This is a genomic window from Caballeronia cordobensis (assembly GCF_001544575.2).
Lineage (GTDB): Bacteria > Pseudomonadota > Gammaproteobacteria > Burkholderiales > Burkholderiaceae > Caballeronia > Caballeronia cordobensis.
Genome location: NZ_FCNY02000037.1, coordinates 1 through 42,169 on the forward strand (window position 1 = coordinate 1; position 42,169 = coordinate 42,169).

Here is a 42,169-nt window from a genome sequence, read left to right on the forward strand (position 1 = left end):
AGGCGTCGGTTTCTTGAGCATGGCGCTCATTTAACGACAAAGCCCTGGCAAGAGCCAGGGCTTTGTCAGCAGTCTGAACCGCCTGAGCGATCAGGCGGTTTTTTTTCGCTCAGGCGTCCGTGAACACGTAGTTCGTCATGGCGAGCGCGCGCTGGAAAGTGCCGAGCGACTGCACCGCGAGTTCGTAATCGTCGGCCGCCGCGCCGAGCGCGCTGAACACCGGCAGCAGATGTTCGTCGGTCGGATGCATCAGCGCGGCGTGCGGCGCGCGGGCGCGATAGTCGAGCAGGGCGTCGATATCGCGTTCGGCCATGCGGGCTTCGAACCAATCGGTGAACTCGGTCACGCGCGGATCGGCATCTTCCGGGCGCGCGCTGAAATCGGCCATGCGCAGGTTGTGCGTGATTTGCCCGGAACCGACGATCATCACGCCGTCATCGCGCAATTCGCGCAGCGCGCGCCCAATGCGGAAATGATGCGCAGCGTCGAGTCGCGGCTGAATCGAAAGTTGCGCGACCGGAATATCGGCGTCGGGGAACATCAGCAGCATCGGCACCCACGCGCCGTGATCGAGGCCGTGATCGGTGGTCGTTGCGGGAATGCTCTGCTCGCCGAGCAGCGCGGCGGCGCGCTTCGCGAGATCCGGCGCGCCGGGCGCCGGGTAGCGCAATTCGTAGAGCGCGCGCGGGAAGCCGTAAAAGTCATGGATCGTTTCCGGCCGCTCGGCCGTGCTCGCGACGGGCTGCGCCGTGCCCCAGTGGGCGGACAGCATCAAAATCGCGCGCGGGCGCGGCAGTGTTCGCCCCAGCGAGGCGAACTCGGAGGAAGGCATCGACGGGTCGATCGGCAGCGTGGGCGCGCCGTGGGAAATGAAAACGGTAGGCAGTCTGGTCATGGCGGCAAATTCCGGTGGATTTGCCATCCAATGTAGAGCCGTGAGTCGCGTTGATAAACGGCTTGCGGGGCAACGAATTGTGTCGCCGCTGTTGCTAATCCGCCGCTTCGCTACGCAGACCCCGCCACGCGGTCGCCACCGGCTGCGCAAAACCGAAAAGATCGATAACCCGTGCGACCGTGTGATCGACCATCTCGTCGATGCTCGCGGGCTTCTGATAGAACGCCGGCAGCGGGGGGAAGATCACGCCACCCATTTCGGTGACGGCGGTCATATTGCGCAGATGCGCGAGATTGAGCGGCGTTTCGCGCACGAGCAGCACGAGACGGCGGCGCTCTTTGAGCACGACGTCGGCGGCGCGGGTGATGAGACTGTCGGAAAGACCGTGCGCGACGCTCGCGAGCGTGCGCATGGAGCAGGGCGCGATGACCATGCCGTCGGTGGCGAAGGAGCCCGAGGCAATGCTCGCACCGACGTCGCGCACACTATGAACGACATCGGCCAGCGCGTGGACGGCGGCCTTGTCGAGATCGAGTTCGTGCTGGATATTGAGCCAGCCGGCGCTGGACACGAGCAGATGCGTCTCGACGCCGCCAAGCTTGCGCAGCGTCTCGAGCAGACGCACGCCGTAAATGGCGCCCGTTGCTCCGGTAATCGCGACGATGAGTCGTCGATTTGCGGCGGCGGGCGCGCTCACGTGCGGTAGAAACTCAGGCTGCGGCGAAGAGCTGTTGCAGTTCGCCCGATTGATACATCTCCATCATGATGTCCGAGCCGCCGATGAACTCGCCGTTCACGTAAAGCTGCGGAATGGTCGGCCAGTTGGAGAATTCCTTGATGCCTTGGCGGATCTCGTCGTCTTCCAGGACGTTCACCGTCTTGATCTGATCGACGCCGCATGCCTTGAGCAGTTGAATCGCGCGGCCGGAGAAGCCGCACATCGGGAATTGCGCCGTGCCCTTCATGAAGAGGACGACCGCGTTTTGATCGACGATTTGCTTGATGCGTTCTTGCGTATCCATGACGTTCCTGCGCTTGAGATTTCGGTGAGAGTTCTGGAAATAATAGCGGATTTCGATTGCGCGGGCGGAGGCCGGCTCACGCGGCGAAAACACCGCCCGAACAGCGTTCGATGCCGGCGAGATCGCGCATCGAGCGGACATCGGTGAAGCCGCGGGCGTTCAGCAGGCCGCGCACGGCTTCGGCCTGATCGTAGCCGTGCTCCAGCCACAACGCACCGCGGTTCGCGAAGAGAGACGGCGCGGTCTCGATGATCGTGCGAATCGCCGACAAACCGTCGGCGTCGTCGGTGAGCGCGCCGCGCGGCTCGAAGCGCAAATCGCCTTGTTCGAGATGCGGGTCGTCGCTTGCGATGTACGGCGGATTGCTGACGATCACGTCGAACCGCAGCGACGAATCGATGTTCGCCGTCCAGTCGCTTTGCATGAACGTCACCGCGTTTTCAGTCAGAAGGCGCGCGCCGTTTCCTCGCGCGATGTGCAAGGCAGCGTCCGAGCGATCCACAGCCCACACGCGTGCATCGGGCCGCGCATGCGCGATCGACACCGCGATCGCGCCCGTGCCCGTGCCGAGATCGAGCACGCGCGCGTTCGGCGTATCGGCAATGACTTCGAGCGCGAGTTCCACGAGTAATTCGGTTTCCGGGCGGGGAATCAGCACATCCGGCGTGACGTCGAATTCGAGTCCGAAGAATTCGCGCTTGCCGGTGAGTTGCGCGATCGGCTCGCCCGCCAGACGCCGCGCCGACAGCGCGCCGAATCGCGCGACAGCGTCTTCCGAAAGCGGTAGAAGATCGCGCGTGATGAGTTCCGTGCGCCGCCATCCGAGCACGTGCATCAACAGAATGCGCGCTTCGAGTGGCGGCAGCGGCGACGCGCGCAGCAAATCGGCAACCGTCACTCCGCTTCCCCGAGCGCCGCCAACTGCTCCGCCTGATGCTCGGACACCAGCGCGCCGATGAGTTCGTCGATATCGCCGTCCATGATGTATTCGAGCTTGTAGAGCGTCAGATTGATGCGGTGATCCGTCATGCGCCCTTGCGGGAAGTTGTACGTGCGGATGCGCTCCGAGCGGTCGCCCGAGCCGATCAGGCTCTTGCGCGTCGCGGCTTCCTTCGCGTGCTGCTCGTGATACTGCTTGTCCTTGATGCGCGCGGCGAGCACCTTGAGCGCCCGGTCCTTGTTCTTGTGCTGCGAACGGTCGTCCTGACATTCGACGACGATGCCCGTTGGCAAGTGCGTCACGCGCACGGCGGAATCCGTCTTGTTGATGTGCTGCCCGCCCGCGCCCGACGCGCGGAACGTGTCGATGCGCAAATCCGCCGGATTGATCACGACTTCGCTGATTTCATCGGCTTCGGGCATGACGGCGACCGTGCACGCGGACGTGTGGATGCGCCCCTGCGTTTCCGTCGCCGGGACGCGCTGCACGCGATGCCCGCCCGATTCGAACTTGAGCCGCGAATACGCGCCTTGCCCGGCGATACGAACGATCACTTCCTTGTAGCCGCCGAGATCGGACACGCTCTCCGACATCGTTTCGGCCGTCCAGCGATTGCGTTCCGCGTAGCGCAGATACATGCGCAGCAGATCGCCCGCGAACAGCGCCGATTCGTCGCCGCCCGTGCCCGCGCGAATTTCGATGAAGATGTTGCGTTCGTCGTTCGGATCTTTCGGCAGCAGCATGGTCTGCAAATCGCTTTCGATCTTCGTCATGCGCTCGCGCGCCTCGCCGATTTCCTCTTCGGCGAAATCGCGCATGGACGGATCGGCGAGCAGGTCCTGCGCGGTCGCTTCATCGGTGAGCGCCTGACGCCAGAGCGCGTATTGGTCGACGATCGGGCTGATTTCCGCGTGCTCGCGCGTGAGCTTGCGATATTGGTCCATATCGGACGTCACATCTTCGCGGCTCAACAAATCGTTGAGATCGACCTGCCGTTTTGCAAGCTGGTCGAGCTTGCTTTGCATGCTCGTTTTCATCGGGCGGAGAAGGAGCTCGGTGCTCCTGAGAAACTGCGAATTCGAAGGATGCCGCCGCGCTGGTCGCGCGTGGCATTGGAGAATAGCAAAGAGAAGGCCGCTAACGTTCCGACGAATCGGACGGCGAGCCGTGGCGATAGAAGCCGCTCATCAGGTCGATGAGCTGGCCGCGCTCCTCGCGCGTCGCACGGTTGAGCGCGTGCGTCGGGCCGTGAATCAGCTTGTTCGTGAGCGATTGCGACAGCGCTTCCAGAACGGCCGCGGGGTCGTCGCCGCGCGCGAGCATCTTGCGCGCGCGTTCGAGTTCGGCACGGCGCAGCGAGTCGGCCTGCGTATGCATGTGGCGGATGACCGGCACGATGCTGCGCGCGTCGAGCCACTGCATGAAATTGGCGACGCGCGTCTCGATGATCGCCTCGGCCTGTGCGACTGCGGCCTGACGCGACGCGTTGCCTTCGCGCACGATCGCGCCGAGGTCGTCGACGGTGTAGAGGAACACGTCTTTCAGATCGCCGACTTCCGGTTCGATGTCGCGCGGCACGGCGAGATCGACCATGAAGATCGGCCGATGACGGCGCGCCCGCACCGCACGCTCGACCGCGCCGAGCCCGATGATCGGCAGCGTCGACGCCGTGCACGACACGATGATGTCGAACTCGTGCATGCGCGCGGGCAGTTCGGAGAGCGGAATCGCGCGGCCATTGAAGCGGCCGGCGAGTTTTTCGCCGCGCTCGGCGGTGCGGTTCGCGATGACCAGTTCACGCGGATTCTGCGCGGCGAAGTGCGTGGCGCACAGCTCGATCATTTCGCCCGCGCCGATGAACAGCACGCGCTGGCTTGCGACGTCTTCAAAGATGCGCTGCGCGAGACGCACGGCGGCGGCGGCCATCGACACGGACTGCGCGCCGATTTCGGTCGTCGTGCGCACTTCCTTCGCGACGGCGAAGGTGCGCTGGAACAACTGATTGAGATACGTGCCGAGCGCGCCGGCTTCGGACGCCGTGCGCACGGCATCCTTCATTTGTCCGACGATTTGCGTCTCGCCGAGCACCATCGAATCCAGTCCCGACGCGACGCGGAACGCGTGGCGCACCGCTTCCGACTGCGGCAGCGCATACACGTGCGGCGCAAGTTCGGGGACGGGAATGTGGTGATACTTCGAGAGCCACTGGATCGCGGCTTCGCGGGCGGCGGAGTCGTCGGTGGCGCAGTAGAGTTCGGTGCGGTTGCAGGTCGAAAGAATCGCCGCCTCGGGCGATACCTTCGCGAGCGGCCCCAGCCAGATGTCCTTCAGCGCGCCGAGGGCGGGTTTGAGCTGCTCGACCGGAAACGCCACGCGTTCGCGCAAGGCGACAGGCGCAGTGTGGTGATTGATTCCGATCGTGAGGAGCTGCATTGTTTTGGACGATGCTTTGGGCCTAAGCCGATGGCCTTTCAGATAGCCCAATATTATAGCCTTTTGCGTATTTCTTCATTTATAGGTGGCATTTGGGGCGCGAGCAGCGCGAGAGCCCGCGCCGCGGGGCACTCGGCGGCTGCGGCGAACCGCTGCCTGAGGCCTGTGACAGTAGGCCGCGGCGCGGTTTTCAGCGGAAATACTTCGACAATTCGACGGCGCGCGCTTCCAGTTCGCCGATCGTGACATCGCCCGTTCGAAAGGCGAGCTGACGGTTCCTTGCGATATCTTCTTCGTCGAACGACTGCTCGCGCGAGGCGGAATCGTGATTCAGATGGAAAAGCGCGGCATGCGGGTCGCCGAACGAATGCCAGCGCACGCCGAGCCGTCCGGCGCGAAGCAGCAGATCGTCGTCTTCGCCGCCCCATCCCACGAAAACAGGGTCGAGGCCGCCGACGCGAATGAATTCCGTGCGCCTGAACAGGTTGATCGCGCCCGGCGTGCTGACGTACAGCGTATTGATATCGGCGGGCGGTTCACCATCGAGAAACGGCGCCAACTGGCTGAAATCGCCCGATTCGATGAACGACTCGCGCAGGCCGCCCGAAACGTTCAGCACGCGCATGAACGGGCAGAGTACGTCGCTTTTATCTTCGTCCATGAGCGCGTTGAGCGCGGCGCTGAAGTAGAACGGATTGGCGATCATATCGGCGTCGTGCATGCAGATAATCGGGCTTTTCGCCATGAGGGCGCCGAGATTGACGAGCCGCGCTTTCGGAAAAGGGCCGGTGTCGTGCACGAAGACATGCCTGATCTTCGGATCGCCGAATTCGGACCAATTGAATGTGGGCGTGGCGTCGGCCTCGATCAGCCAGACCTGATAATCCGAGTACGTGCGGTTCAGATGCCGCAGAACGCCGCGCAAGTTATTGCGCCTCTCCTCGCTGCGACCGCGATACGAAATGATCAGTTCGAGGCCGCGCAGCGATATCAGATGGTTTTCTGTCATATGAATCGAACGTGTGATGTTGCCGGCGTTCGAAGGTAGCAGGCGAAGGAATTCGCGAAAATCGGAAAAATCATAGATCGATCGCCAACGCCGACGGGTTCGTGTCGAAGGCAAAGCGCCTGGCGGCAGGCAAAGGTCCGAGTCTTGCCATCGCCAAATCCGGCCCCTAAACTCATCCGCTAATCGCGTCACCGAGATTTCCGAGCCATGCCTGTCAACCGAAGTGTTCCGCTCAGCAGCAGATCGAATTTGCCGGAGTTCCACCGCTGATGGGCTGGATCGGGTTGATTTTTCTCGGCGCGGTCATCGGCGCGGCGGGCTGGTGGCTGCATCCGCTGCGGCGTGCGGGCCGCGTCGCGCGCGGTCCGGCCGGCCGCATCTGGACGGCCGTCGCGGCTGGCATACTGGCGACGGTCGTCGCGCGCATGCTGGGTAATATCGTCGATGTGTATCACGACGGCGATACGCTCGAATGGCTGGCGTGCTCGGTCTTCGCGCTCATCGTCGTAACGGCGACGGTCGGGCTGGCGGCGCGCCGCTGATCTCTTTATCTGGCGGGCGGTGAGCGATCCTCGCCGCCCGCGTGCTCTTCGCGCCCCACGCGGGCTTTCAAGCAGGTGATTTCATGAACGATCGCATCGCAGATTCAGCCATTCCGGAACCCGCCATGTTCGCGCGACGCATCGAGTCGCTGCGCAGCCAGATGGCGCGCGACAAGCTCGCCGCCGTGCTCATTCCCTCCGCGGACCCGCATCTTTCCGAATATCTGCCCGAACGCTGGCAGGGACGCCAATGGCTTTCGGGCTTCACCGGCTCGGTCGGCACGCTCGTGGTGACGGCGGATTTCGCGGGCGTTTGGGTGGACAGCCGTTATTGGATGCAGGCCGAGACGCAACTCGCCGGCACCGGCATCGAACTGATGAAGATGATGGGCGGCCAGCAGACCGCGCCGCATATCGACTGGCTTGCGGAAAACGTGCCGGCGGGCGCGACCGTCGCGGTCGATGGCGCCGTGCTCGGCGTCGCGGCGGCGCGCGCCTTGTCCGATGCGCTGAGCGCGCGCGGCATCGTGTTGCGCACCGACCTCGATGTGCTGGATGCGGTGTGGCCGGCGCGTCCCGGATTGCCGGAAGCGCCCGTCTACGAACACGCCGCGCCGCATGCGAGCGTCGCGCGCGCCTCGAAGCTCGCGACCGTGCGCGAGACGATGCGCGCAAAAGGCGCGCAATGGCACTTCGTGTCCACGCTCGACGATCTCGCCTGGCTTTTCAACCTGCGCGGCGGCGACGTGAGCTACAACCCGGTGTTCGTCGCGCATGCGCTCATCGGGCTCGATGATGCGACGCTCTTCGTCGCCGATGGCAAGGTTCCGGCCACGCTCGTCGAATCGCTCGCACGCGATGGCGTGCGCGTCGCCGCATACGCCGGCGCGCCCGACGCGCTTGCGTCGCTGCCGGCGGGCTCGACGCTTTTGATCGACCCGCGCCGCATCACGCACGGCTTGCTGGAGAAAGTGCCCGCGACCGTGAAAATCGTCGAGGCGGTGAATCCGTCGACGTTCGCGAAATCGCGTAAAACGGCGGCGGAAGCGGAACATATTCGCGCGACGATGGAGCAGGACGGCGCCGCGCTCGCCGAATTCTTCGCGTGGTTCGAGGAGGCGCTCGGCCGCGAACGCATTACCGAATTGACGATCGACGAGAAGCTGACCGCTGCGCGCGCGCGCCGGCCGGGCTTCGTCACGTTGAGTTTCGGCACGATTGCCGGTTTCAACGCGAACGGCGCGATGCCGCATTACCGCGCGACCGCGGCGTCGCACGCGGTGATCGAAGGCAACGGCTTGCTGCTGATCGATTCCGGCGGCCAGTATCTGAGCGGCACGACGGATATCACGCGTGTCGTGCCCATCGGCGAGATCGGCGCGGAACACCGGCGCGATTTCACGACCGTGCTCAAAGGCACGATTGCGCTGTCGCGCGCGCGCTTTCCGCGCGGCATCCGCTCGCCGATGCTCGATTCGATCGCCCGCGCGCCGATCTGGGAAGCGGGCGCGGACTACGGTCACGGCACGGGGCACGGCGTCGGCTACTTTTTGAACGTGCACGAAGGGCCGCAAGTGATCTCGCACTACGCGCCCGCCGAACCGTGGACGGCGATGGAAGAGGGCATGATCACATCGATCGAGCCGGGCATCTATCGGCCGGGCAAGTGGGGCATCCGCATTGAAAATCTGGTGATGAACCAGCCTGCCGGCAAAACCGAGTTCGGCGATTTCCTTGAATTCGAAACGCTGACGCTGTGTCCGATCGATACACGCTGCATCGACCTGTCGCTGATGCGCGAGGACGAGCGCGCGTGGCTCAACGCGTATCACGCGACGGTGCGCGCGCGCGTGTCGCCGCATGTGTCGGGCAAGGCGCTGGCCTGGCTCGAAGCGCGGACGCAGGCGGTTTGATCGACAGGAGCGGCGACTCATGACCATCAAAGCAGTCGTGTTCGATTTCGGCGGCGTGCTCATCGACTGGAATCGCGAGTATCTCTACAAGCAGCTGATTCCCGACGAAACCGAGCGCCGCTGGTTTCTCGACAACGTCTGCAAGATGGAATGGGTCGTGCAGCAGGACGGCGGGCAGACCATCGAGGAAGGCACCGCCGAGCTGATCGCGCTTCATCCCGGGCACGAAGCGCTGATCCGCGCGTTCTACGCGCGCTGGCCGGAGATGGTGTCGGGCGTGCTCGAAGAGGGCGTGGCGCTCGTCGATCGGCTGGAGGCGGCGCGCGTGCCGCTTTTCGGGCTGACGAACTGGTCGGCTGAGACGTTTCCGTACGCGTGGGACCGCTTCGACGTGCTGCGCAAGTTTCGCGAAATCGTCGTGTCGGGGCGCGTCGGTCTCGTCAAGCCCGATCCGCGGATTTTCGGCCTGATGCACGCGGAGATCGAACGGCATCTGCCGGGCATCCAGCCGGAGGAACTCGTTTTCATCGACGACAACCTGAATAACGCGCAAGCCGCGACCGCGCTCGGCTGGCACGGCGTTCACTACACCGGCGCGCTGGAAACGGAGACGAAGCTGCGGGAACTGGCGCTGCCGCTCTGAGGCGCGCTACTGCCCCAAAAGATTCTTCAGCGCGTTGCCGATGCCCCGCACCGTATCGCCGGCACCGCGCGCGACGCCTTCCGCGCTCACGCCGAGCGCCTTCGCGAAACCCGCCGCGAGCTTCTTCGACAGACTTTCGTTGAGCGAGAACTTCGGATCGCGCAAATCGCCGTCGAGCACGAAATCGAGCTTGATCTGTTCCTTGCGATTGCTCAGCGCGGCGATCGCGGCCTTGGTCGGAATCGAGAGGAAGGTGTCGAGCGGATTACCCGTATCGCTGATCTGCAGGTGATTCAGCGTGAGCGTGCCCGGCGCGTGGATGCGGTAGTCCTTCACGGTGGCGTCGACGACCATGTCGATGGTGCCGCCCGTCACCGCGGCCTTCGCGCCCGCTTTCTTCAGCAGATACGGATCGAGCGTCGCGACATCGACATTGCGCAGTGTCGCGCGCGTCTGCGAATCCTTGTTCGCGATGATCATCCAGCCGCCCCAGGTCACAGTGCCCGTGTGCGACGGGCCTTTGATAGAGCCGGTCATCGTGAGTTCGGTGCGGTCGGTGAGGGCGGGCAGGCGAATATGTTCGACCGTGGCGCGCGCATCGCCGATCAGCACGCGGTACGGCGGATTCTGCACGGTGCTGTCGTAGAACTCCATCGAACCGCGCTCGAACGACACGCGATCGATCAGCTTTTCTTCTTGCGCGTGCTTTTCGCGTTCCGTATTTCCAGGCCTGGCATCGGCTTCGCTCGCGGTTTCCTTGAGGCCCGGCAGAATGCGCACGCGCCCATCGGCCGAGCGAACGATCGACAGGTAGTAATTATCGACGCTCACGCTGCGCAGATGAATCGGTCTGGATATGAGCGACTGCATGTCGACGTCGAGCACGATGCGTTCGGCGCGCATCGCGTCGTTAGTCGGCCAGTCTTTCGGGCCGCGCAGGCGCACGCGCGAGAGCGTCACATGACCGAAGCCGACATCGATTTCCTCGACCGAACCGTTCGGGCCGAGCGTCTCGATGATGCGCTCCTTCATCTGATGCACGACGAAGAGCCAGCCGCCGATGCTTAAGACGGCGAGCGCCACGACGATCCCGATTGCCCAAAGCGCTCCCCGCTGCGCGCTCGATCCCGCCATCTGCGTGTGTCTCCTCTTATCGATGTCCGCTCGAAAAAAAAGCGGCGACTGCGTCGTACACAGTCGCCACTTTTGTGCCTGATGTCGGTGCGCGCGCCCGCATAGGCCTTTTCTTCAGAGCTTAGCGCGTGATCGGCTTGTAGCGCAGACGCTTCGGCTTCGCGGCCTCTTCGCCGAGACGCTTGCGCTTGTCGGCCTCGTATTCCTGATAGTTGCCATCGAAGAATTCGACGTGCGAATCGCCCTCGAACGCGAGGATGTGCGTCGCGATGCGGTCGAGAAACCAGCGATCGTGCGAGATCACCATCACCGAGCCGGCGAATTCGAGCAGCGCGTCTTCGAGCGCGCGCAGCGTTTCGACGTCGAGATCGTTTGACGGCTCGTCGAGCAGCAGCATGTTGCCGCCCGCGATCAGCGTCTTCGCGAGATGCAGCCGCCCGCGCTCGCCGCCCGACAGATTCCCGACGAGCTTTTGCTGATCGCCGCCCTTGAAGTTGAAGCGGCCGATATACGCGCGCGACGGCGTTTCGTACTTGCCGACCGTGAGGACATCCGCCCCGCCGGAGATTTCCTCGAAGACGGTTTTATCGCCGCCGAGCGCGTCGCGGCTCTGATCGACGTACGCGAGCTTGACCGTCGGTCCTTTGACGATTTCGCCCGAATCCGGCTGCTCCTTGCCCGTCAGCATGCGGAAGAGCGTGGACTTACCCGCGCCGTTCGGCCCGATGATGCCGACGATCGCGCCGGCCGGAATCTTCATGCTCAGATTGTCGATGAGCAGGCGATCGCCATACGCCTTGCTGACGTTCTTGAACTCGATGACTTCATTGCCGAGCCGGTCGCCGACCGGAATGAAGATTTCCTGCGTTTCGTTGCGCTTCTGATATTCCTGGCTGTTGAGCTCCTCGAATCGCGCGATACGCGCCTTCGATTTCGCCTGACGTCCCTTCGGATTCTGGCGCACCCATTCGAGTTCTTTCTTGATGGCTTTCTGACGCGCGGATTCGCTCGCTTCTTCCTGCTTCAGGCGATCTTCTTTCTGATCGAGCCAGCTCGAATAGTTGCCCTTCCACGGAATGCCGTGGCCGCGGTCGAGTTCGAGAATCCATTCGGCGGCGTTATCGAGGAAGTAGCGATCGTGCGTGACCGCGACGACCGTGCCCGGATAGCGCGTCAGGAACTGTTCGAGCCACTCGACGGATTCGGCGTCGAGGTGGTTGGTCGGTTCGTCGAGCAGCAGCATGTCGGGCTTTTGCAGCAGCAGCTTGCAGAGCGCGACGCGGCGCTTTTCACCGCCCGACAGGTGTTCGATTTTCGCGTCCCACGCGGGCAGGCGCAGCGCGTCCGCGGCGACTTCGAGCTGTTGCTCGGGGCTGCCGCCGTCGCTCGTCGCGAGAATGGCTTCGTATTTCGCCTGTTCGGCGGCGAGCTTGTCGAAGTCTGCGTCGGGTTCGGCGTAGGCAGCGTAGATTTCGTCGAGCTTTTTCTGCGCTTCGAAGACATCGCCGAGACCTTGTTCGACGGCTTCACGCACGGTCTGCTGCGGATCGAGCTGCGGTTCCTGCGGCAGGTAGCCGATGTTCAGATTCGGCATCGGCGTGGCTTCGCCTTCGATGTCCTTGTCGACGCCGGCCATGATGCGGATCAGCGTGGATTTGCCCGAACCGTTCAGCCCGAGCAGGCCGATCTTCGCGCCGGGGAAGAACGAGAGGGAGATGTCTTTCAGGATCTGACGCTTCGGCGGGACGATCTTGCCGACGCGGTTCATGGTGAAGACGTATTGGGCCATGTCCAGTGTCTGTGATGGTGTGATGGAGGATGCGAACGTCCTGCGTTCGATGCGGGTCGGTGGCGCGGTCTGGCGCGCATTCCCGAGGCGGCGTCAGGCGGCGCGGGCGGGATCAAGTCGCATTGTACTTCGCGGTGCGGCCGGTCACTTATCGGTCACTGCCAGCTCGCTACGCCGCCGTGGCGGGAGCATGTGCCGCTGTGGTGCTGGCTGAAGCTGTAGGTGCCGTCGCGGCATTGGGCGGTCGCGCCCTGCGGAACGGCGCCGGAGCGGGAGTGCGCGGGCGAGTGGACGGAGTTGCCGTCGCGGTTGATGTAGTGGCCGTGGGAATCGAGGTCGGATTCGTCGGGTTGCGGTTGATACTGGTAGGCGTTGCCGCGATAAGCGAACGCGTCAGGTGTCCACGCGGCGTTGGCCACGACGAGCGCGGTGATGGCGAAGGCGCGCAGTGCGCGCATCGGTGTGAGGCTCTTCATTTGTTGTTGTTCTCTCGATCGTTCGTATCGAGCGCGTCGATACACGACGTCTCGTCCGCTCAAGAAAAGAGCGGAGCCCCTCAATCGCGTAGTCCGCTTTACGAGGCAAGCGGCGTTGAGGTATTGCTTGACGGTTAAATGTGCCCTCTCATTTGCTTGCTTCCGCGCGCTTCATGGGAATGGCTCTTGTGGTATGTCAAGTCGAACATCATGTTTGTCAGATCGCGTCTGAAGCTCGGGTTGTCGCTGTACTGCTTGAACAGCTCCGTATAGTCAGACAGTAGTTCCAGCATGACGCGATTGAGTGCCTTGTCGTGCTCCAATTTGGCGTTCTGACGATCGGAGTTCGCCTGTGCGTTCAGATAGGCCTTGTCCTGCGCCACACTCACTGGAATTTCTTCGGCGATGACTTTAGCGATTCTGTCCGCATCCTTCCATTTGATGTTGCCGAATAGGTCATTGAAAGTCTTGAGGATGTTCGACAGCGTGTCGATTTCCGGCTCGCTCTTGCCATTGCCACCTTCCCATGGAGCGGGTTCGACTGCAGCATCGGTGTCGTCCATCGTCATCTTGAGCGCAGCCCGCGCTTCAACGCGATAGCTGTCCATGTCGATGGATTCGAGCACGCCCTTCGATAGGTCTTGCTCTTCCGGTGCTGGCAGCTTCGGGATCAAGAAATTCAGGAATATCGACAGCTTCTCCCACGTGAAATGGCCGTAGCTGAGAATCGCAGCGAGGAAGCCATAGCTACGCACGAAAGTCTTGGCCTTCCCCTTGAACTCAACCTGGCTGTTCTCGTTCAGGTTTGCCTTATATTCTTCGACGCAGCTATCGAGGATGGGATCGAGCCGGTCGCGCTCGGAGCCGCTGAGATACAGCGTGACCAGTTCCTCCACCTGCTGCCAGCTATACACCTGCTTGCCGTCGAGGTCGGCTTTCAGGTCGTGCAGCTTGTTAGCGTCGGTTTCGCCAATCTGGATCGTCGCGCGGTAGTAGTCCTGGAACGCCGCTTTGACCGCCTCCGCGTTGTCGGCGAAGTCGAGCACGAAGGTGTCGTGCTTCTGCGGATGCGCGCGATTCAAGCGCGACAGCGTCTGCACCGCCTGTACGCCCGCGAGCTTCTTGTCTACATACATCGTGTGTAGGAGCGGTTCGTCAAACCCCGTGACGAACTTGTTGGCGACGATCAGAAAGCGATATGGGTCTTGTCTGAACTTGTCCGGAATATCCTTGCTCGGGAAATCGTTGAGGTTTGCCTCTGTTTTCGTCTCGAACTCGCCGGAGTAAGCGACGATAGCTTTAAAGGGGCTCTTGATCTGTTCAAGGTAGCTCGACACTTGGCGCCAGTACTCGATGGCCCGCGAGATGCCATTACAGACGATCATTGCCCGCGCCTTGCCGCCGATCTTCCTGGCCCCAATCACTTGAGCAAGAAAATGATCGACCATGATCTCTGTCTTGCTGCGAATGGCTTTGTCGTGCGATTCGACGTAGTGGCGAATCTTCTTTAGCGCCCGCGCCTTGTCGAAATCCGGATCGTCCTCCACTGTCTTCGCGACGTGGTAGAAGCTATCCACCGTGGTGTAGTGAGCGATCACGTCGAGGATGAATCCCTCCTGAATCGCTTGCTTGGTGGTGTAGGTCAATTCCTCAGGCGCTCGAAAGCGCACGTCGTTGCCGATTACGATTCTCTCGCCGAACAACTCCAGCGTCTTATTCTTGGGCGTGGCGGTGAAGGCGAAGTAGCTGGCGTTGGACAGCATTCGCCGCGATCGGATGCGCTTCTCGATTTCCACGTTCACCGTGTCCTGCGTCGCATCTTCCTCAAAGGCTTCCTCTTCTGACTTGCCGGAAAGCGCTTCGTGCATCTTGGCCGTCGTCTTTCCGCCTTGGCTGGAATGCGCCTCGTCGATCAGCAGCGCGAATTTCCTGCTGGACAGGTCGCCCAGTTCATCAAGGATGAAAGGAAATTTCTGCACCGTGGTGACGATGATTTTCCTGCCCCGGCGCAGGTAGTCGCGCAGTTCCTGGGCGTTGTCGGAGTGACCGAAGATTGAGGCGACATGGTCGTAGGCCTTGATGGTGCGCGCGATTTGGCTGTCAAGCGCGCGCCGATCCGTGATGACAATGATGGAATCGAACAGCGGCGCTGTCGGATCGCCGCTAGTACGAAACTCCACCAACTGGTGCGCGAGCCACGCAATGGTGTTGCTCTTGCCGCTGCCCGCCGAGTGCTGGATCAAGTACCGCTTGCCAACTCCGTCCTTACTCACCAGGCGTAGCAGGGCGCGCACGGTGTGCAACTGATGAAAACGTGGAAACACCGGTTTGCGCTTTTTCTTCTTTCGATTTGTGGCAACGTCGGTCTCTTCTTCCACCACAATCTGAGCAAAGCTTTCGATGATATTGGCCAGCGATTGCTTCGTCAGCACCCGCTTCCAGAGGTAATCGGTCTTCAATCCTTTCGGGTTGAGCGGATTGCCCGCTCCGCTATTCCAGCCTTGATTAAACGGCAGGAACCACGATGTTTTGCCTTTCAACTCGGTGCAGAAATACACCTCGGCATCGTCCACCGCCAAGTGGGCGACGCACCGTCCCGGTTGAAAAAGCAGTTCCTGCGGATTGCGCGTCGTCTCGTATTGGACGATGGCATCGGCTACCGTTTGCTTGGTCAGCGAATTCTTCAACTCGAAGGTCAGCACCGGCAGGCCATTGATGAAGATCACCAGATCGAGCTCGTTGCCGGAATCGTTGCTGTAGCGCACCTGCCGGGTGACGCTGAAGATATTCCTGTCAAATGCCTCGGCGGCGTTTGCGTTTCCCGGCGTGGGCAACAGCTTATAGAGATCGACTGTCACCGGCCCGTGGCTCGCGCCCTTGCGCAATACGTCCACCACGCCGCGCTTGGTAATTTCGCCCTGTAACCGGTGCAGGAATTGCGTGCGCTTGATGCCCTCGTGCGCCAATTCCAGCGCTTCCACCGCATTGGGCTGTGTGGCTTGTAGAAAGGCCAACAGTTGTGCGATGTCCAAAGCCACATCACGATTGAAATCGGATGCGCGTCCCAGCACATAACCGCCAGATTCATACACAGCCGCGGGACCCAAGGTATCGGTGGGAGCGGGAGAGTGCTCACTGATACCCGCCAGATGGCGGACGATCAACCGTTCCAGCTCTCTCTCACTGGTGTCGGATGGTTTCATATGCTCTCCAGCAGACGGACGATGGCTTCGGGCGACGGCAACTGGTTCTTCAGCTTCCTCGGCAGTTTCTTGGTGATTTCGTAGGTCGCCACGCCGATGGGCTTGCGCGCGTCGAGCAGGGCATACTCAACGATCGTGCGCTTCTTCTCCTTGCACAGGATGATGCCGATGGACGGGTTCTCGTCCTCCTGTCGAACCTGGGCGTCCAGCGCGGCGAGATAGAACTGCATCTTGCCTACGAACTCCGGCTCGAACTCGCCGATCTTCAATTCGATGGCCACGAGTGCGCGCAGGCGGCGGTGGAACAGCAGCAAATCAATCAAGTATTCCTTACTTTCTACCTCAAGCCGATACTGGCTGCCCATGAAGGCGAACATGCCGCCCATTGCGCGCAGGAAATCCTCGATGCGGGTGATCAGTGCGCGCTCCAGTTCGCGTTCGCTGTGCTGCTCGCCTAGTTCGAGAAAATCGAAGGCGTATTCGTCCTTCACTGCCAGCTTCGCTTGCGCGCGGAGGGCTGGGGTCAGCGTCTTGTCGAAATTTGTCTGGCCCAGCAGCGATTTTTCGTAGCTCTGGTTGTCGATCTGGTGTGCAAGCACGTTCTTCGACCAACCGAACTTGCGCGTCATCCGCAGGTAGAACTCGCGCTCCGGCGGGTCCTTGCAGCGCTCGAGGATGATCAGGTTGTGACTCCACCCGATTTCTCGCACCAGCGGTGCGAGTTTTTCAGTGCCCCTGTAGGTCTCGAAGAAGCCCTTCATTCGCCACAGATTGGAGGCTGAAAATCCACCTGTTCCCGGGAAATCCGTCTGAAGGTCTGCGGCAAGTTGCGCCACTACGGCTTTGCCCCAGCCGCTGCTCTTTTGGCGTTCCACGATCAGCCGCCCGATATCCCAGTACAGGCCGACCAACTCCTTGTTGACCGCGCGCAGCGCCGCGTACTGTGCGGACTGGATTCGTGTCTTTATCTCGGCCAGCAACGCCGTGTAGTCGTTCGGCGTGCTGGTTTCTCGCACAGTCGGTGCGAGTATTTTGCGGGAGGACTTTTTATTCGTTGCCATCGGCGTCCTCTTCGTCGGTGCTGCACACCTCATCGTCTCCATCATCGAGGGCGGCGAGGTCGCCGTCGCCGACCTCGTCGTCCGGGCCTGGTCGCCAGTCGCGCAGGTCGATCTGGCCGGTAACGGCGTCGGAGATCAGACGGTCGCGGTATTCGCGGATGAGGGTGATTTCGGCTTCGGCGCGGGCGATGGCTTCGTCAAGCGGCTGACATTCGTCGGCGATCCAGCGGCAGATAGCTTGCTGCTCTTCCAACTTGGGCGGCAGCGGGATAACGGCATTCTTAACGTCATGTTTGCCGAGCGCAAAGCGTGTGACGCCAGTGGCGAGAACGTGGAACTGCTGTGCAATGCGTGTCGAACCGATAGCGCGAAACAGGAATTCTCCTACTACACGTTTCGGCTCCGGACGCAGCAGGCCGAGATGGTAAGCGCAAATAACACCGGGAAGGTCCTCTGGCACCCATGCAGGAACACCGATATCGTCGGGCGTTTCCGAATCCTTGGTGATAATGACATCGCCCGCCTTCAGCGTGAGGCGGGCGATTTCCGCCGTCGTTGCCGTGGCGCGCATTAAGTCCACGTCGTTGGTAATGCGGTCGTTCTTGTAGACGTTGGTGTAGTTGCACAGACGAACCGGTGTTTCGTCCTCATGCGAGTGCTTGTCCACGCCACTAAGACGCACATCCACCACGTGCTTGATGGAAGCGATTTCCCAATGTTCCGGCACGTCCCCCAGCCATCCGATGCCAGAAGGCTTGAGCTTGACGGATGCATCGATACCACGCGTGACAGCTTGGTCGATGATGCGCAAATTCTGTTCGGTAAGCAGCCCGATGAGCTCGCGCTTGGCTTTGATAAAGCGAGCTATATGCGCGTCCTGCACCCGCAGGTAGGCAACGATCTGGTTTTGCTCCTCAGGCGGCGGAATTAAGGCCGACACGTCGTAGAAGTCATCCGTGTAGAGCCGCCAGAAGCCTTCGACAATGCCTTTCGTCCGTCGCCGAAACTCTGCGATGTACATCGGCGTCCTGAACAGCGATTCGCAATAGCGAACAGAAACGATGCCATTGGGCCGTAGGACGGTGTAGTCGGGACTGACCACGCCAGTTTGCTTTGCTCTGGCAAAAACACCGAGATGTGCCTTCAGGCGGTTCAGCACCAAATCATGTTCAGCAACAAGCTTGCCGCCTGCATAAGTCGCCGATTGGAGGCTCTTGCGAGTTAGATTTTTACTCGGCACAAGACCGTGCACTTGACTCATGGAGAGGTGCGTTTCATCGCCGCGCATGGAACGGCGATCAATCTCACGGAACAAGAAACGATTTCTCCGAGTTTCCCAATGCGCAGGGATCTTTCCGACCCACGGCAAGCCAGAACTCTTGTATTCGGTGTGCGGAAGTAGTTGCTGTTTCATCACGCCACTCTCACGATCTTGTTCAGCAACCCTTCGGTCTGCCGTTCCATCTTCAGAATGTCCGCGCGAATCGCTTCAAGGGAACGCAGCGGCACGGGCTGATAGAAATAACGGGCGAAGGAAATCTCGTAGCCGATCTGAGTCTTTTCACCGTCGATCCATGCATCCGGCGCGTGTGGCAGCACTTCGCGCTCGAAGAATGCGTCGATGCCGCCCGTTTCCTTCAACGGCACCTGTTCGGTATCGCGCAGATCGCTGTCGGGTTCGTACTCGACCATGAAGCGATCCTTACCCACCGTTTCCAGATATACACCGTCGAAGCCGCGCTTGAAGTGATCGCTCTTCGTTAGCTTTGTGCGTTTGGCGATCACTGGCGGCGCGGCGTCGTCGCGCCAACTCACTGCCTTGAGAATGGCTTTCTTGTCTCCAGCGCTAAGTTTTTTGTCGTGTACTTTCATCGCCGCATCGAACCTGGCGCGGAAGACGTTGTGGTCGTCAAACACGGCTTGGCCCAAATCCTTCTGTGCCAGTTGCGCCAGATCGAACAGCGTCTTGTCGCGCTGCCACGTCGCGGCGTCCAGCAGCTTCCTACGGCGTTTCTCCGGTACGGCCTTTTTGGATGGGGCACTGTCTTCGTCGTTGTCCTCGGCGGCGTCTTCGTCTTCGCCGTCGCCCTTAAGCCACGCCTCTATCTCAGGCTTCAACTTGGCGAAATCGGTATAGAGCCCGTCGCCGTGCTGAGCGTAGATCTCTTCGCGCAACGCCTCATCGCCGCTGGCGAAGCGCAGGGTATCGATGACGCTGTTCTTCAGCTGGCTCTTCAGACGCAGCGGGCGCTCGACGGTGATCTTCCAGTACCCGAAGTCCTGCGTGTCGAACCACTTGGACTGCGCGGTCTCCTTCCGCTTGCCCAAGTAGAGATCGACGATGCGCTGAATATCGTTCTCCGCCAACTCGCAGTTTTTCTTGCCAAGGTTGCGTCGCATCGGCGCGTACCACTTGCTCGCATCGATCAACTGCACTTTGCCCTTCCGGTGGTCGGACTTCTTGTTGGCCAGTACCCAGATGTACGTGGCGATACCGGTGTTGTAGAAAATGTTGAGCGGCAGGGCGATGATGGCTTCCAGCCAGTCGTTCTCCAGCACCCAGCGCCGGATGTCGCTTTCGCCTTGGCCCGCGTCACCAGTGAACAGGGCAGAGCCGTTGTGAACGAGGGCGATCCGGCTCCCGAGCGCGGTGTCGTGCTTCATCTTGGACAGCTTGTTCACCAGGAACATGAGCTGCCCGTCGCTGGAACGGGTGGTGAGTCTGAACTCGGCGTCGCTACCGTGTTTGACGACGAAGCGAGGGTCGTTGAATTCCTTCTTGCCGCCCATGCGCTCCAGATCGGTTTTCCAGCTCTTGCCATAAGGCGGATTCGAGATCATGAAATCGAATTCGCGGCCGCGGAATTGATCGGCGGATAGCGTGGACTTGTCCGCACCTCCGACGATGTTCTCCGCCTCCGCGCCTTCACCTTTCAACAGCAGATCGGCCTTGCAGATAGCGTAGGTTTCGTCGCTGATTTCCTGCCCGAAGAGATGGATGGAAACGTCCTTTCCGTGCTGCTCGGCCAGTTCCTTCAAGGCTTCTTCCGCAACCGTAAGCATGCCGCCGGTGCCGCAGGAGCCGTCGTAGAGCGAATAGGTTGAAGATTCGATGCGGTCGGCCACCGGCAGGAAAAGCAACTTGGCCATGAGTTCGACCACATCGCGTGGGGTGAAGTGCTCACCCGCTTCCTCGTTGTTTTCTTCGTTGAAGCGGCGGATCAACTCCTCGAACGCGGTCCCCATACCGTGGTTGTCGAGCGCCGGCAGCTTGATACGTCCGTCGGCGTCCTTGACCGGCAGAGGCGAAAGATTGACGTCAGGATCGAGGAAGTCCTCGATCAGATAACCCAGGATGTGGGCATCGACGAGCTTCTGGATCTGGTTGCGGAAATTGAACTTGGTGAGGATTTCTCGCACGTTTGGCGAGAAGCCGTCCAGGTAAGCGATAAAGTCTTCGCGCAGGCGCTGCCCGGCGGCGCTGGCCTTGAGTTTGGCTAACGTGAATTCGGAAACGTTATAGAAGGCTTGCCCGGCAGCGGCCTGGAGCGCACCGTCCTGGTTCGCCACTCCGGCGGTGTCTAGCAATGTTTTGCGTTCCAGGAGCGCCTGTTTGGTTGGCTCCAGCACCGCATCGATTCGCCGCAGCACGGTGAACGGGAGGATCACGTCGCGGTACTTACCACGCACGTAGACGTCGCGCAGGCGGTTGTCGGCAATGCTCCAGATGAAATCGGCTACCCACTTGATTTGGCTTTGGTCTTGTTGTCGTGTCTGCGTCATCGGCGCTTTAGTTCTAATTCGAAATTGCTTCTACAGGCGAGGAAAAGTCAATTGAGAAAAAGCAGCGACTTTCGATCTCGCATTGCATCCAACATCGCAATTACTTAAGTAATACTAAATTGTAAAATCCGCAGTTGTCGCCTCACATTGCTGGAAGGATTCGAGGCATCGCCGCGAGAATTGGAAATTCTGCTGCGCTTCAACAGCAAAAAATGGAGGCGAAAAAAAGCGGAATCCCTTTATCAGGGACTCCGCTTTTCACCGCAACAGGAATAACTAAATTTGACGCTTAAACGTTGAACAAGAAGTTCATGACATCCCCGTCATGCACGACATATTCCTTCCCTTCCGCCCGCATCTTCCCGGCTTCCTTCGCCCCTTGCTCACCCTTATACGCGACATAGTCATCGAACGAAATCGTCTGCGCGCGAATAAACCCGCGCTCGAAGTCCGTATGAATCGCACCGGCCGCCTGCGGCGCGGTATCGCCGATATGAATCGTCCACGCGCGCACTTCCTTCACGCCCGCCGTGAAATACGTCTGTAGCCCGAGCAGCTTGAAACCCGCGCGAATCACGCGGTTCAGACCCGGCTCGTCCATGCCCATATCGGCGAGGAAATCCTGCTTGTCGGCATCGTCGAGATCGGCGATTTCCGCTTCGATCGCCGCGCACACCGCGACCACCGGCGCATTCTCCGCTTCCGCATGCTTGCGCACCGCGTCGAGATACGGATTGTTCTGGAAGCCGTCGTCCTTCACGTTCGCGACGTACATCGTCGGCTTCGACGTGATCAGGCAAAGCGGCTTGATCGTCAACTGCTCTTCGTCGGAGAGCGAAAGACCGCGAACCGGCTTCGCCTGGTCGAGTTGCGCGCGCACTTTTTCGAGCACGGCGACGAGCTTGGCGGCTTCCTTGTCGTTGCCCGACTTCGCCGCCTTCGAATAACGCGTGTACGCCTTCTCGACGGTCGCGAGATCGGCGAGCGCGAGTTCGGTGTTGATGACTTCGATATCCGCGATCGGGTCGATCTTGCCCGCGACGTGGATCACGTTCTCATCTTCGAAGCAGCGCACGACGTGCGTGATCGCATCCGTCTCGCGGATGTTCGCGAGGAACTGGTTGCCGAGGCCTTCACCCTTCGACGCGCCCGCGACCAGACCCGCGATATCGACGAATTCGACCACCGCCGGCAGAATGCGCTCAGGCTTCACGATCTCGGCCAGCGCGGTCAGACGCGCGTCCGGCACTTCGACCACGCCGACATTCGGCTCGATCGTGCAGAACGGATAATTCTCGGCGGCGATGCCCGCCTTGGTCAAAGCATTGAAAAGCGTGGACTTGCCGACGTTAGGCAAGCCGACGATGCCGCATTGGAGGCTCATGGAATCCTTCGAACTGGTGTCACGGCGCTGCGCCGCGCGGGTTTCGTCAAAATGGTGCGCGATGGGCCGGCAAAAACTTCCGCCCATGCGGCGGCCGCGTCCCGCGGCCAGGCAAACCGTTATTGTACCGCCGCGCATAGGCGCGCAAGCGTCGCCCGCCGCCGCCAATCCCGTCCGACCCCCACGGCTATAATGCCCGCATGACTCCGCATCCCCTTAAATTTCACGCCGTGGTCGTCGGTGGCGGGCTCGTCGGCAAGACGGCCGCGCTCGCGCTCGCGCAATCCGGGCTGCGCACCGCGCTCGTCGCATCGCGCGCGGCCGGCCTGCCGGCGGGTGCCGCGTTCGATTCGCGCATCTACGCGCTGTCGTCGAGTTCGCAGACGCTGCTGGAACGACTGCGCGTCTGGCAAGCGCTCGATCGCTCGCGTCTCGGGCCCGTCTTCGACATGCGGGTGTTCGGCGACGCCCACGCGGAACTGCATTTCTCGGCGTTCCAGGCGTCGGTGCCGCAGCTCGCGTGGATCGTGGAATCGTCGCTGATCGAGCAATCGCTCGATACCGCGCTGCGCTTTCAGCCGAGCCTCTCGTGGTTCGAATCGCGCGCGCAGGGCATGACGGTCGAGTCCGACGCGGCGCACGTTGCGCTCGCAAGCGGCGAGATGCTCGAAACGGATCTGATCATCGGCGCGGACGGCGCGCATTCCTGGGTGCGCGCGCAAATGGGCGCGAAGATGAACCGGCGCGATTACCGGCAAACGGGCGTCGTCGCGAATTTCAAGGTCGAAAAGCCGCACGGCGAGACGGCGTACCAATGGTTTCGCGACACCGAAATCATCGCGCTGCTGCCGTTGCCGGGCGATCACGTGTCGCTCGTCTGGTCGGCGCGCACGGAGCACGCGGACGAACTGCTCGCGCTCGATCCCGCGCAACTCGCCGCGCAAGTCGAGCACGCGACGCAAAACATGCTCGGCACGCTCGACTGCGTCACGCCCGCGCAGGGCTTTCCGCTCGGGCTGCAGACGGTCGACAAGCTGGTCGCGCCGCGCGTCGCGCTCGTCGGCGATGCCGCTCACCTGATTCATCCGCTCGCGGGGCAGGGCATGAACCTCGGCTTGCGCGACGTCGCCGCGCTCGCGGATGTCATCGCGAACAAGGAGTCGTTCCGCGATCTTGGCGATCCCATTTTGCTGCGCCGCTACGAACGCGCGCGCCGCGAAGACATTCAGAAGCTCATGTTCGCAACCGATGGCCTGCAGCGTCTCTTCGCCGTGCCGGGCACGCTCGCGCGCGCGGTCCGCAACACGGGCATGGCGTTCGTCGGCGCGCAGCCGCTCGTCAAGCGCTGGCTCGTGTCGGCGGCGCTTGGCTGAAAACACACACTCGCGGGCGCGACGCCGCGCGAAACATAGCGACCCACAGGAAACCGCATGAAAACCATTTCCCGCTTTGCCCTCGCGACGGCCGCCGCATTCGCCGTGACGCTCGGCCTGGGCTGCTCGGCGCAGGCCGACCAGACCACCGACAAACTCAAATCGACGCTGGAATCGCGCATGGGCGACGCCACCGTCAAGAGCATCCAGAAGACCGAGATTCCGGGCCTCTACGAAGTGAATCTCGGCTCGCAGATCGTCTATAGCGATGCGACCGGCAACTACGTGCTGATTGGCGATCTCGTCGATACGCGCAGCAGCCGGAATCTCACCGAAGCGCGGCTCGCGGAAACCAACAAGATCGATTTCGCGAAGCTGCCGCTCGAAAACGCGGTGAAAGTCGTGAAGGGCAACGGCAGCCGCAAGATCGCGGTGTTTTCCGATCCGAATTGCCCGTACTGCAAGCAGCTCGAATCGACGCTGAAGTCCATCGACAACGTGACCGTCTACACCTTCCTGTATCCGGTGCTCTCGCCCGATTCGACGGCCAAGTCGAAGTCGATCTGGTGCTCGAAGGATCGCGGCATGACGTGGGAAAGCTGGATGCTCGATCACAAGGCGCCGAGCATGGCGGCATCGTGCGACACGACCGCCATCGACAAGAATCTGAAGCTTGGCCGCTCGATGAACGTCACCGGCACGCCGACCGTGTTTCTCGCCGATGGCCGGCGTCTGCCGGGCGCCGTGCCCGCCGACCGGCTCGAAAAAGAACTGTCCGCCGTGCGCTGAGCGCGAGGCGAAACGAGGAAGGGAGGCGCGTCATGCGCCTTCTCTGTTTTTACGGCCTTGCTTTTGCGAAAGCGCAGCGTAAAGAAGCAAGGCGCCGGACGCGCTCATTCATGTTCATTCTCGAGCGCGCATCCAGAACAAGAACAAGGACATCGAGATGACATCGCTCATGCAAGCCGCGCAGCCCGTGCGCTACAGCATCGTTCCGAAAAATCCCGCCGCGCATCTCTTCGAAGTGACGCTGACGGTCGCCGAGCCCGATCCCGCCGGCCAGCGTTTCATGCTGCCGGTCTGGATTCCGGGCAGCTACATGATCCGCGAGTTCGCGCGCAATATCGTGACGCTGCAGGCGTTCAACGCGGCCGGCCGCAAGATCGCCATCGAAAAAATCGACAAGCACGCGTGGCAGGCCGCGGCAACCGAAGGCCCGATCACGCTGCGCTACGAGGTCTACGCGTGGGACATGTCGGTGCGTGCCGCGCATCTCGACGATACCGTCGGCTTCTTCAACGCCACGAGCACGTTCCTCGCCGTGGAAGGGCAATCGGGCGCGCCATGCATCGTCGATATCCAGCCGCCGCAGGGCGGCGCGTACCGCAACTGGCGCGTCGCCACCGCCTTGCCGGAAGCGCGCGGCACGAAGCGCTACGGCTTCGGCGCGTATGAAGCGGCGAACTACGACGAACTCGCCGATCATCCCGTCACGCTCGGCGAATTCGCGCTCGGCAGCTTCAACGCGCATGGCGTGAAGCACGACATCGTGATCTCGGGGCGCGTGGTCAATCTCGACATGAACCGTCTCGCGGCGGATCTCAAGCGCGTGTGCGAAGCGCAGATTGCGCTTTTCGAGCCGCGCACGAAGAAAGCGCCGATGGACCGCTACGTGTTCATGACCGTCGCCGTGAGCGATGGCTACGGCGGCCTGGAGCATCGCGCATCGACGGCGCTGATCTGCAATCGCACGGATCTTCCGGTGCAGGGCCGGCCGGAAATGACCGACGGTTATCGGACCTATCTCGGCCTGTGCAGCCATGAGTATTTCCATACGTGGAACGTGAAGCGCATCAAGCCGGCGGCGTTCGCGCCCTACGATCTGTCGCAGGAAAATTACACGACGCTGCTGTGGCTCTTCGAAGGCTTCACGTCGTACTACGACGATCTGATGCTCGTGCGCAGCGGCCTGATATCGGCGGGCGATTACTTCAGCCTGGTTGGGAAGACGATCGGCGGTGTTCTGCGCGGCAGCGGGCGGCTCAAGCAATCCGTCGCGCAGAGTTCGTTCGACGCGTGGGTGAAGTACTACCGCGCCGACGAAAACGCGCCGAACGCGATCGTCAGCTATTACCAGAAGGGCTCGCTCGTCGCGCTCGCGTTCGATCTTTCGATTCGCGCCCAGACGGACAACCGCAAATCGCTCGACGACGTGATGCGCCTTCTGTGGCAGCGCTACGGCCGCGATTTTTATCATGGCAAGCCGCGCGGCGTGCGGGAGGAAGACATCGAGGCGCTTTTCGCCGAAGCGACGGGCGCGGACCTGCGCTCGCTTTTCCGCGAAGGCGTGCGCGGCACGCGCGATTTGCCGCTCGACGCATTGTTCGAGCCGTTCGGCATCGCGCTCGCACCGGACCTGCCGGGCAACGGCGCGTCGCTGAAACCCACGCTCGGCGCGCGCGTGCGCGGCGGCGCGGATTGCACGCTGGCGGTCGTCCACGAGGGCAGCGCGGCGCAGAAGGCGGGATTGTCGGCGGGCGACGTGCTCGTTGCGATCGACGGGCTGCGCGTCACCGGCTCGAATCTCGACGCGCTGCTGTCGCGCTACGTGCCGGGCGCGAAGGTGGAAGTGCATGCCTTCCGCCGCGACGAACTGCGCCGCACCGAACTGAAGCTCGACGGACCTGAAATCGCGCGTTATGCGCTCACGGCCATCGACGGGCGCGGGCCGTCGAAACAATGGCGCGAGCGCTGGCTGAAAGGCTGAAGCCGAAAGAGCGTGGCGGATTGTTCCACCAGTGCAACGATCCGTCACAATCGGATGGCTTTTTCCCGAGGGTCGAAATGAGAAGAATGCTTCCTAAGCCGGACGCCTGAGGCGCCCGAAACCTCACAGAGATAGGAAGCCATCATGACGACGATTCTGCAAATCAACTCCGCCGCCCGTTCGCAAGGCGCTCAATCGACGCTGCTCGCCGACGAACTGACCGCGAAACTGCAACAAAGCAATCCGGGCTCGAAGGTGGTCGTGCGCAATCTGCTGGGCGACGCGATCCCGCACCTGGACGACGCCACGCTCGGCGCGTTCTTCACGCCGGCCGATCAGCGCACGGCGGAACAAGCCGCGATCAACGCGAAGAGCGAAGCGCTGATCGCCGAGCTGCAAGCTGCGGATATCGTCGTGATCGCCGCGCCGCTTTACAACTTCGGCATTTCGTCGCAACTGAAAACGTATTTCGACTGGATCGCACGTGCCGGCATCACGTTCAGCTACACGGCGAACGGCCCGGAAGGTCTCGTAAAGGGCAAGAAGGTGCATGTCGTGTCGGCGCGCGGTGGCAAGTACGCGGGTACCCCGAACGATTCGCAAACGCCTTTCCTCAAGACGTTCCTCGGCTTCCTCGGCATGACCGACGTGAACTTCATCTACGCCGAAGGCCTGAACATGGGGCCGGAAGCGGCAGGCGCGGCGCTGGCGTCGGCGCGTGAGGCGATCGCGGCGGTTTAAGCGGTTCCGTTCCAGCAAAAAACCCCGCGTGGCGGGGTTTTTTGCGTTTCTACGCCAGCAATTCGGGCGCGGCGGGCAAGCGCCAGTCGATCGGTTCGCGGCCGCATTTCGTCAGATAGTCGTTCGCGAGCGCGAAATGTCCGCAACCGAAGAATCCGCGATACGCCGACAGCGGGGACGGATGCGCCGCCTCGAGCACGCAATGCGATTTCGCGGTTCCATCGATCAGCGCGCGCTTCGCTTGCGCGTGCGCGCCCCAGAGCATGAACACGAGCCCGTCGTGACGCATCGCCATTTCGTGGATGAGCGTATCGGTGCATTGCTCCCAGCCGCGCTTCGCATGGCTTCCCGCCTTGTCGCGCTCGACGGTCAGCGACGTGTTGAGCAGCAGCACGCCTTGCTTCGCCCACGAATCGAGACAACCGTGCGCGGGCGCGGGAAAGCCCAGGCTCGCGTGAATTTCCTTGAAGATATTGCGCAGCGACGGCGGCGGGCGCACCGGCGCGGGCACCGAAAACGCGAGTCCGTGCGCTTGCGGCGCGCCTTTGTCCTCGCCGTGATACGGGTCCTGGCCGAGAATCACGACTTTGACGTCGGCGGGCTTCGTGAGACGCAGCGCGCGAAAGACATCGGCGGGATAGACCGTTTTGCCGGCGGCGCGCTCGGCATCGACGAATGCGCACAGCGCCGCGTAATGCGTGCCGCCGATGAACGGCTTCAGATGCTTGCGCCAGTCGGCGGGTAGGGCGTCGAACTGGCTTTCGAGCGTCGGAACGTTCGACGGTGCGCTTGCGGCTTCGTTATCCGCGAAGAGGGAAGGCTGTCGGCTCATGCTCAGGCGTCGCGTGTCTTGCCGGCGGGCTGCTCGCGCAGCAGATAGCCGCGCTGCGCCTTGCTCTGATCTTCGGGCGTGAGTTCGGGGAACGCGCCGCGCAGTTCCGCCGCGAGCATCGAGAGCGCGCTCTCTTCGCCCGATTTCAGTTCCAGTTCGAGTTCGCTGATTTCCGCACGACGCGTCTTGCCGTCGACTTCGGCGGTGATCTCGCCGAGATCCAGCGCCACTTCGATCTGCGAGCCCTCGCGTTCGATATCCCACACGATGCGGCGAACGTTCGTCTTGAAGAGCGCGATGAGATCCGGCGCGGCGCGTTCCAGCGCGTCGCACGCATCCTCGCTTTCGCAGGCGGCGAGCAGCGCGTCGATGTCGAGCGCCTCGCCCGCGACCGGCAATTCCCACTCGTGCCTGCTGCTCAGGCCGCCCACCGTCTTGCCGAGCGTCTTGTACGTCTGCAGCCATTCATCCGGCGTGCGGCGCAGGCGCAGCGCGGCTTTCGCCTTCGCGAGCGCGCAGTCCGGCGTATCGAAATAGACGTTGGCGAGCTCGATCGGCTTGCCCGCGCCGGTGCGTTCGTCGAAGAAGCGCGCGATGTCGTCGTGCTGCGACGGCGCGAGCGCGAGCTTGAGTTCCCGTTCGATACCCAAAATACGGTCCTTTCGATGAATTCAGAAGAACATGCGCGCAAGCTCGGCGCCCGGATCGTCGGCGCGCATGAACGCCTCGCCGACGAGGAACGAGTGCACGCGCATGGCGCGCAGCCGGTCGACATCGACACGCGACAGAATGCCCGACTCCGTCACGACGATGCGGTCGTCCGGAACGCTTTCCAGCATGCCGATGGTCGTCTCGATCGTCGTTTCGAAGGTGCGCAGGTTGCGATTGTTGATGCCGATGAGCGGCGTCTTGAGCGTGAGCGCGTCGCGCAGTTCGTCGGCGTCGTGCACTTCGACCAGCACCGCGAGGCCGAGCGAATGCGCATAGGCTTCGAGATCCTGCATTTGCGAGAGTTCGAGCGCGGCAGCGATCAGCAGGATGCAGTCCGCGCCCATCGCGCGCGCCTCGATGATCTGATACGGATCGATGATGAAGTCCTTGCGCAGCACCGGCAGGCTGCACGCGGCGCGCGCTTCCTCCAGATACGCGACGCTGCCTTTGAAGAACTGCACGTCGGTGAGCACGGAAAGACAGGCGGCGCCGCCCTTTTCGTACGAACGCGCGATGTCGGCGGGCACGAAATGCTCGCGCAGCACGCCCTTCGACGGGCTCGCTTTCTTCACTTCCGCGATGACGGCGGCCTGATTGGCCGCATGCTTCGCGCGCAACGCGCCGACGAAATCGCGCAGGTCGCGCGAACTGGCTTCGAGCTTCAGCTCTTCGAGCGGCGCGCTTTGCTCCGCGGCCCGAATTTCATCGCGCTTGACCGCGATGATGCGATCCAGAATGTCACTCATGTTAGCTTCCGTTATTTCTTCGCGAATTGCTGCGTGAATTTCACGAGCACGTCGATCTTCTCGCGCGCCGCGCCGCTTTCGATCGCTTCGCGCGCGGCGGCCATGCCGGCTTCGATCGTATCGACGACATCCGCGGCATAAAGCGCCGTGCCCGCATTCAATGTGACGATTTCGCGCGCGACGCCCGCCTTGTTGTTCAGCGCGCCGAGCAGCATGGCCTTTGATTCCTGCGCGTCCTGTACTTTCAGCGTGCGATTCGACACCATCTGCAGGCCGAAGTCCTCGGGGTGAATCTCATACTCCGTGACTTCACCGTTCTTCAGCTCGCCGACCTTGGTGGCCGCGCCGAGCGAGACTTCGTCCATGCCGTCCTTGCCGTACACGACGAGCACGTGTTTCGCGCCGAGGCGCTGCATCACGCGCACCTGTATGCCGACCAGATCTTCGTGGAACACGCCCTGAAGCTGATTCGGCGCGCCCGCCGGGTTCGTGAGCGGCCCGAGGATATTGAAGATGGTGCGCACGCCGAGTTCGCGGCGCACCGGCGCGATGTTCTTCATCGCCGGATGATGATTCGGCGCAAACATGAAGCCCATGCCAGTTTCGGCAATCGACGCAGCCACTTGTTCCGGTGTCAGATCGATGTTGACGCCGAGCGCTTCGAGCACGTCCGCGCTGCCGGATTTGCTCGACACGCCGCGATTGCCGTGCTTCGCGACCTTCGCGCCCGCCGCCGCCGCCACGAACATCGACGCGGTGGAAATGTTGAACGTATGCGAGCCGTCGCCGCCCGTTCCGACGATATCGACGAAATTCGAGTTGTCCTCGACTTCGACATGATTCGCGAACTCGCGCATCACGGTGGCGGCCGCGGCGATCTCGCCGATGGTTTCCTTCTTGACGCGCAAGCCGGTGATGATCGCGGCGGCCATCACGGGCGACATCTCGCCGCGCATGATCTGGCGCATCAAGTGCAGCATTTCGTCGTGGAAGATTTCGCGATGCTCGATCGTGCGCTGCAGCGCTTCCTGTGCGGTGATCATGTTTACGCTCGCTTTCCGGTCGTGGTGTTCTTGACGAAGTTTTCGAGCAGCGCGTGGCCATGCTCGGAAAGAATCGATTCCGGATGGAACTGCACGCCTTCCACTTCCAGTTCACGGTGACGAACACCCATGATTTCACCGTCCGGCGTCCACGCGGACACTTCGAGACAGTCAGGCAAAGACTCGCGCTCGATTGCGAGCGAGTGATAGCGCGTGACGTTGAAGTGTTTGGGCAGATCGGAGAACACGCCTTTACAGTCGGTTTCGATCTGGCTCACCTTGCCGTGCATGATGGTCTGCGCGCGCACGACGCGGCCGCCGAAGGCTTCGCCGATCGCCTGATGGCCGAGGCACACGCCGAGAATCGGCAGCTTGCCGGAGAACTCGCGCAGCACGTCGAGCGTGATGCCCGCGTGCTGTGGATTGCTCGGTCCGGGCGAAAGACAAATGCGCTCGGGATTCAGCTTCGCGATGTCATCGAGCGTGATTTCGTCGTTGCGATACGTGTGCACGTCGCAGCCGAGCTCGCCGAAGTACTGGACCAGGTTGTAGGTGAAGGAATCGTAGTTGTCGATCATCAGCAGCATGGTCTTGTCTCCTCAGAAGTCGCTGTCGAGGCCGTCTTGCACTTGCTCGGCGGCGCGCAGCACGGCGCGCGCTTTATTCTCGGTTTCTTGCCATTCGGATTCCGGCACGGAGTCGGCCACGACGCCCGCCGCTGCCTGAACGTAGAGATTGCCCTTGTGGATGAGGCCGGTGCGGATCGCGATGGCCAAGTCCATTTCGCCGCTGAACGAGAGATAGCCGACTGCGCCGCCGTACAGTCCGCGCTTGACCGGCTCCAGTTCGTCGATCAGTTCCATCGCGCGCACCTTCGGCGCGCCGGACAGCGTGCCGGCCGGGAACGTCGCGCGCAGCACGTCGAAGTTGCTCATGCCGTCCTTAAGCTTGCCTTCGACCGAACTCACGATGTGCTGAACGTGCGAATACTTTTCGATGATCATTTTGTCCGTCACCGAAACCGAACCCGTCTGCGCGATGCGGCCCACGTCGTTGCGCGCGAGGTCGATCAGCATCACGTGCTCGGCAACTTCCTTCGGATCGTTCAGCAGTTCGGTGGCAAGTTCCGCGTCGCGTTCCGGCGTATTGCCGCGCGGACGCGTGCCGGCGAGCGGGCGGATCGTCACGATGCGATCTTCGGCGCGCTTTTCCTGCCGCACGAGAATTTCCGGCGATGCGCCGACCACGTGAACGTCGCCGCCGAAGTTGTAGTAGTACATGTACGGCGACGGATTTAGCGAACGCAGCGCGCGATACAGCGAGAGCGGATTGTCGCGGAACGGCTTGATGAGGCGCTGACCGACCTGCACCTGCATTAGCTCGCCGGCGGCAATGTATTCCTTCGCCTTGCGCACGGCGTTCAGATAGTCGTCCTTCTTGAACTCGCGGAACGTCTCGGTGCGCACGCTCGACGAGGTCACCGGCGGCTGCACCGTCACGCGCAGACGCGCGCGCAGTTCGCGCAGACGATGCTTCGCCTTGGCATATGCTTCGGGTTTCGTCGGATCGGCGTAGACGATCAGATAGAGCTTGCCCGCGAGATTGTCGATGACCGCGACTTCTTCCGTGAGCAGCAACTGGATATCGGGAAGATTGAGATCGTCGGGCGGCGCGGTGTGCGCGAGCTTCTTCTCGATATAGCGCACGGCGTCGTAGCCGAAATAACCGGCGAGACCGCCGCAAAAACGCGGCAGGCCGGGCCGCGTCGCGACCTTGAAGCGCTTTTGATAGCGCTCGATGAACGCGAGCGGATCGCCTTCGTCCGTTTCGACGACGTTGCCGTCCGTGAGCACCTGCGACTTGCCGTTCTGCACGCTGACGATCGTGCGCGCCGGCAAGCCGATGAACGAGTAGCGCCCGAAGCGCTCGCCGCCCACGACGGATTCGAGCAGAAACGAGTTGGCGCCATTGCGCTCGGTTTGCGCGAGCTTGAGATACAGCGAGAGCGGCGTTTCGAGGTCGGCGAGGGCTTCGGCAATGAGCGGAATGCGGTTGTAGCCTTCGTTCGCCAGCGATTGGAATTCGAGTTCGGTCATGTTGCGATCCTTTATCGACACGCGCGTTCTTGGGCGGCGCGGCATCGGGGAGAGCTGGGGACGCTGCGGTCGGCCGTATCCCGTGATGATCGCACACGAAGGCCTCGCCGCTTCAGATCAGCGGCTGACCTGAGACGGAGCGGCGCACGCACGAGCGAAGCTCGACGGGTTGCGATTCGACGGAAACGGCGCAGAGAGATGCGCAGCGAAACAAAAAACGGATGCTGAAGCGCGATCGGAAGATGGCTTCAGCGCACCTCGGGCGAGGTTAGCGCGACCAGCGACGCCAGGGCCAGGCTCCCCGGTCGATGCTGCTCAGACTCCGTTTTCTGTTGAGAAACATGTGAATGGACTTATTCAGTCAGTGTGGTGTCCGGCGGCGCCAATGTGGCGGCAATCGCCAGTGCTGCAGTGCGCAGCGAGGAAACTATACCATCGGATTTCACCGACTGTACAGGCTTCCCATGGTTGTAACCGTACGGAACCGTCAAGGTTGCGAGTCCTGCCGCACGCCCCGCGAGCGCATCGTTCTCCGAATCGCCGACCGCCACCGTTTCGCGCGGCAATACGTCCAGCCGTTCGCATGCGGTGAGCATGGGCAGCGGATCGGGCTTCTTCGCGGGAAGGGAGTCGCCGCCCAGAATCACCTTGAAGAAATCCGCGATGCCGAAGTGCGCGAGCAACTCCACGGCGAACCGATGCGGCTTGTTGGTCACGCACGCAAGCGCGATGCCGCTTTCGCGCATCGCGACGAGGCCTTCCTTTACTTCGGGAAAGAGCGCCGAATGCTTGCCGTTGACCTTCGCGTATTCGCTCTGATAGATAGCGAGCGCGTCGTCGAACTGCGCCGCCGCCTGCGACGGCGACAGGCGCACCGCCAGCACGCTGCGAATCAGATTTTCCGAGCCCTTGCCGACATAGTCCGTGACTTCTTCGCGCGTGACGTGCTGTTCGATGCCGATGCGCGCGAGCATGGCGTTCAGCGCGGCGACGAAATCGTCCGCGGTATCGACCATGGTGCCGTCGAGATCGATGATCGCCGCGCGGATCGGACGGTTGACGAACGGCGGCTGCGCCGCTGCGATCTCGCTCATGCTTTCGCTCCCGATTCGGCTTTCGCCAGTTCCGCGCGCATCGCGTCGATAACCTGCTTGTAGTCAGGCTTCCCGAAAATGGCCGAGCCGGCGACGAACGAGTCGGCGCCGGCCGCCGCGATTTCCGCGATGTTGTCGACCTTCACGCCGCCGTCGACTTCGAGATGGATCTCGCGGCCCGTGCGATCGCGATACGCGTTGATGCGCGCACGCGCCTCGCGCAGCTTGTTGAGCGCTTCGGGAATGAACGACTGTCCGCCGAAACCCGGGTTGACCGACATGATCAGCACGAGATCGACCTTGTCCATCACGTGATCCAGATAATTGAGCGGCGTCGCGGGATTGAACACCAGCCCCGCCTTGCAGCCGTGATCGCGGATCAGCGACAGCGTGCGGTCGATGTGATCCGACCCTTCCGGATGAAAACTGATCACATTGGCGCCGGCTTTCGCGAAATCGGGCACGATGCGGTCAACCGGACGCACCATCAGATGCACGTCGATGGGAACGTCGACGTGCGGGCGGATGGCCTCGCACACCATCGGGCCGATCGTGAGATTCGGCACGTAGTGGTTGTCCATGACGTCGAAGTGGATCCAGTCGGCGCCAGCGGCGACGACGTTGCGGACTTCCTCGCCAAGGCGGGAGAAATCGGCGGACAGGATGCTGGGAGCGATGTGGAATTGCGCCATGGACGTATGCGGGTAGCGGCCTAAAGCCGTGATTTTAACCCGCGTTTTTACATCGGGTCGCTCGTCCGAACGGCCAACGGGCGCGCGCGGATGTGGCGTCCGGCCGCCAAGCGTGTTGCGGGCGCGGCCTGCATCAAGCAGAATGCCAGACGAAATAGCGGCGCGCCCGCGTCAGCCGGCGCAGCGGCCAATCGAATGGGAATTGGAACAACGATGAGCCAGTACGAATTCAGCGTTTCCGTGGAGACGCGGTATTTGCCGGAACAGTCCGACCCGGATAGCCGCCAGTATGCGTTCGCCTACACGCTGACGATTCGCAACACCGGCCAGGTCGCGGCGCAACTGATTTCGCGGCACTGGATCATCACCGACAGCAACAATCACGTGCAGGACGTGAAGGGGCTCGGCGTTGTCGGACATCAGCCGCTCTTGCCGCCGGGCGAGCAGTTCGAATACACGAGCTGGGCCGTGATCGCGACGCCGGTCGGCACGATGCGCGGCGAGTATTTCTGCGTGGCGGAAGATGGCGAGCGCTTCGAAGCGCCCATAGCGGAATTTGCATTGCATATGCCGCGCACGCTCCACTGAGCGAAGACCCGCGGCACGCGGCGCAACTCAGCGCCGATTGGCTGGATCGTTCGAGCGGTTTTGGTTTTTCTTCTTGCCCGATGCCGTCCACACGACGATGAAAATCAGCAAGGCGAGCGCCACGAGCGACTCGAGCGCAAAAATAAGCATTGGATATTCGTCGAACAGATCAGACATGGCGGTTCCCATCAAGAACGAGCATTGTATGCGTTTCGCGCGGCCGACCGCGCGTGTGGCGGCCTGGGCCGCATCGATTGCAACCGCTGTCCTGCTGGCCTCGTGCGGAGGCGGCAGCTACGTGAAGCCTGGCCCCGCCACGGCGACGGGCACGCCGATTACCACCGGCCAGCGTGCCGCGTCACGGCTGACGGCGGTAAGCTGGCAGCAGGTGCCGGGCTGGCAGGACGATTCGCTGATCGGCGCAACGGCCGCGCTGCGTCAGAACTGCAGCCGGCTCGCGCGTCAGACCAACTGGCAGAAGGCGTGCGCGGCGGCCCTGCGGCTCGATGACCTCGACATGTCGGCGGCGCGCAGCTTCTTCGAAACTTACTTCACGCCATTTCAGCTCGCCAATACCGACGGCACGCTCGACGGTCTCGTGACAGGCTATTACGAGCCGCTTCTGCGCGGCTCGCGCACGCGTCACGGCATATATCAGTACGCGCTTTATCGTTGGCCGTACAAGTACAAGCCGGGTTCGGCGTTGCCCGTGCGGGCGCAGCTCGAACGTTCGGGCGTCTTGAACGGCAACGAACTCGTGTGGGTGGACGATCCGATCGAAGCGTTCTTCCTGCAGGTGCAGGGTTCGGGACGCGTCACGATGGAAGACGGCAGCGTGATGCGCGTCGGATTTGGCGGTACGAACAATCAGCCGTATCGATCGATCGGCAAGGAATTGCTCGATCGCGGCGAACTGACGCCCGCGCAGGCGACGATGCAGGGCATCAAGGCATGGGCGAAGGCGAACCCGGCGCGCGTCGATGCGCTGCTCGACGTGAATCCGCGCTTCGTGTTTTTCCGCGAAATGCCCTCGAACGACACGGTGACGGCAAGTCTCGGCGATGGCCCGGTGGGCGCGCTCGGTGTGCCGTTGACGCCCGAGCGTTCGATCGCGGTCGATCCGTCGGCGATCCCGCTCGGCACGCCGGTGTTCCTGCAGACGACGCGTCCGCTCAGCAATCAGCCGATGAACCGTCTCGTGTTCGCGCAGGACACCGGTTCCGCGATCAAGGGCGGTGTGCGCGCGGACTACTTCTGGGGTCTCGGCGACGATGCGGGCGATCTCGCAGGCCGCATGAAGCAGGGCGGCAGAATGTGGCTATTGATGCCGAATTCCTGATTCGGTCTGGTGATTTTCCGAAAAGCTCGCGGCCCGCAAGGCCCGCGAGCTTTTTTTGACGCTATTTATTGCGCCGGTCGATCACGCGCCGCGCCTTGCCGACCGAACGTTCGATGCCGTTCACTGCAAGCACGTTCACCACGGCGCTTACGCCGATCAACGCCTTGATGTCGTAGGCGAGCGCGGCCTTCGCGCTGTCGAGCGCGGCGAGATCGGGCGCCGACTCCGGGCAAGGTTCCACGTTCAGGGTCAGAACGTCGAGCGGACCTTCCTTCGTGAGCACGATCTGATAATGCGGCGCGAGCACAGGACGCTTCAGCAGCAATTCTTCGATCTGCGTCGGGAACACGTTGACGCCGCGAACGATCATCATGTCGTCTGAGCGGCCGGTGATCTTTTCCATACGGCGCATCGTGCGCGCGGTGCCGGGCAGAAGGCGCGTCAGATCGCGCGTGCGATAGCGGATGATCGGCAGCGCTTCCTTCGTGAGCGACGTGAAGACGAGCTCGCCGAATTCGCCGTCAGGCAACACTTCGCCGGTTTCCGGATCGATGATTTCCGGATAGAAGTGATCCTCCCAGATCGTCGGGCCGTCCTTGGTTTCCGCGCATTCCGACGCGACGCCCGGACCCATCACTTCCGAAAGTCCGTAGATATCGACCGCGTCGATGCCCATGCGCGTTTCGATTGCGCGTCGCATGTCGTTCGTCCACGGCTCCGCGCCAAAAATGCCGATCCGCAGCGAACAGGCAGCCGGATCGAGACCCTGACGCTCCAGTTCGTCGGCGATAGACAACATGTAGCTCGGCGTGACCATGATGATGTCAGGCCGGAAGTCCTGAATCAGTTGCACCTGCTTCTCGGTCTGCCCGCCGCCGAAAGGAATGACCGTGAGCCCCGCACGCTCCGCGCCATAGTGCGCGCCGAGGCCGCCGGTAAAAAGCCCGTATCCATAGCTCACGTGGACCTTGTCGCCGCGGCGCGCACCGGCGGCTCGAATGGAGCGCGCCACGAGATTCGCCCAGTTGTCGAGATCCTGCGTCGTGTAGCCGACGACCGTCGGCTTGCCCGTCGTGCCGGACGATGCGTGAATGCGCGAGACGCGCTCCTGCGGCACCGCGAACATGCCGAAGGGATAGTTGTCGCGCAGGTCTTTCTTCGTCGTGAAGGGAAAGCGCGCCAGATCCGAAAGCGACGTGACTTCATCCGGATGGACGCCGGCTTCGTCGAACTTGCGCCGGTACACCGGCGAATTGTCATAGGCGTGTTTGAGCGACCATTTGAGGCGCTCCAGCTGCAGCGCCGCGAGTTCGTCGCGGCTCGCCTTCTCGATCGGATCGAGCGGCAGCGGTGTGGTCATTGCTGTCTCCTTGATGCTGACTTCTCGGCGCGGCCATTGCATGCCGCGTCCGTTATATGAACGAGCCCGTCAGGCGGGGATCACGGTGCCTCGAATCTGAGCGGACTTGCCGCGGAACATCGCGACCGCTTCGCCCTCCCGGTTCGTCACGCGGATATCGTAAATGCCGGTGCGCCCGCTCAACGTCTGCTCGATCGCTTCCGCGGTCAGACGGTCGCCGCCTTGCACGGGGCGCAGAAATTCGATCGAGCAGCCCGCCGCAACGGTGCTGATGTTGTACGAGTTGCAGGCGAAAGCGAACGCGGAGTCCGCCAGCGTGAACATGAGACCGCCGTGGCAAATCGCATGACCGTTGAGAAAGTCCGGACGAACGTCCATTTGCAGCCGCGCGTAGCCCGGCCGCACTTCGATCAATTCGATGCCGAGCGCGCGCGAGCAGGCGTCGGATTCGTACATGGCCTTGGCCGTGGCTTCCGCGAGTTGTTGTGGCGTCACGGGTGTCTCCGGATTGAGTTGATTCTCACAGACCTTCGAAGCGCGGCGCGCGCTTTTCCTTGAATGCGGCCACGCCTTCGATGTAGTCGGGCGACGCGCCCAGTTCGCGTTGCAGATCGCGTTCGAGGTCGAGTTGCTGGTCGAACGTCTTGTTGGCGCTCGCGCGGATGGCCTGCTTGATCGCGATGACGGCGCGCGCGGGCTGTTGCGCGAGTTGGGCGGCGAGTTGCGCTGCCGCTTGCTGCAGTTCGCCGTCTTCGACGACGCGCCATACGATTCCCCAGGCTTCCGCCTTTTCAGCGCTGAGTTTTTCGCCTGTCAGCGCGAGGCCGAGCGCGCGCGCCTCGCCGACGCGGCGCGGCAAGAGCCACGTTCCGCCCGAGTCGGGCACGAGGCCGATCTTCACGAATGCCTGAATGAAACTCGCGGATCGCGCCGCGACGACGAGATCGCACGCCATGGCGAGGTTCGCGCCGGCGCCGGCGGCCGTGCCGTTTACGGCTGCGATGATCGGCAGGCGCATGGCCTGCAGCCTGCGAACCAGCGGATTGAAGAACTCGTCGATGAGATCGCCGAGATCCGACATCGAGCCGGGCGTGAAATCGAGATCCGCCAGATCCTGGCCCGCGCAGAAACCGCGACCCGCGCCAGTAATGACCAGCGCCCGCGCGTTGCCGGCCTCGATTTCAGTGAGCGCCTCGTTCAACTCGCGATGCATCGCGCGCGTGAAGCTATTCAGCTTGTCCGGACGATTGAGCGTGAGCGTCGCGACACGCGTCTCGCCATCGATGCGGAACAACACGGACTTCTCTGTCATTGCTTCTCCTATGTCGCCGAGTCCAGCCGCGACGGCTACTGCCGACCGGTTTCTTTACCTTCCGATACTAGCCGCGCGGCGGACTGCTTTCCATTCGGCCGAATGGCATAAGCCGTTTGCACGGCGTTTCGCCCTTCGTGCTCTCGTCGTCGTTTTGGCTTATGCCGTTTGGCCGGCTTCCGCCGGCGCGGCCATCGGCGCAACATGGACCCGGCTCTGCACCACGCGGAAGCGGTTCGCGACGAAAGCGGCGTCGGAGAGCGCGGCGTTCGCCGCCGGGTTCGCACCCGTGCCGTGGAAGTCCGAGAAGGCTGCGGTCTGATTGACGAACACACCGCCCGTGAGATTGATCGAGAGAGCCACGCCGCCCTCGATGGCCGCTTCGTGCGCGGCTTCGATCACCTTGTCGTCGGTGCTGTAGGCACCGAACGTCAATGCGCCGTGCGTGCGCGCGATCGAGCCGGCGAGGTCGAGCGATTGTGCGGTCGAGTCGGTGGCGACGATGAACGAAATCGGGCCGAACCATTCCTTCGTGAACTTGGCTTCGTCGGTTTTCGCGTCGAGCTTGAGAATGAGCGGCGTAAGCACGCGCGCTTCAGGAAACGCCGGGTGCGCGAGGGACTGGCTATCGAGCAGGATCTCGCCGAGCGCCCGGGCTTCGTCGAGGCGGCTCGCCACTCCGTCGTTCTGAATCGCGCCCGTGAGTTCGACGGCACGCGCCGGATCGGATGCCAGCTTTCCGACCGCGCCCGCGATGGATTTCGCGACATCGTCGAAACTGAGATGGCCTTCGGCCGTGCGGATGCCATCGCGCGGCACGTAGATATTCTGCGGCGCCGTGCACATCTGACCGGAATAGAGCGCGAGCGAGAAGGCGATGTTGCGCGCGGCGGCTTTCATGTCGTCCACGGAATCGATGACGATCTGATTCACGCCCGCCTTCTCGGTGTACACCTGCGCCTGATGCGCATTGCGTTCGAGCCAGTTGCCGTTTTGGGTGCTGCCCGTGAAGTCGATCAGCTTGATTTCCGGACGGACGGCCAGTTCCTGAACGAGTGCGCCGTCGTTGGGTTCGGTCGCGAGCAGGGTGACGACGTTCGGATCGAAACCGGCTTCGCGAAGCACATCACGCGCGATGCGCACGGTGATGGCGAGCGGCAGGATCGCGCCCGGATGCGGTTTGACGATGACGGCGTTGCCGGTCGCGAGATCGGCGAACATGCCCGGATAGCCGTTCCACGTCGGAAACGTGCAGCAGCCGAGTACGAGCCCGGTGCCGCGCGGGACGATGGCAAAGCGCTTTTGCATCGCGAGCGGCGGGTTCTTGCCTTGCGGCTTTTCCCAGTGAGCTTCAGCGGGGATGCGGCGCAACTGGTCCCACGCGTAGACCACGGCTTCGAGCGCACGGTCTTGCGCGTGCGGGCCGCCGGCCTGGAACGCCATCATGAAGGCCTGGCCGGTCGTATGCATGACGCTGTAGGCAATCTCGAAACTGGCGCGATTCAGACGCGACAGGATTTCGAGACTGACGCCAACCCACGCCTTCGGGCCGGCGGCGCGCCAGCCAGCCTGCGCAGCGCCAGCAGCTTTGATGAGCGCGTCGGGATCGGCTTTCGGGTAGCGGATGTCGAGCGCGATGCCGAACGGCGAACGTTCCTTGCCGACAGTGTCGCCCGTCGAAGGCTGATCGAGTTCGAACGTCTTGCCGAAGTGCGCCTTGAACGCGGCTTCGCCGTCGGCATTGGCCGTTTCCCCGTACACTTTGGGACTCGGCATTTCGGCAAACGGGCTCCAGTAGCCGCGTGTTTCGATGGCTGCGAGCGCTTTGTCGAGCGTCGCTTCGTGCTTCGTGAATAGCGGATGTGTCATGGTCGCGAGAAGAGTAGGGGAAAAGGTGCCGGGCCTAATAATTAACCGACCGGTTGGTTGGTGATGGTAGCATTATCGAGATGCTGTGACGATGTCTTTTCATTAGGGCTTACCTGAGGGTAGAGAGGGGGAGTGAATGGCTTACGAGAATCTGCTGGTCGAAACGCGTGATCGGGTTGGACTCATCACGCTCAACCGCCCGAAAGCGCTCAACGCACTGAACGACGCGCTCATGGACGAACTGGGTGCAGCGCTCAAGGCGTTCGACGCCGACGAAAACATCGGCGCGATCGTGTTGACCGGTAGCGAGAAGGCGTTCGCCGCGGGGGCGGACATCGGCATGATGGCGAGCTATTCCTATATGGATGTCTACCGGGGCGACTACATCACGCGCAACTGGGAGGCGATCCGCACCATTCGCAAGCCGGTCATTGCCGCGGTGGCCGGCTTCGCGCTGGGCGGCGGTTGCGAGCTTGCGATGATGTGCGACATCGTCATCGCCGCCGACACCGCCAAATTCGGCCAGCCGGAGATCAAGCTCGGCGTGATTCCGGGTGCGGGCGGAACGCAGCGTCTGCCGCGCGCCGTTTCGAAGGCCAAGGCGATGGACATGTGTCTGACCGCGCGGATGATGGATGCCAGCGAGGCCGAGCGCGCCGGACTGGTGTCGCGCATCGTCGGGGCGGATCGTCTGCTCGATGAGGCCATCGAAGCCGCGACGATCATCGCCGGATTCTCCTTGCCGGCCGTGATGATGGCCAAGGAGGCCGTCAACCGCGCGTACGAGACGACGCTGGCGGAAGGCGTGCATTTCGAGAGGCGTCTGTTCCATTCGTTGTTCGCCACCGAGGATCAGAAGGAAGGCATGGCGGCCTTCGTCGAGAAGCGCAAGCCTGTTTTCAAGCATCGGTGATTTCTATCGAGAAAGCGCTTGCGCTTGCGGATCTCACTCACTAGAATTCCGTTCCTTCGCGATTCGATGAACGCGAAGGGAGCGGGAGAGCGGCATCGGTGGTGTGCCTTGCAGGTGGTTTGAGGCGCAGTCAGTCAGCGAGAAAACTTCGAAATTCTTGTTGACAGTAACCGAGGCGGTGTTCATAATCTCGTTTCTCTGCTGCAGACAACGCAGCGACGCAAGACGGTGGTGAGGTTGGATGTCTTGCGATGTGCTCTTTAAAAACTAACAGCCGATAAGTGTGGGCGCTTGATAGCGAGTGCGGCTGGTCTTTCGGGATCAGTCATAGCAAAAGTATCAAGAGTCTCACACGAAGTATCAGAGGAAGGTTTTTGTCTTAGGACATTAATCATCGTCAGTACGTTGAGTGAGCGACCGGTTCTTAACGGAACCGAAAACAGTAACAGGTTTGAACTGAAGAGTT

Annotated in this window: 39 protein-coding genes; 10 read left to right on the top strand and 29 right to left on the bottom strand. The window is 62.1% G+C overall.

The genetic code is table 11. The annotated features are described in order from the left end of the window. Positions 1-109: 109 nt before the first annotated feature. From AWB70_RS36460 to AWB70_RS36490, 7 genes are all read right to left on the bottom strand, one after another. Positions 110-895 (bottom strand): DODA-type extradiol aromatic ring-opening family dioxygenase, encoded by a 786-nt coding sequence (locus AWB70_RS36460; RefSeq protein ID WP_053568846.1) that lies wholly within the window; start codon positions 893-895, stop codon positions 110-112. A gap of 94 nt (positions 896-989) precedes the next feature. Continuing rightward, complete coding sequence (locus AWB70_RS36465; RefSeq protein WP_053568845.1) at positions 990-1,592, bottom strand: UbiX family flavin prenyltransferase; 603 nt, start codon at positions 1,590-1,592, stop codon at positions 990-992. 13 nt (positions 1,593-1,605) lie between these two features. Then, positions 1,606-1,917: a Grx4 family monothiol glutaredoxin gene (grxD, locus tag AWB70_RS36470; RefSeq protein ID WP_053568844.1), complete on the bottom strand. Its 312-nt coding sequence runs from the start codon at positions 1,915-1,917 to the stop codon at positions 1,606-1,608. A gap of 76 nt (positions 1,918-1,993) precedes the next feature. Then, positions 1,994-2,815 carry a peptide chain release factor N(5)-glutamine methyltransferase gene (gene prmC, locus AWB70_RS36475; RefSeq protein ID WP_053568843.1) on the bottom strand — a complete coding sequence of 274 codons (822 nt, stop codon included), beginning with the start codon at positions 2,813-2,815 and terminating at the stop codon, positions 1,994-1,996. Continuing rightward, the gene (gene prfA, locus AWB70_RS36480) at positions 2,812-3,894 is read right to left on the bottom strand and encodes a peptide chain release factor 1 (protein ID WP_014192382.1); all 1,083 of its coding nucleotides are present in this window, start codon (positions 3,892-3,894) and stop codon (positions 2,812-2,814) included. The genes prmC and prfA overlap by 4 nt, the downstream gene beginning before the upstream one ends. A 100-nt stretch (positions 3,895-3,994) precedes the next feature. After that, positions 3,995-5,290 carry a glutamyl-tRNA reductase gene (gene hemA, locus AWB70_RS36485; protein WP_014192381.1) on the bottom strand — a complete coding sequence of 432 codons (1,296 nt, stop codon included), beginning with the start codon at positions 5,288-5,290 and terminating at the stop codon, positions 3,995-3,997. A gap of 190 nt (positions 5,291-5,480) precedes the next feature. Next, the gene (locus AWB70_RS36490) at positions 5,481-6,299 is read right to left on the bottom strand and encodes a glycosyltransferase family 2 protein (RefSeq protein ID WP_053568842.1); all 819 of its coding nucleotides are present in this window, start codon (positions 6,297-6,299) and stop codon (positions 5,481-5,483) included. Positions 6,300-6,568: 269 nt separating this feature from the next. On the opposite strand from AWB70_RS36490, the gene AWB70_RS36495 reads away from it, so the two are divergent. The 3 genes from AWB70_RS36495 (at position 6,569) to AWB70_RS36505 (ending at position 9,397) form a co-directional block, all read left to right on the top strand. Next, positions 6,569-6,841: a hypothetical protein gene (locus tag AWB70_RS36495; RefSeq protein ID WP_053568841.1), complete on the top strand. Its 273-nt coding sequence runs from the start codon at positions 6,569-6,571 to the stop codon at positions 6,839-6,841. 125 nt (positions 6,842-6,966) lie between these two features. Beyond that, on the top strand, positions 6,967-8,754 hold the full coding sequence (locus tag AWB70_RS36500) for an aminopeptidase P family protein (RefSeq protein ID WP_374730277.1): 1,788 nt from the start codon (positions 6,967-6,969) through the stop codon (positions 8,752-8,754). A 19-nt stretch (positions 8,755-8,773) separates the two neighbouring features. Continuing rightward, positions 8,774-9,397, top strand: coding sequence for an HAD family hydrolase (locus tag AWB70_RS36505; RefSeq protein ID WP_053568839.1), 624 nt, complete (start codon positions 8,774-8,776; stop codon positions 9,395-9,397). 6 nt (positions 9,398-9,403) lie between these two features. Here the strand turns inward: AWB70_RS36505 and AWB70_RS36510 are convergent, their stop codons facing one another. From AWB70_RS36510 to ychF, 8 genes are all read right to left on the bottom strand, one after another. Beyond that, a complete protein-coding gene (locus AWB70_RS36510; RefSeq protein ID WP_053568838.1) occupies positions 9,404-10,531 on the bottom strand; it encodes a DUF748 domain-containing protein in 1,128 nt (375 codons plus the stop codon). A 121-nt stretch (positions 10,532-10,652) separates the two neighbouring features. Continuing rightward, on the bottom strand, positions 10,653-12,320 hold the full coding sequence (gene ettA / locus AWB70_RS36515; protein WP_014192375.1) for an energy-dependent translational throttle protein EttA: 1,668 nt from the start codon (positions 12,318-12,320) through the stop codon (positions 10,653-10,655). Between the two features lie 155 nt (positions 12,321-12,475). Continuing rightward, positions 12,476-12,778: a DUF3761 domain-containing protein gene (locus AWB70_RS36520; RefSeq protein WP_143281746.1), complete on the bottom strand. Its 303-nt coding sequence runs from the start codon at positions 12,776-12,778 to the stop codon at positions 12,476-12,478. A gap of 152 nt (positions 12,779-12,930) precedes the next feature. Beyond that, entirely contained in the window at positions 12,931-15,999 is a 3,069-nt protein-coding gene (locus AWB70_RS36525; protein ID WP_053568837.1) for a type I restriction endonuclease subunit R, read from the bottom strand. After that, the gene (locus tag AWB70_RS36530) at positions 15,996-17,060 is read right to left on the bottom strand and encodes a PDDEXK nuclease domain-containing protein (protein ID WP_053568836.1); all 1,065 of its coding nucleotides are present in this window, start codon (positions 17,058-17,060) and stop codon (positions 15,996-15,998) included. The genes AWB70_RS36525 and AWB70_RS36530 overlap by 4 nt, the downstream gene beginning before the upstream one ends. Beyond that, positions 17,047-18,474 carry a restriction endonuclease subunit S gene (locus AWB70_RS36535; protein WP_053568835.1) on the bottom strand — a complete coding sequence of 476 codons (1,428 nt, stop codon included), beginning with the start codon at positions 18,472-18,474 and terminating at the stop codon, positions 17,047-17,049. The genes AWB70_RS36530 and AWB70_RS36535 overlap by 14 nt, the downstream gene beginning before the upstream one ends. Beyond that, positions 18,474-20,843 (bottom strand): type I restriction-modification system subunit M, encoded by a 2,370-nt coding sequence (locus AWB70_RS36540; RefSeq protein ID WP_053568834.1) that lies wholly within the window; start codon positions 20,841-20,843, stop codon positions 18,474-18,476. Before AWB70_RS36540 ends, AWB70_RS36535 begins: the two co-directional genes overlap by 1 nt. 289 nt (positions 20,844-21,132) lie before the next feature. Further along, complete coding sequence (ychF, locus tag AWB70_RS36545) at positions 21,133-22,227, bottom strand: redox-regulated ATPase YchF (protein WP_053568848.1); 1,095 nt, start codon at positions 22,225-22,227, stop codon at positions 21,133-21,135. 200 nt (positions 22,228-22,427) lie between these two features. Here ychF and AWB70_RS36550 point away from each other — a divergent pair, with 200 nt between their 5' ends. The 4 genes from AWB70_RS36550 (at position 22,428) to AWB70_RS36565 (ending at position 27,108) form a co-directional block, all read left to right on the top strand. Continuing rightward, complete coding sequence (locus AWB70_RS36550; RefSeq protein WP_053568833.1) at positions 22,428-23,600, top strand: UbiH/UbiF family hydroxylase; 1,173 nt, start codon at positions 22,428-22,430, stop codon at positions 23,598-23,600. A 57-nt stretch (positions 23,601-23,657) separates the two neighbouring features. After that, a complete protein-coding gene (locus tag AWB70_RS36555; RefSeq protein ID WP_041730684.1) occupies positions 23,658-24,389 on the top strand; it encodes a DsbC family protein in 732 nt (243 codons plus the stop codon). Positions 24,390-24,546: 157 nt separating this feature from the next. After that, positions 24,547-26,367, top strand: a complete 1,821-nt coding sequence (locus AWB70_RS36560) for a M61 family metallopeptidase (RefSeq protein WP_235024427.1) — start codon at positions 24,547-24,549, stop codon at positions 26,365-26,367. A gap of 144 nt (positions 26,368-26,511) precedes the next feature. After that, positions 26,512-27,108: an FMN-dependent NADH-azoreductase gene (locus AWB70_RS36565; protein ID WP_014192369.1), complete on the top strand. Its 597-nt coding sequence runs from the start codon at positions 26,512-26,514 to the stop codon at positions 27,106-27,108. Between the two features lie 49 nt (positions 27,109-27,157). Here the strand turns inward: AWB70_RS36565 and AWB70_RS36570 are convergent, their stop codons facing one another. The 8 genes from AWB70_RS36570 to rpe form a co-directional block, all read right to left on the bottom strand. Next, a complete protein-coding gene (locus AWB70_RS36570; protein ID WP_053568832.1) occupies positions 27,158-27,940 on the bottom strand; it encodes a uracil-DNA glycosylase in 783 nt (260 codons plus the stop codon). Positions 27,941-27,942: 2 nt separating this feature from the next. Next, the gene (locus tag AWB70_RS36575; RefSeq protein WP_053568831.1) at positions 27,943-28,590 is read right to left on the bottom strand and encodes a CYTH domain-containing protein; all 648 of its coding nucleotides are present in this window, start codon (positions 28,588-28,590) and stop codon (positions 27,943-27,945) included. Between the two features lie 21 nt (positions 28,591-28,611). Further along, positions 28,612-29,397, bottom strand: a complete 786-nt coding sequence (gene trpC, locus AWB70_RS36580; RefSeq protein ID WP_014192366.1) for an indole-3-glycerol phosphate synthase TrpC — start codon at positions 29,395-29,397, stop codon at positions 28,612-28,614. Between the two features lie 11 nt (positions 29,398-29,408). Then, positions 29,409-30,440 carry an anthranilate phosphoribosyltransferase gene (gene trpD, locus AWB70_RS36585; RefSeq protein ID WP_014192365.1) on the bottom strand — a complete coding sequence of 344 codons (1,032 nt, stop codon included), beginning with the start codon at positions 30,438-30,440 and terminating at the stop codon, positions 29,409-29,411. A gap of 2 nt (positions 30,441-30,442) precedes the next feature. Further along, on the bottom strand, positions 30,443-31,027 hold the full coding sequence (locus tag AWB70_RS36590) for an aminodeoxychorismate/anthranilate synthase component II (protein ID WP_014192364.1): 585 nt from the start codon (positions 31,025-31,027) through the stop codon (positions 30,443-30,445). A 12-nt stretch (positions 31,028-31,039) separates the two neighbouring features. Further along, entirely contained in the window at positions 31,040-32,536 is a 1,497-nt protein-coding gene (gene trpE, locus AWB70_RS36595) for an anthranilate synthase component I (protein WP_041730681.1), read from the bottom strand. A gap of 353 nt (positions 32,537-32,889) precedes the next feature. Further along, positions 32,890-33,630, bottom strand: coding sequence for a phosphoglycolate phosphatase (locus tag AWB70_RS36600; RefSeq protein ID WP_053568830.1), 741 nt, complete (start codon positions 33,628-33,630; stop codon positions 32,890-32,892). Then, the gene (gene rpe, locus AWB70_RS36605) at positions 33,627-34,322 is read right to left on the bottom strand and encodes a ribulose-phosphate 3-epimerase (RefSeq protein WP_014192361.1); all 696 of its coding nucleotides are present in this window, start codon (positions 34,320-34,322) and stop codon (positions 33,627-33,629) included. The genes AWB70_RS36600 and rpe overlap by 4 nt, the downstream gene beginning before the upstream one ends. Positions 34,323-34,535: 213 nt before the next feature. On the opposite strand from rpe, the gene apaG reads away from it, so the two are divergent. Continuing rightward, positions 34,536-34,910: a Co2+/Mg2+ efflux facilitator ApaG/CorD gene (apaG, locus tag AWB70_RS36610; protein WP_041730679.1), complete on the top strand. Its 375-nt coding sequence runs from the start codon at positions 34,536-34,538 to the stop codon at positions 34,908-34,910. A 27-nt stretch (positions 34,911-34,937) separates the two neighbouring features. Here apaG and AWB70_RS39815 read toward each other — a convergent pair whose 3' ends face one another. Next, positions 34,938-35,102, bottom strand: coding sequence for a hypothetical protein (locus tag AWB70_RS39815; RefSeq protein ID WP_510183502.1), 165 nt, complete (start codon positions 35,100-35,102; stop codon positions 34,938-34,940). Between AWB70_RS39815 and mltA the strand changes: the two genes are divergently transcribed. After that, the gene (mltA, locus tag AWB70_RS36615) at positions 35,086-36,249 is read left to right on the top strand and encodes an MltA domain-containing protein (RefSeq protein ID WP_053568829.1); all 1,164 of its coding nucleotides are present in this window, start codon (positions 35,086-35,088) and stop codon (positions 36,247-36,249) included. The genes AWB70_RS39815 and mltA overlap by 17 nt on opposite strands. A gap of 61 nt (positions 36,250-36,310) precedes the next feature. Here mltA and paaK read toward each other — a convergent pair whose 3' ends face one another. The 4 genes from paaK to paaN form a co-directional block, all read right to left on the bottom strand. Continuing rightward, a complete protein-coding gene (paaK, locus tag AWB70_RS36620; protein WP_014192358.1) occupies positions 36,311-37,609 on the bottom strand; it encodes a phenylacetate--CoA ligase PaaK in 1,299 nt (432 codons plus the stop codon). A 69-nt stretch (positions 37,610-37,678) separates the two neighbouring features. Further along, the gene (gene paaI / locus AWB70_RS36625) at positions 37,679-38,065 is read right to left on the bottom strand and encodes a hydroxyphenylacetyl-CoA thioesterase PaaI (RefSeq protein ID WP_231927744.1); all 387 of its coding nucleotides are present in this window, start codon (positions 38,063-38,065) and stop codon (positions 37,679-37,681) included. A 64-nt stretch (positions 38,066-38,129) separates the two neighbouring features. Further along, positions 38,130-38,921, bottom strand: coding sequence for a 2-(1,2-epoxy-1,2-dihydrophenyl)acetyl-CoA isomerase PaaG (paaG, locus tag AWB70_RS36630; RefSeq protein WP_053568828.1), 792 nt, complete (start codon positions 38,919-38,921; stop codon positions 38,130-38,132). A gap of 159 nt (positions 38,922-39,080) precedes the next feature. Further along, complete coding sequence (gene paaN / locus AWB70_RS36635; RefSeq protein WP_053568827.1) at positions 39,081-40,790, bottom strand: phenylacetic acid degradation protein PaaN; 1,710 nt, start codon at positions 40,788-40,790, stop codon at positions 39,081-39,083. 136 nt (positions 40,791-40,926) lie between these two features. Between paaN and AWB70_RS36640 the strand changes: the two genes are divergently transcribed. After that, on the top strand, positions 40,927-41,703 hold the full coding sequence (locus AWB70_RS36640) for an enoyl-CoA hydratase (protein WP_014192354.1): 777 nt from the start codon (positions 40,927-40,929) through the stop codon (positions 41,701-41,703). Between the two features lie 260 nt (positions 41,704-41,963). Here the strand turns inward: AWB70_RS36640 and AWB70_RS39475 are convergent. Beyond that, positions 41,964-42,169 (bottom strand): hypothetical protein (locus AWB70_RS39475; protein WP_235024428.1); only part of this gene is annotated, 206 nt, incomplete at its 5' end.

What these genes read in the sequence shown, in the direction of transcription:
- AWB70_RS36570 (WP_053568832.1), bottom strand. Translation starts at nt 27,940, where the DNA reads ATGAGCCGACAGCCTTCCCTCTTCGCGGATAACGAAGCCGCAAGCGCA.
- AWB70_RS36510 (WP_053568838.1), bottom strand. Translation starts at nt 10,531, where the DNA reads ATGGCGGGATCGAGCGCGCAGCGGGGAGCGCTTTGGGCAATCGGGATC.
- ychF (WP_053568848.1), bottom strand. Translation starts at nt 22,227, where the DNA reads ATGAGCCTCCAATGCGGCATCGTCGGCTTGCCTAACGTCGGCAAGTCC.
- AWB70_RS36535 (WP_053568835.1), bottom strand. Translation starts at nt 18,474, where the DNA reads ATGAAACAGCAACTACTTCCGCACACCGAATACAAGAGTTCTGGCTTG.
- trpE (WP_041730681.1), bottom strand. Translation starts at nt 32,536, where the DNA reads ATGACCGAACTCGAATTCCAATCGCTGGCGAACGAAGGCTACAACCGC.
- AWB70_RS36505 (WP_053568839.1), top strand. Translation starts at nt 8,774, where the DNA reads ATGACCATCAAAGCAGTCGTGTTCGATTTCGGCGGCGTGCTCATCGAC.
- AWB70_RS36500 (WP_374730277.1), top strand. Translation starts at nt 6,967, where the DNA reads ATGTTCGCGCGACGCATCGAGTCGCTGCGCAGCCAGATGGCGCGCGAC.
- hemA (WP_014192381.1), bottom strand. Translation starts at nt 5,290, where the DNA reads ATGCAGCTCCTCACGATCGGAATCAATCACCACACTGCGCCTGTCGCC.
- paaK (WP_014192358.1), bottom strand. Translation starts at nt 37,609, where the DNA reads ATGACCACACCGCTGCCGCTCGATCCGATCGAGAAGGCGAGCCGCGAC.
- grxD (WP_053568844.1), bottom strand. Translation starts at nt 1,917, where the DNA reads ATGGATACGCAAGAACGCATCAAGCAAATCGTCGATCAAAACGCGGTC.
- AWB70_RS36460 (WP_053568846.1), bottom strand. Translation starts at nt 895, where the DNA reads ATGACCAGACTGCCTACCGTTTTCATTTCCCACGGCGCGCCCACGCTG.
- AWB70_RS36520 (WP_143281746.1), bottom strand. Translation starts at nt 12,778, where the DNA reads ATGCGCGCACTGCGCGCCTTCGCCATCACCGCGCTCGTCGTGGCCAAC.
- paaI (WP_231927744.1), bottom strand. Translation starts at nt 38,065, where the DNA reads ATGTACGAATCCGACGCCTGCTCGCGCGCGCTCGGCATCGAATTGATC.
- AWB70_RS36600 (WP_053568830.1), bottom strand. Translation starts at nt 33,630, where the DNA reads ATGAGCGAGATCGCAGCGGCGCAGCCGCCGTTCGTCAACCGTCCGATC.
- AWB70_RS36560 (WP_235024427.1), top strand. Translation starts at nt 24,547, where the DNA reads ATGACATCGCTCATGCAAGCCGCGCAGCCCGTGCGCTACAGCATCGTT.
- AWB70_RS36640 (WP_014192354.1), top strand. Translation starts at nt 40,927, where the DNA reads ATGGCTTACGAGAATCTGCTGGTCGAAACGCGTGATCGGGTTGGACTC.
- AWB70_RS36550 (WP_053568833.1), top strand. Translation starts at nt 22,428, where the DNA reads ATGACTCCGCATCCCCTTAAATTTCACGCCGTGGTCGTCGGTGGCGGG.
- AWB70_RS36540 (WP_053568834.1), bottom strand. Translation starts at nt 20,843, where the DNA reads ATGACGCAGACACGACAACAAGACCAAAGCCAAATCAAGTGGGTAGCC.
- ettA (WP_014192375.1), bottom strand. Translation starts at nt 12,320, where the DNA reads ATGGCCCAATACGTCTTCACCATGAACCGCGTCGGCAAGATCGTCCCG.
- AWB70_RS36590 (WP_014192364.1), bottom strand. Translation starts at nt 31,027, where the DNA reads ATGCTGCTGATGATCGACAACTACGATTCCTTCACCTACAACCTGGTC.
- AWB70_RS36565 (WP_014192369.1), top strand. Translation starts at nt 26,512, where the DNA reads ATGACGACGATTCTGCAAATCAACTCCGCCGCCCGTTCGCAAGGCGCT.
- trpD (WP_014192365.1), bottom strand. Translation starts at nt 30,440, where the DNA reads ATGATCACCGCACAGGAAGCGCTGCAGCGCACGATCGAGCATCGCGAA.
- paaN (WP_053568827.1), bottom strand. Translation starts at nt 40,790, where the DNA reads ATGACACATCCGCTATTCACGAAGCACGAAGCGACGCTCGACAAAGCG.
- AWB70_RS36530 (WP_053568836.1), bottom strand. Translation starts at nt 17,060, where the DNA reads ATGGCAACGAATAAAAAGTCCTCCCGCAAAATACTCGCACCGACTGTG.
- AWB70_RS36555 (WP_041730684.1), top strand. Translation starts at nt 23,658, where the DNA reads ATGAAAACCATTTCCCGCTTTGCCCTCGCGACGGCCGCCGCATTCGCC.
- apaG (WP_041730679.1), top strand. Translation starts at nt 34,536, where the DNA reads ATGAGCCAGTACGAATTCAGCGTTTCCGTGGAGACGCGGTATTTGCCG.
- rpe (WP_014192361.1), bottom strand. Translation starts at nt 34,322, where the DNA reads ATGGCGCAATTCCACATCGCTCCCAGCATCCTGTCCGCCGATTTCTCC.
- mltA (WP_053568829.1), top strand. Translation starts at nt 35,086, where the DNA reads ATGGCGGTTCCCATCAAGAACGAGCATTGTATGCGTTTCGCGCGGCCG.
- AWB70_RS36525 (WP_053568837.1), bottom strand. Translation starts at nt 15,999, where the DNA reads ATGAAACCATCCGACACCAGTGAGAGAGAGCTGGAACGGTTGATCGTC.
- prfA (WP_014192382.1), bottom strand. Translation starts at nt 3,894, where the DNA reads ATGAAAACGAGCATGCAAAGCAAGCTCGACCAGCTTGCAAAACGGCAG.
- AWB70_RS36490 (WP_053568842.1), bottom strand. Translation starts at nt 6,299, where the DNA reads ATGACAGAAAACCATCTGATATCGCTGCGCGGCCTCGAACTGATCATT.
- trpC (WP_014192366.1), bottom strand. Translation starts at nt 29,397, where the DNA reads ATGAGTGACATTCTGGATCGCATCATCGCGGTCAAGCGCGATGAAATT.
- paaG (WP_053568828.1), bottom strand. Translation starts at nt 38,921, where the DNA reads ATGACAGAGAAGTCCGTGTTGTTCCGCATCGATGGCGAGACGCGTGTC.
- AWB70_RS36495 (WP_053568841.1), top strand. Translation starts at nt 6,569, where the DNA reads ATGGGCTGGATCGGGTTGATTTTTCTCGGCGCGGTCATCGGCGCGGCG.